The sequence below is a fragment of the Serratia sp. SA088 genome (genome assembly GCF_049065515.1).
Lineage (GTDB): Bacteria > Pseudomonadota > Gammaproteobacteria > Enterobacterales > Enterobacteriaceae > Serratia > Serratia nematodiphila.
In genome coordinates this window covers 282,583-337,985 of the sequence record NZ_JBAKGW010000003.1, presented here as the reverse complement: position 1 = coordinate 337,985, position 55,403 = coordinate 282,583, and the positions used below count along the sequence as shown (strand labels likewise).

Annotated in this window: 55 protein-coding genes and 3 tRNA genes (2 of these 58 only partly in view); 20 read left to right on the top strand and 38 right to left on the bottom strand. The window is 63.2% G+C overall.

The features are described 5' to 3' along the window. From ACOWVD_RS10385 to ACOWVD_RS10370, 4 genes are all read right to left on the bottom strand, one after another. On the bottom strand, positions 1–848 hold the 5' portion of the coding sequence (locus ACOWVD_RS10385) for a type II toxin-antitoxin system HipA family toxin (protein ID WP_015376588.1). The gene continues 418 nt to the left of window position 1, outside the view; 848 of the gene's 1,266 nt are visible here — the first part of the coding sequence; it begins with the start codon at positions 846–848; the stop codon falls past the left edge of the window. A 3-nt stretch (positions 849–851) separates the two neighbouring features. After that, positions 852–1,157 carry a helix-turn-helix domain-containing protein gene (locus ACOWVD_RS10380; RefSeq protein WP_019454983.1) on the bottom strand — a complete coding sequence of 102 codons (306 nt, stop codon included), beginning with the start codon at positions 1,155–1,157 and terminating at the stop codon, positions 852–854. 155 nt (positions 1,158–1,312) lie between these two features. Continuing rightward, positions 1,313–1,756 carry a ribosomal protein S18-alanine N-acetyltransferase gene (gene rimI, locus ACOWVD_RS10375; protein ID WP_019454982.1) on the bottom strand — a complete coding sequence of 148 codons (444 nt, stop codon included), beginning with the start codon at positions 1,754–1,756 and terminating at the stop codon, positions 1,313–1,315. Beyond that, positions 1,701–2,138: a DNA polymerase III subunit psi gene (locus ACOWVD_RS10370; RefSeq protein ID WP_019454981.1), complete on the bottom strand. Its 438-nt coding sequence runs from the start codon at positions 2,136–2,138 to the stop codon at positions 1,701–1,703. The genes rimI and ACOWVD_RS10370 overlap by 56 nt, the downstream gene beginning before the upstream one ends. A gap of 146 nt (positions 2,139–2,284) precedes the next feature. Between ACOWVD_RS10370 and rsmC the strand changes: the two genes are divergently transcribed. Then, the gene (gene rsmC, locus ACOWVD_RS10365; RefSeq protein ID WP_031300418.1) at positions 2,285–3,325 is read left to right on the top strand and encodes a 16S rRNA (guanine(1207)-N(2))-methyltransferase RsmC; all 1,041 of its coding nucleotides are present in this window, start codon (positions 2,285–2,287) and stop codon (positions 3,323–3,325) included. Positions 3,326–3,376: 51 nt separating this feature from the next. Here rsmC and ACOWVD_RS10360 read toward each other — a convergent pair whose 3' ends face one another. After that, complete coding sequence (locus ACOWVD_RS10360; protein WP_164095527.1) at positions 3,377–4,369, bottom strand: aldo/keto reductase; 993 nt, start codon at positions 4,367–4,369, stop codon at positions 3,377–3,379. A gap of 118 nt (positions 4,370–4,487) precedes the next feature. Here ACOWVD_RS10360 and ACOWVD_RS10355 point away from each other — a divergent pair, with 118 nt between their 5' ends. The 4 genes from ACOWVD_RS10355 (at position 4,488) to ACOWVD_RS10340 (ending at position 5,843) form a co-directional block, all read left to right on the top strand. Then, positions 4,488–5,432 (top strand): LysR family transcriptional regulator, encoded by a 945-nt coding sequence (locus tag ACOWVD_RS10355; RefSeq protein ID WP_306377106.1) that lies wholly within the window; start codon positions 4,488–4,490, stop codon positions 5,430–5,432. A 72-nt stretch (positions 5,433–5,504) separates the two neighbouring features. Then, a tRNA-Leu gene (locus tag ACOWVD_RS10350) sits at positions 5,505–5,591 on the top strand. Between the two features lie 36 nt (positions 5,592–5,627). Beyond that, positions 5,628–5,714: transfer RNA gene (locus ACOWVD_RS10345), tRNA-Leu, on the top strand. A gap of 42 nt (positions 5,715–5,756) precedes the next feature. After that, a tRNA-Leu gene (locus ACOWVD_RS10340) sits at positions 5,757–5,843 on the top strand. 89 nt (positions 5,844–5,932) lie between these two features. Here the strand turns inward: ACOWVD_RS10340 and ACOWVD_RS10335 are convergent. Then, a complete protein-coding gene (locus ACOWVD_RS10335) occupies positions 5,933–6,217 on the bottom strand; it encodes a DUF1435 domain-containing protein (protein ID WP_004933115.1) in 285 nt (94 codons plus the stop codon). 258 nt (positions 6,218–6,475) lie between these two features. Here ACOWVD_RS10335 and ACOWVD_RS10330 point away from each other — a divergent pair, with 258 nt between their 5' ends. Continuing rightward, positions 6,476–7,555: a GGDEF domain-containing protein gene (locus tag ACOWVD_RS10330; RefSeq protein ID WP_033645665.1), complete on the top strand. Its 1,080-nt coding sequence runs from the start codon at positions 6,476–6,478 to the stop codon at positions 7,553–7,555. Between the two features lie 37 nt (positions 7,556–7,592). Here the strand turns inward: ACOWVD_RS10330 and ACOWVD_RS10325 are convergent, their stop codons facing one another. Then, positions 7,593–8,189 (bottom strand): TetR/AcrR family transcriptional regulator, encoded by a 597-nt coding sequence (locus ACOWVD_RS10325; protein WP_049239767.1) that lies wholly within the window; start codon positions 8,187–8,189, stop codon positions 7,593–7,595. Positions 8,190–8,326: 137 nt separating this feature from the next. On the opposite strand from ACOWVD_RS10325, the gene ACOWVD_RS10320 reads away from it, so the two are divergent. Further along, positions 8,327–9,523: an MFS transporter gene (locus ACOWVD_RS10320; protein ID WP_421105626.1), complete on the top strand. Its 1,197-nt coding sequence runs from the start codon at positions 8,327–8,329 to the stop codon at positions 9,521–9,523. 10 nt (positions 9,524–9,533) lie between these two features. Here ACOWVD_RS10320 and ACOWVD_RS10315 read toward each other — a convergent pair whose 3' ends face one another. Further along, the gene (locus ACOWVD_RS10315) at positions 9,534–10,445 is read right to left on the bottom strand and encodes a LysR family transcriptional regulator (protein WP_164095949.1); all 912 of its coding nucleotides are present in this window, start codon (positions 10,443–10,445) and stop codon (positions 9,534–9,536) included. Between the two features lie 108 nt (positions 10,446–10,553). On the opposite strand from ACOWVD_RS10315, the gene ACOWVD_RS10310 reads away from it, so the two are divergent. After that, the gene (locus ACOWVD_RS10310; RefSeq protein ID WP_049239764.1) at positions 10,554–11,756 is read left to right on the top strand and encodes an MFS transporter; all 1,203 of its coding nucleotides are present in this window, start codon (positions 10,554–10,556) and stop codon (positions 11,754–11,756) included. A gap of 1 nt (position 11,757) precedes the next feature. On the opposite strand, the gene fucP is transcribed toward ACOWVD_RS10310, so the two are convergent. From fucP to ACOWVD_RS10275, 7 genes are read right to left on the bottom strand one after another with little or no spacing between them, the layout of a single operon-like run. Then, positions 11,758–12,987 carry an L-fucose:H+ symporter permease gene (gene fucP, locus ACOWVD_RS10305; RefSeq protein WP_164095926.1) on the bottom strand — a complete coding sequence of 410 codons (1,230 nt, stop codon included), beginning with the start codon at positions 12,985–12,987 and terminating at the stop codon, positions 11,758–11,760. 40 nt (positions 12,988–13,027) lie between these two features. After that, positions 13,028–13,387 (bottom strand): L-rhamnose mutarotase, encoded by a 360-nt coding sequence (locus ACOWVD_RS10300; protein WP_075684791.1) that lies wholly within the window; start codon positions 13,385–13,387, stop codon positions 13,028–13,030. Then, positions 13,384–14,160, bottom strand: a complete 777-nt coding sequence (locus ACOWVD_RS10295; protein WP_421105625.1) for an SDR family oxidoreductase — start codon at positions 14,158–14,160, stop codon at positions 13,384–13,386. Before ACOWVD_RS10295 ends, ACOWVD_RS10300 begins: the two co-directional genes overlap by 4 nt. After that, entirely contained in the window at positions 14,138–15,001 is an 864-nt protein-coding gene (locus ACOWVD_RS10290; protein ID WP_421105624.1) for an amidohydrolase family protein, read from the bottom strand. The genes ACOWVD_RS10295 and ACOWVD_RS10290 overlap by 23 nt, the downstream gene beginning before the upstream one ends. A 14-nt stretch (positions 15,002–15,015) precedes the next feature. Further along, a complete protein-coding gene (locus ACOWVD_RS10285; protein WP_075684789.1) occupies positions 15,016–16,293 on the bottom strand; it encodes an L-fuconate dehydratase in 1,278 nt (425 codons plus the stop codon). A gap of 14 nt (positions 16,294–16,307) precedes the next feature. Beyond that, entirely contained in the window at positions 16,308–17,153 is an 846-nt protein-coding gene (locus ACOWVD_RS10280; protein WP_049239759.1) for a fumarylacetoacetate hydrolase family protein, read from the bottom strand. Positions 17,154–17,178: 25 nt separating this feature from the next. After that, positions 17,179–17,919 (bottom strand): SDR family oxidoreductase, encoded by a 741-nt coding sequence (locus tag ACOWVD_RS10275; protein ID WP_004933147.1) that lies wholly within the window; start codon positions 17,917–17,919, stop codon positions 17,179–17,181. A gap of 235 nt (positions 17,920–18,154) precedes the next feature. Between ACOWVD_RS10275 and ACOWVD_RS10270 the strand changes: the two genes are divergently transcribed. Both ACOWVD_RS10270 and ampH read left to right on the top strand, forming a co-directional pair. After that, positions 18,155–18,913 (top strand): FadR/GntR family transcriptional regulator, encoded by a 759-nt coding sequence (locus tag ACOWVD_RS10270; protein ID WP_004933150.1) that lies wholly within the window; start codon positions 18,155–18,157, stop codon positions 18,911–18,913. Between the two features lie 126 nt (positions 18,914–19,039). Further along, positions 19,040–20,182 (top strand): D-alanyl-D-alanine-carboxypeptidase/endopeptidase AmpH, encoded by a 1,143-nt coding sequence (gene ampH, locus ACOWVD_RS10265; protein WP_015376541.1) that lies wholly within the window; start codon positions 19,040–19,042, stop codon positions 20,180–20,182. A 33-nt stretch (positions 20,183–20,215) separates the two neighbouring features. Here the strand turns inward: ampH and hpaC are convergent, their stop codons facing one another. The 11 genes from hpaC to ACOWVD_RS10210 all read right to left on the bottom strand — a co-directional run bounded on the left by hpaC (position 20,216) and on the right by ACOWVD_RS10210 (position 30,874). Continuing rightward, positions 20,216–20,731 (bottom strand): 4-hydroxyphenylacetate 3-monooxygenase, reductase component, encoded by a 516-nt coding sequence (gene hpaC, locus ACOWVD_RS10260; RefSeq protein WP_004933156.1) that lies wholly within the window; start codon positions 20,729–20,731, stop codon positions 20,216–20,218. A 16-nt stretch (positions 20,732–20,747) separates the two neighbouring features. Next, positions 20,748–22,310 carry a 4-hydroxyphenylacetate 3-monooxygenase, oxygenase component gene (hpaB, locus tag ACOWVD_RS10255; protein WP_004933158.1) on the bottom strand — a complete coding sequence of 521 codons (1,563 nt, stop codon included), beginning with the start codon at positions 22,308–22,310 and terminating at the stop codon, positions 20,748–20,750. Positions 22,311–22,487: 177 nt separating this feature from the next. Continuing rightward, the gene (hpaA, locus tag ACOWVD_RS10250; protein WP_004933161.1) at positions 22,488–23,384 is read right to left on the bottom strand and encodes a 4-hydroxyphenylacetate catabolism regulatory protein HpaA; all 897 of its coding nucleotides are present in this window, start codon (positions 23,382–23,384) and stop codon (positions 22,488–22,490) included. Positions 23,385–23,418: 34 nt separating this feature from the next. Then, positions 23,419–24,789: a 4-hydroxyphenylacetate permease gene (hpaX, locus tag ACOWVD_RS10245; protein ID WP_033631725.1), complete on the bottom strand. Its 1,371-nt coding sequence runs from the start codon at positions 24,787–24,789 to the stop codon at positions 23,419–23,421. Between the two features lie 3 nt (positions 24,790–24,792). Further along, positions 24,793–25,587 (bottom strand): 4-hydroxy-2-oxoheptanedioate aldolase, encoded by a 795-nt coding sequence (gene hpaI, locus ACOWVD_RS10240; RefSeq protein ID WP_033631724.1) that lies wholly within the window; start codon positions 25,585–25,587, stop codon positions 24,793–24,795. Between the two features lie 76 nt (positions 25,588–25,663). After that, a complete protein-coding gene (gene hpaH, locus ACOWVD_RS10235; protein WP_015376538.1) occupies positions 25,664–26,467 on the bottom strand; it encodes a 2-oxo-hept-4-ene-1,7-dioate hydratase in 804 nt (267 codons plus the stop codon). A gap of 14 nt (positions 26,468–26,481) precedes the next feature. Then, a complete protein-coding gene (locus ACOWVD_RS10230; RefSeq protein WP_004933172.1) occupies positions 26,482–26,868 on the bottom strand; it encodes a 5-carboxymethyl-2-hydroxymuconate Delta-isomerase in 387 nt (128 codons plus the stop codon). A 50-nt stretch (positions 26,869–26,918) separates the two neighbouring features. Next, entirely contained in the window at positions 26,919–27,992 is a 1,074-nt protein-coding gene (gene hpaD, locus ACOWVD_RS10225; protein ID WP_004933173.1) for a 3,4-dihydroxyphenylacetate 2,3-dioxygenase, read from the bottom strand. Positions 27,993–28,029: 37 nt separating this feature from the next. Continuing rightward, positions 28,030–29,484 (bottom strand): 5-carboxymethyl-2-hydroxymuconate semialdehyde dehydrogenase, encoded by a 1,455-nt coding sequence (gene hpaE / locus ACOWVD_RS10220; RefSeq protein ID WP_033631722.1) that lies wholly within the window; start codon positions 29,482–29,484, stop codon positions 28,030–28,032. Then, the gene (locus ACOWVD_RS10215; RefSeq protein WP_004933177.1) at positions 29,481–30,245 is read right to left on the bottom strand and encodes a fumarylacetoacetate hydrolase family protein; all 765 of its coding nucleotides are present in this window, start codon (positions 30,243–30,245) and stop codon (positions 29,481–29,483) included. The genes hpaE and ACOWVD_RS10215 overlap by 4 nt, the downstream gene beginning before the upstream one ends. Beyond that, complete coding sequence (locus ACOWVD_RS10210) at positions 30,242–30,874, bottom strand: fumarylacetoacetate hydrolase family protein (protein WP_044029749.1); 633 nt, start codon at positions 30,872–30,874, stop codon at positions 30,242–30,244. The genes ACOWVD_RS10215 and ACOWVD_RS10210 overlap by 4 nt, the downstream gene beginning before the upstream one ends. A gap of 326 nt (positions 30,875–31,200) precedes the next feature. On the opposite strand from ACOWVD_RS10210, the gene hpaR reads away from it, so the two are divergent. Continuing rightward, the gene (gene hpaR / locus ACOWVD_RS10205; RefSeq protein ID WP_004933183.1) at positions 31,201–31,653 is read left to right on the top strand and encodes a homoprotocatechuate degradation operon regulator HpaR; all 453 of its coding nucleotides are present in this window, start codon (positions 31,201–31,203) and stop codon (positions 31,651–31,653) included. A 104-nt stretch (positions 31,654–31,757) separates the two neighbouring features. On the opposite strand, the gene ACOWVD_RS10200 is transcribed toward hpaR, so the two are convergent. The 7 genes from ACOWVD_RS10200 to ACOWVD_RS10170 form a co-directional block, all read right to left on the bottom strand. Continuing rightward, entirely contained in the window at positions 31,758–32,549 is a 792-nt protein-coding gene (locus tag ACOWVD_RS10200; RefSeq protein WP_049239756.1) for an SDR family oxidoreductase, read from the bottom strand. Between the two features lie 4 nt (positions 32,550–32,553). Then, a complete protein-coding gene (locus ACOWVD_RS10195) occupies positions 32,554–33,351 on the bottom strand; it encodes a molybdenum cofactor biosynthesis F family protein (protein WP_164095930.1) in 798 nt (265 codons plus the stop codon). 11 nt (positions 33,352–33,362) lie between these two features. Further along, positions 33,363–34,145 (bottom strand): SDR family NAD(P)-dependent oxidoreductase, encoded by a 783-nt coding sequence (locus ACOWVD_RS10190; protein WP_031300425.1) that lies wholly within the window; start codon positions 34,143–34,145, stop codon positions 33,363–33,365. Next, positions 34,138–34,728 carry a DUF3156 family protein gene (locus ACOWVD_RS10185; protein WP_019454949.1) on the bottom strand — a complete coding sequence of 197 codons (591 nt, stop codon included), beginning with the start codon at positions 34,726–34,728 and terminating at the stop codon, positions 34,138–34,140. Before ACOWVD_RS10185 ends, ACOWVD_RS10190 begins: the two co-directional genes overlap by 8 nt. Beyond that, positions 34,703–36,196: an APC family permease gene (locus ACOWVD_RS10180; protein WP_004933191.1), complete on the bottom strand. Its 1,494-nt coding sequence runs from the start codon at positions 36,194–36,196 to the stop codon at positions 34,703–34,705. Before ACOWVD_RS10180 ends, ACOWVD_RS10185 begins: the two co-directional genes overlap by 26 nt. A gap of 129 nt (positions 36,197–36,325) precedes the next feature. Further along, positions 36,326–37,510, bottom strand: coding sequence for an anaerobic sulfatase maturase (locus tag ACOWVD_RS10175; protein WP_273874855.1), 1,185 nt, complete (start codon positions 37,508–37,510; stop codon positions 36,326–36,328). Beyond that, the gene (locus ACOWVD_RS10170; RefSeq protein ID WP_273874854.1) at positions 37,507–39,219 is read right to left on the bottom strand and encodes an arylsulfatase; all 1,713 of its coding nucleotides are present in this window, start codon (positions 39,217–39,219) and stop codon (positions 37,507–37,509) included. The genes ACOWVD_RS10175 and ACOWVD_RS10170 overlap by 4 nt, the downstream gene beginning before the upstream one ends. Before the next feature lie 483 nt (positions 39,220–39,702). Between ACOWVD_RS10170 and ACOWVD_RS10165 the strand changes: the two genes are divergently transcribed. The 4 genes from ACOWVD_RS10165 to ACOWVD_RS10150 all read left to right on the top strand — a co-directional run bounded on the left by ACOWVD_RS10165 (position 39,703) and on the right by ACOWVD_RS10150 (position 43,687). Beyond that, on the top strand, positions 39,703–40,350 hold the full coding sequence (locus ACOWVD_RS10165) for a helix-turn-helix transcriptional regulator (RefSeq protein ID WP_049239751.1): 648 nt from the start codon (positions 39,703–39,705) through the stop codon (positions 40,348–40,350). 139 nt (positions 40,351–40,489) lie between these two features. Then, positions 40,490–41,677 (top strand): MFS transporter, encoded by a 1,188-nt coding sequence (locus ACOWVD_RS10160; protein WP_164044947.1) that lies wholly within the window; start codon positions 40,490–40,492, stop codon positions 41,675–41,677. Then, positions 41,674–42,786, top strand: a complete 1,113-nt coding sequence (locus ACOWVD_RS10155; RefSeq protein WP_049239750.1) for a class II histone deacetylase — start codon at positions 41,674–41,676, stop codon at positions 42,784–42,786. The genes ACOWVD_RS10160 and ACOWVD_RS10155 overlap by 4 nt, the downstream gene beginning before the upstream one ends. A 94-nt stretch (positions 42,787–42,880) precedes the next feature. Further along, positions 42,881–43,687, top strand: coding sequence for an alpha/beta hydrolase (locus ACOWVD_RS10150; RefSeq protein WP_033631711.1), 807 nt, complete (start codon positions 42,881–42,883; stop codon positions 43,685–43,687). A gap of 45 nt (positions 43,688–43,732) precedes the next feature. On the opposite strand, the gene ACOWVD_RS10145 is transcribed toward ACOWVD_RS10150, so the two are convergent. From ACOWVD_RS10145 to ACOWVD_RS10135, 3 genes are all read right to left on the bottom strand, one after another. Beyond that, a complete protein-coding gene (locus ACOWVD_RS10145; protein ID WP_015376517.1) occupies positions 43,733–44,098 on the bottom strand; it encodes a cupin domain-containing protein in 366 nt (121 codons plus the stop codon). A gap of 18 nt (positions 44,099–44,116) precedes the next feature. Beyond that, a complete protein-coding gene (locus tag ACOWVD_RS10140; protein WP_046898054.1) occupies positions 44,117–45,418 on the bottom strand; it encodes an NAD(P)/FAD-dependent oxidoreductase in 1,302 nt (433 codons plus the stop codon). Between the two features lie 101 nt (positions 45,419–45,519). Beyond that, a complete protein-coding gene (locus ACOWVD_RS10135) occupies positions 45,520–46,278 on the bottom strand; it encodes a helix-turn-helix transcriptional regulator (RefSeq protein WP_049239747.1) in 759 nt (252 codons plus the stop codon). A gap of 229 nt (positions 46,279–46,507) precedes the next feature. Between ACOWVD_RS10135 and ACOWVD_RS10130 the strand changes: the two genes are divergently transcribed. After that, positions 46,508–47,635: an iron-containing alcohol dehydrogenase gene (locus ACOWVD_RS10130; protein WP_033651381.1), complete on the top strand. Its 1,128-nt coding sequence runs from the start codon at positions 46,508–46,510 to the stop codon at positions 47,633–47,635. A gap of 134 nt (positions 47,636–47,769) precedes the next feature. Here the strand turns inward: ACOWVD_RS10130 and ACOWVD_RS10125 are convergent, their stop codons facing one another. Then, positions 47,770–48,699 carry a LysR family transcriptional regulator gene (locus ACOWVD_RS10125; protein ID WP_021505270.1) on the bottom strand — a complete coding sequence of 310 codons (930 nt, stop codon included), beginning with the start codon at positions 48,697–48,699 and terminating at the stop codon, positions 47,770–47,772. A gap of 135 nt (positions 48,700–48,834) precedes the next feature. Between ACOWVD_RS10125 and ACOWVD_RS10120 the strand changes: the two genes are divergently transcribed. The 4 genes from ACOWVD_RS10120 (at position 48,835) to ACOWVD_RS10105 (ending at position 54,308) form a co-directional block, all read left to right on the top strand. Further along, positions 48,835–50,175, top strand: coding sequence for an aspartate aminotransferase family protein (locus tag ACOWVD_RS10120; RefSeq protein ID WP_049239745.1), 1,341 nt, complete (start codon positions 48,835–48,837; stop codon positions 50,173–50,175). A gap of 10 nt (positions 50,176–50,185) precedes the next feature. Continuing rightward, on the top strand, positions 50,186–51,694 hold the full coding sequence (locus tag ACOWVD_RS10115; protein ID WP_164095934.1) for a CoA-acylating methylmalonate-semialdehyde dehydrogenase: 1,509 nt from the start codon (positions 50,186–50,188) through the stop codon (positions 51,692–51,694). Between the two features lie 125 nt (positions 51,695–51,819). Beyond that, the gene (locus ACOWVD_RS10110) at positions 51,820–53,196 is read left to right on the top strand and encodes an APC family permease (RefSeq protein ID WP_015376511.1); all 1,377 of its coding nucleotides are present in this window, start codon (positions 51,820–51,822) and stop codon (positions 53,194–53,196) included. 2 nt (positions 53,197–53,198) lie between these two features. Next, entirely contained in the window at positions 53,199–54,308 is a 1,110-nt protein-coding gene (locus ACOWVD_RS10105; RefSeq protein WP_421105623.1) for a P1 family peptidase, read from the top strand. Positions 54,309–54,343: 35 nt separating this feature from the next. On the opposite strand, the gene ACOWVD_RS10100 is transcribed toward ACOWVD_RS10105, so the two are convergent. Next, positions 54,344–55,403: the 3' portion of a phospholipase D-like domain-containing protein gene (locus tag ACOWVD_RS10100; protein ID WP_421105622.1), read on the bottom strand. It continues 191 nt past the right edge of the window; only the last 1,060 of its 1,251 coding nucleotides appear in the window; the start codon falls outside the window, past its right edge; its stop codon occupies positions 54,344–54,346.

Genomic DNA, 55,403 nt, shown 5'->3' with positions numbered 1-55,403 from the left:
CTGCCAAACTCATAGAGATAAGCCGCTATCTGATCGTAATTTTTGCCGCGGTATTTGTCGTGTGGATAGATCTCGAATATCTGGGCAAAATCTTCTGTATGCACTCGCCCACTTTCACTGCGGTCAAAACGACGAATGGCATACGCATAGGGTTCATCCGCCAAGCGAATATCAGGCAAGTGTTCAAGCCGTGTCAGCTCAACCAGCTCAATATCGGGAATATCCACGCCGATGGCTTGCGCCAAACGCATTGCCGTATATTCATTTTCAGGGAGATGACGATGAACGGTTGAAGGCGTTTTAATGATCCAGCTATCAGCGCCCACCTGAGAAGAAATGTTGAAGCGGCCCTCTTTGCGCACAGAGGAAAATTTCATTTGTACCCCTGCCAGAGAAAATTTCTGCGCCGCCACTCCAACATCAATTTGCACGGCTTCCAGCTCTCCGCGCGACGTTAACGCCCAAGCGGGGATATCACTGGCGGCCAGCGGCCGTGCTTCAAGCGCTCCCGGCAAGTTTTCCCCGGCCCAGGCAAGTAAAGGAAACTCCTCATTCACATGGGTTTTCAACGACTGGGCCAACCAACTGCGCAGTGCGCCTTCGGGCAATAAATTGGATAAGACGGGCGGAAGGCGCTGCGATGACTGTAAAACTTGCTCAAGATATCCCGCGTGCGCCTTCTGCCTTAGCGTAAACAGGGGACGAACAGGCTCCGGCAAAGCGAGGTAGTGCGGATCAAACGTCAGGATGTTTCTGCCGCCGCTGTAGTGCGCCAGCACGCCCACCCGCACACCATGCAATATCAAGGCTAACGCCTGCACCGATTCAACCTGTCGCAGCCCTTTCATTCGCTAGTCCTCGAGATCTTTCAGTTTTTCTTCGAAATTCTGTAAGTTACTCACTTCTGGTGCATGACTCACAGTCTGTTGCAGCAAGCACTCCACATCACGGACAGACCTTTTCGGCACGATAACATATTCCAAATCCATCGCCGCCAATATCCGTAGCAGCGTGCTCATCCGCATATCGCTGCCCGATTCAACACGCTGATATTGCTGTTGAGTCATGCCAATCTTCATCAAAAAGTCTTTTTGGCTCCAGCCCAACTCAATGCGTTTTTCTTTCAGCAACGCTGATATTTCTGATAATTTTCTCATCCCCACCTCCAAACAACGCATTGATTGTTTCCTCAACAATAAACAACAAATTAGTTGTCGTCACAGCGAAAAACAACTTGTTTGATGTAAATTAATCAGGAAACAACTTTTCAGTTGTTAAAGGGGAGGAAAACAATCAATAGGATGTTTTTAGATTACGCCAGCGGCAGCGCCATCACGATCGCGTCTTCGCGGCCGTGGGCGCTCGGGTAATAATTGCGGCGCACGGTGACTTCGTTGAAACCGAGATCTTCATACAGCGCGATCGCCGCCTGGTTGGAGGCGCGGACTTCCAGCCACAGCGTAACCACGCCGCGGCTCTCCAGCTGTTCGATCAACGCGTTGAGCAACAGGCGGCCAAAACCCCGGCGCTGCCACTGCGGATGGATGGCGATGTTGAACAGCGTGGCTTCGTCCAGCACGATTTGCGTGATGGCGAATCCCGCCATCTCCCCGTCGGCGCTCAGCTTCAGGTTAAGGTAGCGATCGCCCTGATTGCTGGCGAAGGTGGTTTCCGTCCAGGGAAAGGCGTGGCTGGCTTGCTCAATGGTGAAGGCTGTGGCCAGGTCGGCCGCCGTCAGGGTAGAAATCGTGTTCATGATGACAAATCTGCTGCCAGAGGGCGCGTTTGGCCCCCGCGTCTTGGGAAAGCTCGGCCAGCGCCGGGCTGTGTAGCTGCGCGCCGGCGACCGCGAGCGGTTCCGCCACGCCCAGCCGCCAACTGTTGCATGTGGTCTCTTCAGGCAGCATCGCCGCCTGTTCCGGCGTCAGGCTGTAGGTTTGCGCCGGCGTCAGCCCCAGGCTGCGCAGCACGTCGCAAAACAGCGGATCGTCGGGTGCGGGCAGCGTCTGCGCGACCACCAGCAGGCGCGCCTCGGGCGGCAGACTGACCGCCACTTCGCCCTGCAACACGCCCGGGCGGCGCAATGTCCACTGCGTAATACCCAGTTGTTGTAACAGCCAGTCGCGTTTTGATGCCATGCCGATTCCTACCCGTTGTGGTGCGCCATGCCTGCCATGCGCCGCGCTATGCTAACAAACCCGCGCAGCCCGCGCCAACAAACCCGTCGAACATATCGCCACAAAGCTCTATAATCCCCGGTCTCATTTCCAGGAGCCAATATCTGATGTCTGCATTAACCCCCGCCAGTGAAGTCATGCTGCGCCACAGTGATGAATTTATCGAACGCCGCGTGCTGTTTGCCGGCGACCTGCAGGACAGCCTGCCGGCTCAATTCGAGGCCGCGGACGTGCGCGTCCACACTCAGCATTACCATCACTGGCAGTTACTGAACCGGACGATGGGCGATAACGTGCAGTTCGGTTTGACCGTCGATCCCGCTTTCGTCGCCGACTGCGACACGCTGGTTTACTACTGGCCGAAGAGCAAGCAGGAGGCGCAATTCCAACTGTGCAACCTCCTGGCGCTGTTGCCGGTAGGCGTGGACGTGTTCGTGGTCGGTGAAAACCGCAGCGGCGTGCGCAGCGCCGAGCCAACGCTGGAAGGCCACGTTGCGCTGGTGAAAATCGACAGCGCGCGCCGCTGCGGCCTGTATCACGGCCGCCTGGACGCGCAGACCGAGTTCGACCTGAACGAGTGGTGGGACAGCTATCAGCTGCACGATCTGGAAGTGAAAACGCTGCCGGGCGTGTTCAGCCGCGACGGCCTGGACGTCGGCAGCTCGCTGCTGCTGTCGACGCTGGAAAAACACATGAAAGGCAAGGTGCTGGACATCGGCTGCGGCGCCGGCGTGATGGCCTCGGTGATGGCCAAGCTGTCGCCGAAGGTGAAACTGACCCTCAGCGACGTCAATGCCGCCGCGGTGGAATCCAGCCGCGCAACGCTGGCCGCCAACGGCATCGAAGGCGAAGTGATCGTCAGCAACGTTTACTCCGATATCACCGGCCGTTTCGACATGATCATCTCCAACCCGCCGTTCCACGACGGGCTGCAGACCAGCCTGACCGCTGCCGAAACGCTGATCCGCGGCGCGGTGAAGCACCTGCCGATCGGGGGTCAACTGCGCATCGTCGCCAACGCCTTCCTGCCCTACCCGGACATTCTGGACGCCACCTTCGGCAGCCACGAAGTGCTGGCGCAGAACGGCCGCTTCAAGGTGTACCAGGCGACCGTCGGCCGTCCGCCGCGCGCGCCGAAGAAGAAATAATTCGCCGTTGGCGGAAAACGACAGAGCGCGGCCCGAGGCCGCGCTTTTTTTTTAGCCGTTGATATAGGTCATCGACTCCGCGCCGTAGCGATCGCCGGCCGCCGCGCTCAGCGGAAACACCACTTCTATCGCTGCCAGTTCAGTCGCGCTCAGCGTTATCTCCGCCGCGGCGACGTTCTCTTCCAGATAGCGACGGCGTTTGGTGCCGGGGATCGGCACAATGTGTTCGCCCTGCGCCAATACCCAGGCCAGCGCCAACTGAGAAGGCTTGACGCCCTTCTGCGCCGCCAGCTCGCCCACCTTCTCCACCAGCGCCAGGTTGCGGGCGAAGTTTTCCCCCTGGAAACGCGGGTTACTGCGGCGGAAATCGTCCTCGGCCAGATCCTCCGGCCGCCGGATAGCGCCGGTGAGGAAACCGCGCCCTAACGGGCTGTAGGGCACAAAGCCGATGCCCAGGCGCTCACAGGCCGCCAGCACGCCCTGCTCGGCGTCGCGCGTCCACAGCGAATACTCGGTCTGCAGCGCGGTGATCGGATGTACCTTGTGCGCCCGCTCCAGCGTGGCGACCGACGCCTCGCTCAGGCCGATGTGGCGGATCTTGCCTTCGCGGATCAGATCCGCCATCGTGCCGACGACGTCTTCGATCGGCACTTGCGGATCGACCCGGTGCTGATAATAGAGATCGATCTCCTCCACGCCCAAGCGCCGCAGGCTCCCCTCGACGGAGCGCCGGATATACTCGGGCCGGCTGCTGACGCCGCGCGCCGAAGGATCCGCCGGATCGCGCAGGATGCCGAACTTGGTGGCCAGGAACACCTGTTGCCGCTTGCCCCTGATCGCCTCCCCCACCAGCTCTTCGTTGGTGTGCGGCCCGTACATGTCGGCGGTGTCGAGCAGCGTGACGCCCAACTCCAGCGCCCGGTGCAGCGTGGCGATGGCTTCCTGCCGATCGGCGCCGGTGGAATAGAAGTCGCTCATGCCCATGCACCCCAGCCCCAGGGCGGAGACGACGGGACCGTTGGAACCGAGTTTACGTTGTTGCATTGTGCAGCCCTCATGCGGTGAATGGATAACGCAGCAAAGTCTGGTTGTTTACGCGACAAAGATAAATAATGCAGATTGCACATCACTGTTCAAAAATCACCAACAATCCGGAGTGGACATGGATCAGGTTCAAGCCATGCGCATTTTTACCCGCATCGTCGAACTGGGCAGCTTCAGCCGGGCGGCCGAACGCCTGCAGCTGCCGCGCGCCACGGTCAGCAACGCGCTGAAACGGCTGGAACAGCGGCTGGGCGTGCGCCTGCTGATCCGCACCACCCGCCAGGTGCAGGTGACTAGCGAAGGCAGCCTCTATTACCAGCGCTGCGTGCAGCTGCTGGGGGCGCTGGAGGAGGCGGACACACTGTTCAGCCACCATAAGCTGCAGCCGTCCGGCAAAGTGCGCATCGATATGCCCCATTCGCTGGCGCGCGAGGTGGTGATTCCGGCGCTGGACGACTTCTACCGGCGCTATCCCGACATCACGCTGGCGCTGGGCGCCAACGACACCCACGTCGATCTGTTGCGCGAAGGCGTGGACTGTGTGCTGCGCGCCTGGGAAACCGAAGACGACAGCCTGGTGGCGCGGTGCATCGCCCAGCTGCCGCAGGTCACCTGCGCTTCCCCCGCTTACCTGCAGGCCCACGGCACGCCGCTCGACATCGATAGCCTGGCGCCGCACCGCGCGGTGGGGTATTTTTCCCTGGCCAGCAACCGCGATTACCCGCTGGAATTCTGCCGCGGCGGCAAGCTGGAACTGCGCGAACTGCCCGCCCGGCTCAGCGTCAGCGGCGCCGACGCCTACATCGCCGGCGCGCGCGCCGGCATGGGATTGATTCAGGCGGCGCGCTATTCGCTGGCGCCCTGGCTGAAACAGGGAGAGCTGGTGGAAGTGTTGGCGGACACGCCGCCTCCGCCAATGCCGATTTACATCATGTATCCGCCCGGCCGTTTCCTGGCGCCGCGGGTCAGGGTGTTGATTGATTGGCTGATTTGGCTGTTTGACCAGCAGAAAAGCGGCGATATGGCTGTTTTTCCAGCAAACGCCCGCAAAGCGGGGAAATAACTGTTGACGTGCCCGCCAAAATCTCTAGAATTCGCCTCCGTGGTAACGTTACTCCGGTAATGTTTCTGGTACGCGAAGGTGGCGGAATTGGTAGACGCGCTAGCTTCAGGTGTTAGTGTCCTTACGGACGTGAGGGTTCAAGTCCCTCTCTTCGCACCAAATAACCACATGATTTATATTGCACTCAGCATCGATGCGAAGGTGGCGGAATTGGTAGACGCGCTAGCTTCAGGTGTTAGTGTTCTTACGGACGTGAGGGTTCAAGTCCCTCTCTTCGCACCAAGCTGGCGACGTAATATAAATCAAAGCAACAACATCGACTGTGCGAAGGTGGCGGAATTGGTAGACGCGCTAGCTTCAGGTGTTAGTGTCCTTACGGACGTGAGGGTTCAAGTCCCTCTCTTCGCACCAATTGATGATCTCTCCGGTAGTTCCTTCGAAAGAATCCCAACGCATTGATGATAAACACGCTTAAGCGTGGTTTTGCCGTTTCTGGCGTTTCACCCAAAGCTGAAGTTGAGGCTGACTGCCGCCAGGCCGCCCGCCAGCGCCATGCAGGAAGGCAACAGCAGATAGTGGCGCAGCCGGCTATTGAACAGCATCACCAGCGTGGCCAACATCGCTATCACGATCAGGGTGCGCAACTGCAGCATATCCAGGTTGATCAAGGCCAGCAGCGGCATCAACGCACAAGGTAGCAAAACGCCCCAGGCGCTGGCCAGGCGATCCCCGAGGCACCAACTGACGCCCCACAGCCCGCACGCGGCAATCATGGCAGTGAGCATGACACCCTCCTTAAGTGATAATGATAACCAATATCATATAACACTTTTTTAGCCGCCGCATCATTTTCACTGCGCTGACCAAACTCAGATGACACCAGCAGGAAAAAATGATAATTTGACATAAGAAAATTCCTAGTCCTGTTTGCATGATAATAATCACAACCCTCAACCATGCAATTCAAGTGGATATTCGCGCCAAAGGAATGCTTCTCAACCTTAATTATTCGACAGAACGACTTTGCAAAGAGTGACCTCCGTATGAACGCCCGTTCTTATCAGGAATTACTGAACAGCAAGCAGCGCCTGGCATTATTTCTTTTTCTGATAATGAATGCCGCCTCTTCCGTATTTACATTATTGTTCCCTTTTAGGGATACGCCCGCATTTACCCTACCTTTATTATGTATACCGCTATTTTGTCTGGTAGCGGCGCTATTTTCCCTGCAAACGCCACGTAAATATTTGTGCAAACTCAACCTGTTCGCCAGCGTACTCGGCCTGCTCTGGGCCGCACATATTTACGTTAAAAGTCAATATTGCCTACCGAATAACCAAGATTTTTTATTAATTAGTTTGTTTAGCATCTTTTTTATCAGCGCTATTTCTCTGACGGATAACTTTACCGCCTTTTGTTTACACGCCGTACCTTCCGCAATGATGATCCTGGCTTTAGACGGCATGCATAATACCCTGCGGATATTATTCACCACGCTATTACCTATTATCGCTTTCTCCATTCATCACCTGATGTTGAAACGCAGTGAAATCTTTACCCACGCGCTGGTGGCCAACCTGTATAACGAGCGGGACAAATTCAATAATTTGAGCATGCTCGATCCCCTGACCGGCCTTTATAACCGACGTGGGCTGGAGAATAAGATCACTATGCTGCTGGAACCGCAAACCGGCCACCATTACGTGCTATTGCTGGATATCGACCACTTCAAGGTCTACAACGACAGCTACGGCCACGCCATGGGCGATCGGGCTTTGGTGCAGGTGGCGGTCGCCATCCGCGATGCGGTGCGTTCGCGCGATATCGTGGTGCGTTACGGCGGGGAAGAGTTTTTGGTGCTGCTGACCAACGTGCACGAAGGCTACGCGGCGCAGCTGGCCGAGCGAGTGCGCCAACGCGTGGCGGAACTGAACATCCCGCACGGCGCCAGCCCGCAGCACAGCGGCACGCTGACGCTTAGCGCCGGCATCTCCGCGCTGGAAAAACTGGACATCGAATCGGCGATAGGCGCAGCCGACGCCGCGCTCTATCTGGCGAAACACAGCGGCCGCAACAATATCCAGCTGGCGCAAAACGTCCAGCCCGTCGTCATTCACCCTTAAGCCGCCGCCGAAACGGCGCGGCGGCCGCCAGTAAAACTTAAGCAGAGGTGGAACGCAGCCCGTTCAACAACAGGTTCAAACTGGCCAAGGCCTGCTCCAGCGCCACGTCTTTTTCCGGCTGATGGGCGACCCACAGCGCAGCATCCATCAGGCCGCCATTGATTAAATGCGCCAGCGCTTCCGGTTCGGCGGTAGCGATACGCCGCTGCGCCATCAACGCCTGTAAGGCCCCCGTCATCCAGGTGATGCAACCCAGTTTGCTGGCCTGCAGATAGTCGGCTCCCAGCACCGAGGGCGAATCGCGCAACAGAATGCGCTGCGATTGCGGCTCCGTCATCATGATCAGATAACCGCGGCAACGCCCCGCGAAGGCCTCCCAGTCATCTGGCGTGTTCGCGGTAATGTCGGCCAGGCGCGCATCCATTTCGGCGTCGATTTCCTGCACGACGGCCAAAAACAATCCCTTCTTGTCGCCAAAATGGTGATAGAGCGCACCGCGCGTCATACCGGCTTGCGCAGTAAGCTCATCCATCACCGTCTCGGCATACCCCACGCCGCCGAACTGCTGACGGGCGGCCGCCACCAGCTTACGCCGGGTTTCTTCAATCATTTCTGTGCGCGCTTTACGTGCCATGGATTCACTCCCGTCTCGCCATTGATGACGTTATAATTGACATACGCCATGTATGTCAATTAACGTAACATACGTGGCGTATGTCAATGATGGGCATTGCGCGAATACCGAGCCGCCAACATTCAGGAGCCCTATTCATGGCAAATCCTTATTTCACACTGTTCAGCGCACCGGGCAGCAAGGCGTTTTCCTCTGCCGGGTTGATCGCGCGCCTGCCGATCTCAATGACCGGTATCGGCATCATCACCATGCTTTCGCAGGTACGCGGCTCCTATTGGCTGGCGGGTGCGGTGGCGGCGACATTCGCCTTTTCCATGGCGCTGCTCGCGCCGCAAATCGCACGCGCGGCGGACCGCTACGGCCAAAACCGCGTGCTGCCCTACGCCACCGGGGTCAGCGCACTCGCCCTGTTGCTGCTGCTGATCTGCACCCACTATCGGGCGCCGGACTGGACGCTGTTCGTCTTCGCCGCGCTCGCGGGCGGCATACCCAGCATCTCCGCGATGGTCAGAGCCCGCTGGAGCGAAATTTATCGCGGCACGCCGCAGCTGCACACGGCGTTTTCATTCGAGTCGGTGTTGGACGAAGTGGCCTTTATCGTCGGCCCGCCGATCGCCGTGGGGCTCAGCGTTGCGCTCTTCCCTGAGGCCGGCCCTCTGGCGGCCGCGCTGCTTCTGGTGGCGGGCGTTTCGGCATTCGCCTGGCAAAAAAGCACTCAGCCCCCGGTTTATCCCCGCAATAACCAGCGGCAGCGCGCCATCCTGGCCATGCCGTCGATGCAGATCCTGGTGCTGGCGCTGATCGCGCTGGGCACCATCGTCGGCACCGTGGACGTCATCAGCGTGGCCTTCGCCGAGCAGCAGGGGCAGCCGGCCGCCGCCAGCATCGTGCTGTCGGTTTACGCAGGCGGCTCCTGCCTCGCCGGGCTGATTTTCGGCGCAATAAAGCTGCCGTCCCCATTGCCTCGGCAGTTCTTATACGCCGCCTTCGCCACCGCACTCACCACGCTGCCGCTGCTGTGGGTGCACAATGTCTTAACGCTGGCGGCGGCGATGTTTGTCGCCGGACTGTTTTTCGCGCCGACCATGATCGTCGCCATGGGGTTGGTTGAACGCCTCGTGCCGCCTTCACGTTTGACGGAAGGATTGACCTGGATGGTGACCGGCCTGGGGGTTGGCGTGGCGCTCGGCGCCGCCTTGGCGGGGCTGGCGATCGATGCGGTGGGGATCAAGGCCGGCTTTGGCGTCACGCTCACGGCCGGCCTGGTCGTACTGCTGGTGGCGGCCGGCGGCTATCGCTTAATGCGGCGAACGCTGGCCGTGCAAGCGGCATGAACCGCTCGCGCTAGGCGCTTTCCCAAATCGCCTTGCCCTGCCAGCGCCGTTCGATCGCCGCCAGAAACAGTTTCACCTTGGGGGAAAGGTGGCGCCGGCTGGGATAGACGGCGCAGATCGGCGGCCCCGGGCGACAATAGCGCTCCAGTATCGGCACCAGCGTGCCGGCCGCAATCTGCTCACCGACCAGAAACGCCCCTACCTGACACAGACCGGCCCCGGCGACGGCCGCATCCCGCAATGCCTCGACGTTGTTGAAACGCATCCGGCCGCGCACCGGCTGTTCGTGCAGTTGACCGTTAACCCGATAGCGCCAGGGCGCCGGCAATCCCTGGTGGCTGAAGACCAGCGTCTCGTGATCGCCCAACGCCTCCGGTTTCGCAGGCGTACCGTGCCGCGCCAGATAGTCCGGCGCCGCGCAGGTGATCAGGCGATGCGGCGCGAGCACCCGCCGCACCAGTCGGCTGTCGTCGCTGCCGCCGACGCGGATCGCCACGTCGATGCCGTCGCGCACCAAATCGCTGTAATCGTCGGAGAAGCTGACGTCGGCGTCCACCTCCGGCCACTGCGCCAAAAACTCCCGCAAAATCGGCAGAATATGCAACCGCCCCAGCGAGACCGGCACATCCAGCCGCAGCCGCCCGCGCGGGGTTTGCCGCCGCGTATTGAGCGCCGTTTCCGCCTCTTCGGCCTGCGACAGGATACGCTGTGCATACTCGTAAAACACCGCGCCGTCTTCGGTCAGGCTGACGCTGCGCGTGGTGCGCTGCAGCAGCCGGGTCGCCAATCGCGCCTCCAATCGGGTCACGCATTTGCCCGCCGCCGAACGGGAGATGCCCAGCCTCTCGGCCGCCAGCGTGAAGCTGCGGGCATCGGCGACGCGAATGAACACCAGCAGGTCGGTCAGGTTATCCAACGGCATAGACGGTAAATTAGCCACGATCTGTCCCCAATGTTGCGCATTCAGGCCAGTTTATCAGCCATTTTGGCGCGGATACACTGGGGTTCTTCATCTGTTGGGAGAGTCATTATGAGTGCCTTACACGCCGACGGCGGCGCAAAAGCGTGGCTGGCGACCTTCACGGTCGGCCTGTCCACCTTTACCGTCGTCACCGCAGAAATGCTGCCCGTCGGGCTGCTGACCCCGATCGTCAATACCCTGAACGCGACGATCGGCCGCGCCGGGCTGCTGATTTCCCTGCCGGCCCTGTTCGCCGCGCTGTTCGCCCCGCTGGTAGTGCTGGGCGCCCGGCGCACGGACCGCCGCAGCCTGTTGGCGGGCTTTCTGCTGCTGCTGATCGCCGCTAACCTGCTGGCCGCCGCCGCCACCTCCCTGGCCCTGCTGTTCGCCGCGCGCATCCTGCTGGGTTTTTGCATCGGCGGTATCTGGGCCATCGCCGGCGGGCTGGCGGAACGCCTGGTGCCGCCGGCCTCAGTCGGATTGGCGCTGTCCGTCATCTTCGGCGGCGTAGCGGCGGCCTCGGTGTTCGGCGTGCCGCTCGGGGTATTCCTCGGTGAAGCGCTGGGCTGGCGCCTGGCGTTTCTGGCGGTCGCCGTTCTGGCGGCGCTGACCCTGCTGCTGCTGGTATGCGTGCTGCCGCCGCTGCCGGTCACGCAGGCGATAAGCTGGAGGTCGTTCACCGCGCAGCGCGCGAATCGCCGGCTGCTGACCGGGCTGCTGCTGACGTTTTTGCTGGTCGCCGGTCACTTTATGGCTTACACCTTTGTCCGTCCGCTGCTGCAGACGGTCTCCGGCATCGAGAGCCGCTGGGTGGGGCCGCTGCTGTTCGCCTACGGCGTCGCCGGCCTCGTCGGGAATTTCATCGCCGGCCAGGCCGCCGCCAAACGGCTGCGCCGCACCCTGGCGCTGATCGCCCTCGGGCTGGCGCTCGCCGCCCTGCTGCTGCCGCTGCTGGGCCACGCGCCGCTGAGCGGCGGCGCCTTCCTCCTGCTGTGGGGCCTTGCCTACGGCGGCGTTTCCGTTTCGTTGATGGCGTGGATGCTCAAGGCGGCGCCCGATGCGGTCGAGGTCGCCTCTTCGCTGTATATCGCGCTGTTTAATCTGGCGATTTCCTGCGGTTCGCTGGCGGGCGGGCTGGTGGTGGACGCCGGAAGCTTGACGATAAACGGCGCGCTGTCCGGCCTGGTGCTGCTGCTGGCGTTGGCGATCCTGATGGGGGCCCGGCGGCAGATGCCGAAAGCGGCGGCGAAGGCCGATTCGCCGCCGGGATGAATCAGGCGCGGCGCTGCCGCAGGCCGTAAACCAGCACCACCGCGAAGCACAGCAGCGGCAGCAGATAAGAGAGCGCGGTGCTGTAACGGTCGGCCAGCGCCCCCATAAAGTACGGCATGATGGCGCCGCCGACGATCGCCATGATCATGAACGAGCTGGCGCGCTTGGTGTGCTTGCCCAGATTTTTCACCCCCAGGGCGAAAATGGTCGGGAACATGATCGACATAAAGAAGAACACCGCGATCAGCGCCACCACCGACACGCCGTCGACGCTCAGCATCACCACGCCGCACAGCGCGATGTTGATCAGCGCATAGGCCGCCAGCAGCGTCGCCGGTTTGACTCGCCCCATCAGCCAGGTGCTGAAGAAGCGCCCGACCATAAAGCAGATCATGGCGATCGACAGCAGGTAAGAGGCGTTCTGGTTAGACACCTCGCGCCAGTGCTCGGTGGCGTAGTTGATGAAGAACGCTCCCACGCCCACCTGCGCCGCCACGTAAAAGAACTGTGTGATAACCCCGCCGACGAAATGCGGATGCTGCCACAATCCCTGCGCTATCACGCCGTGCACCGGTTTTTCCTCTTCGCGGATCGCCGGCAGCCGGGTGCGGCTGAACAACAGCGCGATCAGCAACACCAGCGCGGCGATCGCCACATAGGTCATCTTCACCGCGCTCTGATCGCCGTCGCCGGCGGACTGGCCGGCGGAGAAGAACAGCGTGCCGCCGATCAGCGGGCCGATAAACTGCCCGAGGCCGTTGAACGACTGCGCCAGGTTGAGCCGCCGTTCGGCGCCCTGCGCGTCGCCCAGCACCGTGGCGTAAGGGTTGGCGGCCGTTTCCAGACAGCCCAGGCCGCTGGCGATAACGAACAGCGCAAACAGGAACACGCCGAAGCTGTTGGCCGACGCCGCCGGCACGAACAGCAGCGCCCCCAGCGCGTACAGGCACAGCCCGACCAGAATGCCCGCCTTATAACCCTTGCGATCCATAAAGTACCCGGCGGGCAGCGCCACCAGGAAATAGGCGCCGAAGTAGGCCGCCTGCAGCAGCCCCGACTGCGCCTTGGTGACGTGCAACGTCTCCTGAAAATGTTTGTTTAATACGTCCAGCAGGCCGTAGGACAGCCCCCACATGAAGAACAGGCTGGTGACCAGGATAAAGGCCCAGCGCAGATTGGCGGTCACGGGGACGCCCGGCTGCGCGGAGGCCGCACTTTTTTCAGCAAGCATGGTGATACCCTCGTATCGTCTGGCGATGATGATGTTGGCGTTATTGCTGTTGCAGAGAGAAAATCCGCGCCATTTCCACCCATTTTTCGCCCTGCGGCGTCCAGGGGGTGGCGGCCTGGTAGTGCCACATCAGCGCTTCCCATCGCTGTACTTCGGGGTTGTTCAGGCTGGCGGCGTCAAAACGCGCGGCGTCGAAATCGGCGCTGACCTCCACAATCATGAACAGCCGGGTGCCCAACCGGTAAATCTCCATGTCCAGAATGCCGTGCTCGCGCAAATGCGCGGCGATGCCCGGCCAAATGCGCTGATGATGCTGCTGGTACTCCGCAATCAGCGCCGGTGAGTCAATCAGATCGAGCGCCTGGCAGAAACGGCGCCGCCCTGTCGCCGCGCCGCTCACGTCAGCGCCCGATCGAGATGCAGGTAGCCGCCGTCCACCGACAGCCACTGCCCGGTGGTGTGCGATGACCGCGACGACAGCAGAAACGCCACGGTGTCGGCGATCTCCTGCGGCGTGGTCATGCGTTGCCCGAACGGGATGCGCGCGGTGATTTTCTCCATCTGCCGCTGCGGCTCGGCGAAGGTGTTGAGCCAGCGCTGGTACTGCGGGGTGATCACCTCCGCCGGCACCACCGCGTTCACCCGCACCCCGTCATGGCGCAGCGATACCGCCCATTCGCGCGTCAGCGCCAGCACCGCGCCCTTAGCGGCGGTGTAACCGCTGGTGCCCCCCTGGCCGCTGAGCGCGGTCTTGGAAGCGATGTTGACGATGGCGCCCCGGCTCTCCCGCAGCGCCGCCTGGCACAGGTGCGCCATCAGGTAGTAGTGCACCAGGTTCTTTTCCAGCGAGCCGACGAACGCCTCGCGCCCCGCATCCAGCCCGACGCCGTCATTGACCCCGGCGTTATTCACCAGCCCGTCGATGCGGCCGAAGGTCGCCAGCGTATGGCTGACCGCCCGGCGGCAGGCCGCCTCGTCGCACAATTCGGTGAGGATCACCTCGGTGCGCGGCTGCAGCCGCTGCAAATCGGCCAGCAGCGCCGCCTCCGGCGCGGCGTTAGTGACCAGCACCGGGATCGCCCCTTCCTCGGCCAGCACATGAGCAATCGCCGCGCCAATGCCGGAACCGCCGCCGGTAACCAACACCACCTTATCTTGCAGATACAGATCCATAACCAGACTCCGTTAAACCGTAAATTCGCCAGGCGGTGCCGCCCCAAATCGCCACCTGCTCGGCGGCCCCCAGCGTCGACAGCGCCTGTTCGCACAGTTGCACCACCTGGCGGTAGTCGCCGGCCAACAGGCACACCGGCCAGTCGGAGCCGAACATCAGCCGCTGCGGGCCGAAAGCCTCCAGCGCGGCGTCGAAGAACGGCAGCAGCTCCTCCGCCCGCCACCGCCCGCCCGGCGCCTCGGTGATCAGTCCCGAGAGCTTGCAAGCCACGTGCGGCAATGCCGCCAGCGGCCGGATTTGCTGCGCCCAGTGCCGCGCGCCGCGGGCGATGTCCGGCTTGCCGAGGTGATCCAGCACCAGCCAGTGCTCGTCATGGCGGGCGGCGAGCGCCGCCGCGGCCGCCAGATGCCGGTGCGTCACCAGGATCTCGTACACATACCCGGCGCGCTGCAGCGTTTGCATGCCGCGTTCCACCTCCGGCCGCGCCAGCCAGGCCGCCGGATCCGCTTCGTCCTGCACCTGATGGCGCACCCCGCGCAGCGCGCGATAAGGCCGCCAGGCCTCCAGACGCTGCGCCAGCTGTGGCGAAGCGATATCCAGCCAGCCCACCACACCGCATACGCCCTCGCTCCGCTCAGCCAGCGCCAGCAAGGCCAGCGTCTCTTCCTCGCTGGGGCGCGCCTGCACCGCCAGCGCGCCGTCGAAACCGTGCGCCTGCAACAGCGGCCGCAGCCGGGCCGGCCCAAAATCCTGTCGCAGCACGCGCATCCGCTCGTCGATCCACGGGTAATGCTGCGGGTGGTAGCGCCAGTAGTGCTGGTGAGCGTCGATGCGCGGCATGCGATCCTCCCGCTTCACCCGCGGAACCGGTATTGCTCGATCGACGACGGATGCATCTCGATCGAGTAACCGGGCCGGCTCGGCGGCATGTAGGCCGCGCCGTTGATCACGCAGGGATCGACAAAGTGCTCATGCAAATGATCGACGTACTCGATCACCCGGCCCTCGTGGGTGCCGGCGATGCACAGGTAGTCGATCATCGACAGGTGCTGCACGTATTCGCACAGCCCGACGCCGCCGGCGTGCGGGCAGACTGGCAGCTGGTATTTGGCCGCCATCAGCATCACCGCCAGCACTTCGTTGACGCCGCCGAGGCGACAGGCGTCGATCTGCACCACGTCCACCGCGCCGCGCATGATGAACTGCTTGAACATGATGCGGTTCTGGCACATCTCGCCGGTAGCCACCTTGACCGGCACCACCCCTTCGCGGATGCGGCGATGCCCTTCCACGTCGTCCGGGCTGGTCGGCTCTTCGATAAACCAGGGTTTGGCGAACGCCAGATGTTTCACCCACGGAATGGCTTCATCGACTTCCCACACCTGGTTGGCGTCGATCATCAGCCGGCGATCCGGGCCGATCACCTCACGGGCGATGCGCACCCGGCGAATGTCGTCTTCCAGATCGCGCCCAACCTTCAGCTTCAGGTAGGAGAAACCGGCGTCGACCGCCTCCTGGCACAGGCGGCGCAGCTTATCGTCCGGATAACCCAACCACCCTGCCGAAGTGGTGTAGCAGGGATACCCTTCCTGCAGCAGCCGTTCCAGGCGGCGTTCTTTGCCCTCGGCCCGCTGCTTGAGCAGCGCCAGCGCTTCCTGCGGCGTGATGCAGTCGGTGATGTAACGGAAGTCGATGCAGCGCACCAGCTCCTCCGGCGTCATCTCCGCCACCAGCCGCCACACCGGTTTGCCGACCGATTTGGCCCACAGATCCCACACCGCGTTAACCACCGCGCCGGTCGCCAGGTGAATAGCGCCTTTGTCCGGTCCGATCCAGCGCAGCTGGCTGTCGCTGGTGAAGCGCCGCCAGAAGGCGCCCATGTCGGCGGCGATATCCTCCAGCCGCTCGCCGACGATCTGATGTTCCAGCGCGCGGATCGCCGCGCAGCAGATCTCGTTGCCGCGGCCGATGGTGAACGTCAGCCCGTGGCCGCTGAGATCCGCGCGATCGGTCTCCAGGATCACGTAGGCGGCGGAATAGTCGGGATCCGGATTCATGGCGTCGGATCCGTCCAGCCCCAACGAGGTGGGGAAACGAATGTCTTCAACCCGCAGTGCGGTAATGGTGGTCATGGCGGCGCTCCCGGTTAAGCCTGTACGGTTTGCTGGCGCTGTTCGCCCAGCCCTTCGATACCCAGACGCATCGTCTGGCCCGCCCGCAGGTAGATGGGCTGCGGTTTCTGCCCCATGCCGACGCCCGGCGGCGTGCCGGTGGAGATCACGTCGCCCGGCTGCAGGCTCATAAAGCGGCTGAGGTAACTGACGATCTGCGGAATGCGGAAGATCATGGTGCTGGTGTTGCCGTCCTGATAGCGCTTGCCGTCCACCTCCAGCCACAGGTTCAGGCTGTGCGGATCGGCAATTTCGTCGGCGGTCACCAGCCAGGGGCCGATCGGCCCGAAGGTGTCGCAGCCTTTGCCCTTGTCCCAGGTGCCGCCGCGCTCAATTTGATATTCGCGTTCAGAGACGTCGTTGATCACGCAATAACCGGCGACGTGGCGCATCGCGTCCGCTTCGCTGATGTAGCGCCCGCCCAGGCCGATCACCACGCCCAGCTCCACTTCCCAGTCGGTTTTCTGCGAGCCGCGCGGGATCTCCACCCGGTCGTAGGGGCCGACCACCGCGCTGGTCCATTTGTTGAACACCACCGGTTCTTCAGGAATGGCCGCACCGGTCTCCGCCGCGTGATCGGCGTAATTCAGGCCGATGCAGATAAACTTGCCGATGCCCCCGACGCAGGCACCAATGCGCGGCTGCCCCTCGACCAACGGCAACGCGGCGCTGTCCAGCGCGCGCAGTTTGGCGAGCGACGCCGGCAATAACGCGGCGCCGCCCACGTCGGCGATATGCTGCGACAGATCGCGCAGGCGACCTTGCGCATCCAACATGCCGGGGCGCTCTTGCCCGGGTTCCCCGTAACGTAAAAGTTTCATGCGTTCCTCTCTCAAAAATGGCGGCTCAGTTGCTCCAGCCGCCGTCGATGATCTGCACCGTGCCGGTGGTGTACGAACTGGCGTCGGAGGCCAGATACAGCGCCAACTGGGCGATCTCCTCGGTGGTGCCGATGCGCCCGATCGGCTGACGGGCGACGAACGCCTGATACACCTCTTGCTCGCTGCGCCCCTGTTCGCGCGCCTGCTCATTGATGCGCTGGCGCAGCGACGGCGATTCCACCGTGCCGGGGCAAATGGCGTTGCAGCGGATGCCCTGGGTGACGTAATCCGCCGCCACCGAGCGCGTCAGGCCGATCACCGCCGCCTTGCTGGCGCTGTAGGCGAAGCGGTTCGGCACCCCTTTCACGCTCGAGGCCACCGAAGACATGTTGATGATCGAGCCTTTGCCGCGCGCCAACATGCCCGGCAGGAAGGCGCGGATCATGCGGAACATCGCGGTCACGTTGAGATCGAGCGCGAACGCCCACTGATCTTCGCTGCAATCGAGGATCGATCCGCTGTGCACCACGCCTGCGCAGTTGAACAGCACATCGATCGGGCCGATCGCCTCCGCCGCCGCCGCGATGGCGGCCGGATCGGTGACGTTCAGCGCCAGCGCGCGGATCCCGGCGCAGCCCTGCAGGCGCTCGAGGTTGATGTCGCTGGCGATCACTTCGGCGCCGGCGGCGGCGAACAGCCTGGCGGTGGTAAAACCGATCCCTTGCCCGGCGGCGGTGATCAGTACGCGTTTCCCGGTTAAATCCATCTTGACTCCTCGGCCTAAAGGTCTAATGGTCAGGCCACTAAGGGCGATTAAAGGTCAGGCCTCTAACATGACAAAAGACGCTTTACGCGTTATCGTTGGGGGAAGAAGTTAATAAAACAGCCTTGAAACCACATTTCAATTAACCATTTTTTTACACTTGAATAACGATTACTCAAGCGCCTTGTCGCATAATTGTGCGCCAAATCACTGAACGCCGAATCGTCAAAGGTCAAAAATGCCGATTACCCGACTGGAAAACCCAAGGATTTACAGACAGATAGCCGACCAGCTCAAACGTCTTATCGAGAATAACGAATTTCCGCCTGGCAGCCGCCTGCCCTCGGAGCGCGATCTCGCCCAGCAATTGCAGGTCAGCCGCGCATCGGTGCGCGAGGCGCTGATCGCGTTGGAAGTGATCGGCCTGGTGGACGTCAAAGTGGGCAACGGGGTGATCGTGCGTTCGCAAACGCCACCGGCGGCGTCGCAGGAGTCGGTGATGGCCCAGGCCGGCCGCAACCAGTGGGCGGAGATCGACGACGAACTGAATATCGAGCTGGATTTCAACGCCGAGCTGCCGCCGTTTTCACTGCTGCAAACCCGCCTGCTGATTGAACCGGAGACCGCCGCGCTGGCCGCGCGCCACGCCACCGACGAGGAGCTGGCGGGCATCCGCGCCGCCTATGAGCAGAACTGCCGCGATAACCGCGCCGGCTCCGCTACCCACCCCGGCGATCGGCTGTTCCACATCCGCATCGCCCAGGCCAGCGGCAACCCGGCTTACGCGTTCATCATCGGCCATCTGCTCGGCCACCGCTACGGCAGCATGTTCCGCGTGCTGCAGCGCCACTATACGCCGGACGACATGCCGCACCGCTCCGAGCTGGAACACCGGGCGATCCTGGCGGCGATCGAAGCGCGCGATGTGCGCGGCGCCCGCAAAGCGATGAAGGCGCACCTGGATGAAGTGATCGCCATTTTCGCCCGCGCGCAGTAAGCCGCCGGCGGTTAAAAAATTTTATCACCACCGCTCTTTTTTCTACATGCAGCGGGGGGGCGGGCGCATTACACTGGGCGATGGATTACGCCCTTTCCCGCTGCATTGTTAAATGGATAACGACCGTTGAAGAACTCTGTCTCCGCTTTATTGCTGGCGCTGGGCCTGTGCGCCGCGCCGCTGGCCGTGCAGGCCGCGCCCCCGCAGCTGGCTTCGCAAATCGTCGACCAGTATGCCGAACATATTTTCTACAACAGCGGCGCCACCGGCATGGCGCTGGTGGTGATCGACGGCAATCAGGTGGTTAACCGCAGCTTCGGCGACACCAAGCCCGGCAACAACCTGCGCCCGCGCCCGGATTCGCTGATCCGCATCGCCTCGATCACCAAGCTGATGACCAGCGAAGTGATGGTGAAAATGGCGGCGGCAGGCCAGGTCAAGCTGACCGACCCGCTGCGCAAGTACGCTCCCAAGGGCGCCTATGTGCCGTCTTACAACGCCGGCCAGCCGATCACGTTATTAAACCTGGCGACCCACACCAGCGCGTTGCCGCGCGAGCAGCCGGGCAAAAAGCCGCCGAAAACGCCGGTATTCACCTGGCCGACCAAGGCTCAGCGCTGGCAATGGCTGGCGCATGCCAACGTCACGGTGCCGCCGGGCGTGCGCGCCGCGTATTCCAACCTGGCGTACGATCTGCTGGCCGACGCGCTCTCGCGCGCCGCGGGCAAGCCTTACAGCGCGCTGCTGAAAGAGAAAATCACCGCGCCGCTCGGCATGGTCGACACCACGTTGACGCCGAGCCCCGAACAGTGCTCGCGCCTGATGGTGGCGGCGGCCGGCCCGAGCGCCTGTCGCGACACCACCGCCGCGGCCGGCAGCGGCGGCGTCTACTCCACCCCGCGCGACATGCAGCGCTGGATGCAGCAGTTCCTCTCCTCCAGCGCCAGCGGCCCGCGCAAAGCCACCGCCGCCAGCGAGCAAACCATGTACTTCCAGCGCCACGATCTGGTGTCGCTGAAGGGCATGGACGTGCCGGGACAAGCGGATGCATTGGGATTGGGCTGGGTGTATATGGCGCCGAAGGACGGGCTGCCGGGCATCATTCAGAAGACCGGCGGCGGCGGCGGATTCATTACCTACATGGCGATGATCCCGGCGAAAAACGTCGGGGTGTTCGTGGTGGTGACCCGTTCGGAGCTGAGCAAGTTCACCAACATGAGCGATCCGGTCAACCGCCTGGTGAGCGATCTGGCGGCCAACAAGAGTTGAGATGAGGGGCGCAGCCAACTGCGCCCCCACGCCTCAGGCCGGCACCGCCATCTGGTGGATCACCGAATGGAAGTTGCGCTTGAAGTAGATCAGGCCGTTGCCGGCTTCGCTCAGCGCGATCTGCTTGATCTGCACCAGGTACATCTGGTGAGTGCCGATGCTCTGGATCTGCTCGATCTCCCCTTCCAGGCTGGCCAGGGTATTGCGCAATACAGGCTGCCCCAACGCGCCAAGCTGCCACTCTTCCAGCCTGAAACGATCTTCCATGCTGACGCCGGTCATGCCGGCGAAGTGGCGCGCCATCAGTTCCTGTTCGTGGTTGAGCACGTTGACGCACAGCCTGCGATTTTCCTGAAATACCGGGTTCATCGCGCTGTTGCGGTTGATGCACACCAGCAGCGTCGGCGGCGTATCGGTTACCGAGCACACCGCCGTGGCGGTGATGCCGCAGCGCCCCGCCGGGCCGTCGGTGGTGACGATATTCACCGCCGCCGACAGGCTGGCCATCGCGTCGCGAAAGCGCAGCCGCTGTTCATTTTCCTGAGACATACAACCTCCTCCTGAATTACTTCAGCAGATTATCCAACTGATTAATATCGTCATTGTTCCGCAGGTGCGGCACCTTCCAGCCATGCTGATCGTAATCGGCCAGGCACTTGTCGACCATCTGCATCATGCGATCCATGTTGCCGGATCCCTGCGCGTGGCGCAGGCACTGCAGGCGGATCTCATCCTGGCTGCCGGCGTAGTTGATCTCATACAGCTCGTGACGGCCGCCGAATTCGCTGCCGATCGCATCCCACATCAGCTTGAGGATCTTGATGCGTTCGACGTGATCCATGCCGTCCGATCCGCGCACGTAGCGCGCCAGGTACTTGTCGATCTCCGGATTGTTCATGTCGCGCACGCTGGACGGCAGGTAGATCAGGCCGCTGGTGACGTTCTTCTCGATGATGTGTTTCACCTTGGTGTAGGCCATCGGCGCCATCACCCGGTAGGTTTGCAGCGCGGCGGAATCCGGCAGGTAGGCACCGTTTTCCCATTGCGTGGCTTCGGCGCACATCGCGTCGCTCAGCGACCAGAACAGGTTGCGCCAGGCCACCACTTCGCCCAGATCGGCCTGCACGCCGCGGAACTCCAGCACGCCGGTGCACGAGAGGCTCTTTTGCAGCAGCGCGGTGATGAAATCCATCTTCACCGCCAGGCGCACGCAGGCCTGCAGCGGGAACAGCCGGGCGAAACCGCCCTGGGTGCTCCAGCGGCGGCAGCGGTCGAAATCGCGGTAGATCAGCACGTTTTCCCACGGGATCAACACATGATCCATGATCAGGATGGCGTCGTTCTCGTCGAAGCGGCTGGTGAGCGGGTAGTCGAACGGCGAACCGGTGGCGCCGGCCACCAGCTCGTAGGAGGCGCGCGAAATCAGCTTCACCCCTTCGGCGTCCATCGGCGCCACGAACATCAGCGCGAAGTCCGGATTATCGCCCATCACCTGCGCCGAACCGAAACCGATGAAGTTGTAGTGGGTCAACGCCGAGTTGGTGGCCACCACTTTGGCGCCGCTGACGATGATGCCGGCGTCGGTTTCTTTCTCCACCTGAATGTAGACGTCCTTCACCTCGTTGACCGGCTTATGGCGGTCGATCGGCGGATTGACGATGGCGTGGTTGAAATAGAGCCCGGTTTCCTGAATGCGTTTGTACCAGTGGCGCGCGTTGTCGGCGAACTGGCCGTAGAACTCCGGATAAGCGCCCAGCGCGCAGCCGAAGGCCGCCTTATAATCCGGCGTGCGCCCCATCCAGCCGTAGCTTTGGCGCGACCAGTCGGCGATGGCGTCACGCTGCTGGCGCATCTCTTCCGGGCTGCGGGCATAGCGGAAGAACTTGTGGGTGTAGCCGCCGTTGCCGGTGTCGGTATTCCAGCACAGGCGATCCTGGCTGGCCGGATCGTGCAGCGCGTCGTACAGCTGGCCGACCGAGGCCGCCGCATTGCGGAACGCCGGGTGGGTGGTGACGTCTTTCACGCGCTCGCCGTAAATGTAAATTTCGCGGCTGTCCTGCAAACTTTTCAGGTATTCGGCGCCGGTGAACGGGCGTTTGCTGTCGGCACGAAAGTCTTCTGGTTTCATCGGGTCTTCCTCGTCATCGGCATTTTTCAGGCCGTGGAGTCGGCCATTTGTTAAAATAATGTTTCTTTTGGTTGCTTAATTGAAGCTGCCAAAGCCGGTTTCGAGAAGAGACTTTTGCGGCAATCGCCGGTACTTTTCAGGTCAGTTTGCCGCTTTCGCGGCAAACTGTGATCGCGGTTACGAAAGGGCGTGTTGCGCCGCGCGGTAGGTCGAGGGGGAACAGCCTTCCAGCCGATTGAAAAACCGGGCGAAATAGGCAGGATCCTTGAAGCCGAGGCTGTAGGCGGTTTCATGCACCGTGCAGGCGCTGAACAGCAGCATGCGCTTGGCCTCGCGCAGCAATCGATCGAAGATCAGCCGCTTGGGCGGCCGGTTGGCGAAGCGCCGACACAGATCGTTGAGCCGCGATTCGGTCACCCCCAACGCCTGCGCATACTCCGGCACCGGCAGGTGCTCGCGAAAACGCTCGTCCACCATCTTGTTGAAGCGCTGGAACAGCTGCAGTTCGCCACGCACGCCGCTGTTGGCGCTGTCTTCCAGCGCGGTATTGCGCAACAGCAACGTGAACACCGCCTGCGCCAGCAGCGCCAGCGTCTGTTCACGCCCGGCCAGGTTCTGCGCGAACTCGCGGCGGATCAGCGCCCAATAGTGGCTGAGCGCCGTCAGCTCCTGCGGCGCGTCGGCCAGCGACAGGCAGATGCCCGGCATGTCGAGCGCCAGGTTGCTGCCGGGGTACAGGCGCTCCAGCAGCGGCCAAATCAACTCCTGACGCACCGTCAGCACGTGGCCGTCGCTGTCCGGTTCGGTGAAGAACGCATGCGGCACCGACGGCGGCGTGAGGATGAACAGCGGCGCCTGCACCGAATAGTGCTGATCGTCGAGCTGCAGCTCTATCTTGCCGGTCTCCAGAAAATGCACCTGGAAGAAGCAGTCGTGCCAGTGCACCTGCATGTCGCGGCCAAAGAATGCCGCCAGCCCGGCGAAGGTTTCGTAGTGCACCTCGTCGGCGGCGTAGCGCGCGTCATACTCTTTGCAAATATCGATGTTGGCGATAAAACCGGTACTTTTCCGCACCTCATTACCTCCTGCAATCCTGCCTGTCTGCGTATCAAGGCGTCGCTCTCGGGCGCGAATCCTTCATCGGGATGCGCCACACCAGCACGGCGCCGACGATCAACAGCGCCGAGACGAAATACAGCCCGGAGTTGAAGCTGCCGGTCAGATCCTTGAACCAGCCGATCAGCAGTGGGCTGAGCGCCGATCCGATGTTGCCGGTGGCGTTGATCACGGCGATCCCCACCGCTCGCGCTTCCAGGCTGATCGACTGATCCGGCGTGGTCCAGAAGATCGCCATGGCGGTAAAGGAACCGACCGACGCCATCACGATCCCCAGCAGCTGGATCAGGCTGTGATCGGTGGCGGACGCCAGCAGCCAGCCGGCGGCGGCGAACAGGTACGGCAGCGCGGTGTGATGCTTGCGCTCCTGCAGCCGGTCGGATCGTTTGCTCCACCACACCATGCCGGCGATGGTGCAGATCTGCGGGATCGCCGCCAGAATGCCGATCGTCACGTTGCTGCTGCCCTGGTTGAAGCTCTGCAGGATCTGCGGCGTCCAGATATTGATCGCGCTCAGGGTGTTGGTCAGGCAGAAATAGGCCAGCGTATACATCAACACAATCGGCGTGAAAATCTCGCGCCACAGGCTGCGCTGCTGCAGCGCGCGGTGGCTGCTCGGCCCGTTGGGCTGCACCAGCTGCAGCTTGTCGGCCTCCATCATCGCCTTCAGGCTGGCTTTTTCCTCGTCGGTCAGCCACTTGGCCTTAGCCGGCGTGTCGTCGAGGTAGAACCACACCACCACGCCCAGCAGCACCGACGGAATGCCTTCCAGCAGGAACAGCCACTGCCAGCCCTTCAGGTTCATCACCCCGTCCAGCGCCAGAATATAGCCGGAGACCAGCGAGCCGATCGCCATGGTCACCGGCATGGCGATCATGAACAAGGCGTTGGCGCGGGCGCGGTAGAACGCCGGGAACCAGTAGGTGAGGTACACCAGAATGCCCGGCAGAAAGCCGGCCTCGGTGATGCCGACGATCATGCGCAGCACGTACAGGCTGGTGGGTCCGGTGGCGAACATGGTGCAGGTGGAGGCGATGCCCCACAGCACCATGATGGTGGCGATCCAGCGCCGCGCGCCGACTCTGCTCAGCATCATGTTGCTGGGAATGCCGAAGATCACGTAGGTGACATAGAACAACGTCGCCGCCAGCCCGAACATGGTCGAGCTGAGGCCGAGATCTTTGCCCATCGTCAGCCCGGCGAAGCCGATGTTGATGCGGTCGAGGAAAGAGAAAACAAACAGCACGAACAGGAAAATAATCAGGCGCCGAAACAACTTTTTAATCACCGATTGCTCGGCGGCGGTTAACGCTTTATGTTGCTGCGCCGGGTTGGCCGGCGGCAGCGAATCGACGTGGTTCATGGTTCAGTAGACTCCCGATGAAGGCGCTTGCGCCCCGCCCTGTTTGAACTCGTCCGCCAGGGCTTCCGCCGCCCGCGCCAGCAGGGTGGTGTCTACCCCTACCGCGACGAACAGCGCGCCGGCTTCCAGATAGCGCTGCGCCAGCGCCTTGTTGGCCATCAGAATGCCCGGCGCCTTGCCGGCGGCACGGATGCGCGCGATGGCGTCGTCGATGGTGCGCTGTACCTCCGGATGCTGCGGATTGCCGGCGAAGCCCATGTCGGCGCTGAGATCCGCCGGGCCGATGAACACGCCGTCCACCCCTTCCACCTGCAGAATGGCGTCGAGGTTTTTCACCGCCTCGCGGGTTTCAATCTGCACCAGCACGCACATCTGCTCGTCGGCCTGCTGCAGGTAATCGGGCACCCGGTTCCAGCGCGAAGCGCGCGCCAGGGCGCTGCCGACGCCGCGCACGCCGTGCGGCGGATAACGCGTGGCGCGCACCGCGTCGCGCGCCTGTTCGGCGTTCTGAATCATCGGGATCAATAAGGTTTGCGCGCCGACATCCAGCAACTGCTTGATGATCACCGCGTCGTTCCACGGCGGCCGCACCACCGGCTGGCTGGGGTAAGGCGCAACCGCCTGCAGCTGCCCCAGCACCGTCTGCACGTTGTTGGGCGCATGTTCGCCGTCGATCAGCAGCCAGTCGAAACCGGCGCCGGCCAACAGTTCGGCGCTGTAGCTGCTGCACAGCCCGAGCCACAGCCCGATCTGCGGGCGTTTTTCCTGCAGCGCCCGCTTGAAGTGGTTGGTTAACATCGCATTCTCCCTGACAAGCGGGCGCGGCGCTTGGCCCCCACCCGGTTATTGCGGCTCGGTTCGCCGAGCCGGCTTATTAGACGAAGCGGCAGCTGATGCAGCCCATCGGGCCGTAATCGACGTGGAAAGTATCGCCGCGCCGCGCCGGCACCGGCCGGGTGAAGGAACCGCCGAGGATCACCTGCCCCGCTTCCAGCTCCACCTCATACGGCGCCAGCTTGTTGGCCAGCCAGGCCACGCCGTTGGCCGGGTGGTTGAGCACCGCCGCCGCCACGCCGGACTCTTCAATCACGCCGTTGCGGTACAGCAGCGCAGAGATCCAACGCAGATCCAGCGCATCCGGCTTGATCGGCCGCCCGCCCATCACCACCCCGGCGTTGGCGGCGTTGTCGGAGATGGTGTCGAACACCTTGCGCGGCCGCTGCGTCTCGGGATCGACGTTGTGGCTGCGCGCATCGATGATCTCCAGCGCCGGAATGACGTAGTCGGTGGCGTTGTAGACGTCGAACAGCGTGCAGTTCGGCCCGCGCAGCGGCTTGGCCAGCACGAACGCCAGCTCCACTTCCACCCGCGGCACGATAAAGCGATCGATCGGAATGTCGCTGCCGTCGTTGAAGAACATGTCGTCCAGCAGCGCGCCGTAATCCGGCTCGGTGATCTGCGAGCTCACCTGCATGGCGCGCGAGGTCAGGCCGATCTTGTGGCCTTTGAGCGTGCGCCCCTCGGCGATCTTCAGATCCACCCACTGCCGCTGAATGGCATAGGCGTCTTCAATGGTGATCTCGGGATGATCGAGCGACAGCGCGCGGATCTGCTCACGGCTCTTTTCCGCCTGATGCAGACGCTGCACGGCGCGGTTAACCTGCTCTTTATCCAGCATTTACGCCCCCTTCTTCACGCCTTGTTGAACAGCGCGTGGACATTGTTCTGTTTGTAATTCAGCACCGGATCCAGCTCTTCCATGGTGAAAGAGAGCGCCAGGTAACGCTGCGCCATCAGCGCGGCGAAGTGTTCCTTGATCAGCGCAAACAGCATCTCGCCCACCTGCTGACGGCTTTCCAGACTGCGGCCGTGGCCGATCTTCAGCGTCATGTGCACGAAGGCGTAATCCTGCTTGCCGTCGGCCATCTGCCAGGTGTCGAGCCAGATGGCGCGGCTGCGCACGCCGGCCAACGGGAAGATGCCGGTCGCCGCCAGCGCTTCGTTGACCTTGGCGAACAGAGTCGGCAAATCCGCCTCGCGGCGGATGTTGTCGGTACATTCAGCGTAAAAATGGGGCATAGCGTTCTCCAGACGGCGAATATGCGCGGGCCAGGCCCGCGCAACGGCATTTACAGCGTATTGCCAAGTTTGAAACCTTTTTCCGTATCGCCCTCGCGGGTATAGGAAAAACCGTCTGCGCCGATGGTGACGGCCATTTCGCTGGGCGCGCTGCGTTCGATGACCGGCTGCGGCTGCCCATCGAGATCCAGCACCAGCGATCCTTCGGTGTACCAGCTCGGCACCACCGGATTGCCCCACCAGTCGCGGCGCTGGTTGTCATGCACGTCCCAGGTCACGGTCGGGTTGTCCGGATCGCCGGTGTAGTAATCCTGCGTGTAGATTTCCACGCGGTGGCCATCGGGATCGCGCAGGTAGAGATAGAACGCGTTGGAGACGCCGTGACGGCCAGGGCCGCGTTCGATCAAATCGGATTTGCGCAGCGCGCCGAGTTTGTCGCAGATGGCCAAAATGTTGTGTTTTTCATGGGTGGCGAAGGCGATGTGGTGCATGCGCGGCCCGGCGCCGCCGGTCATCGCGGTATCGTGCACCGTCGCCTTACGGCGCATCCAGGCGGCGTAAACCACGCCGTCTTCATCGCGGATGTCTTCCGTTACGCGGAAGCCCAGCCCCTGGATATATTCCACGGCGCGCGGCACGTCTGGGGTGATTTGGTTAAAGTGATCGAGGCGCACCAGCGCGCCCGGCGTATACAGATCGTAACGCCAGGCCAGACGCTCGACGTGCTGCACGTCGTAGAAAAATTCGTACGGGAAACCGAGCGGATCTTCTACCCGCACCGCATCGCCGATGCCTTTGGCGAACCCGTTCACCCGCCGCTCGGTGCGGCAGCCAAGCGCCTTGAAATACGCTTCGGCGCGATCGACGTCTTCCGGCGTGCGCACGCGGAAAGCAAACGCCGCCACGGCGGCCACCGGGCCTTCACGCAGCACCAGGTTATGGTGAATGAACTCCTCCATCGAACGCAGGTAGAGGGTTTTGTCATCTTCGGCGGTCACGACCAGGCCGAGGATATCGACGTAAAATTCGCGTGCGGCTTTAAGGTTCGTGACCTGAATTTCCATGTAGGCACAGCGCACGACGTCGGGAGCAGGGACAGCATTAGTGGTCAGTTTTGTCGTCATTGTTCTCATCTCTCTCGTTATTATTGTGGTCTGAGGCTCAGACGCCCCATTTCGGGATCGGGTGGTCGCCCATGGAAATGCACACGTTCTTCATTTCGGCGAACACTTCGAAGCTGTATTCGCCGCCTTCGCGGCCGGTGCCGGAGGCTTTCACGCCGCCGAACGGTTGGCGCAGATCGCGCACGTTTTGGGTGTTGACGAAAACCATGCCGGCTTCGATGCCGCGGGCCAGGCGCAGAACCTTGCTCACATCCTGCGTCCAGATGTACGACGCCAGGCCGTACTCCACGTCGTTGGCCATGCGCAGGCCGTCTTCTTCCGACTTGAACGGCAGCAGGCAGGCCACCGGCCCGAAGATCTCCTCCTGCGCCACGCGCATCCGGTTATCGACATCCGCCAGCACCGTCGGGCGCAGGAAGTTGCCATGGCTCAAGCCGGCCGGTTTATCCGGGCCGCCGGCCAACAGGGTCGCCCCTTCCTCCACCCCGAGGCGGATATAGCCGGAGACTTTTTCCCAGTGCTGCGGGCTGATCAGCGCCCCCACCTGGGTGTTGGGATCTTGCGGATCGCCCACGCGCAGACGGTTGGCGCGCTCGGCGAAACGTTTGACGAATTCCGGGTAGATGCTCTCCTGAATGAAGATGCGCGAACCGGCGGTGCAGCGTTCGCCGTTGATCGAGAAGATGGTGAACAGCGCGGCGTCGAGCGCCCGCTCGATGTCGGCGTCTTCAAAGATCAGCACCGGCGACTTGCCGCCGAGCTCCATGGAGAATTTCTTCAGCCCGGCGCTTTCGATGATGCGGCGGCCGGTGGCGGTGCCGCCGGTGAACGAAACCGCGCGCACGTCTTTATGGCGCACCAGCGCGTCGCCGGCGGTGGCGCCGTAGCCCTGCACCACGTTCAGCACCCCGGCCGGAATGCCGGCTTCCAGCGCCAGCTCGCCCAGGCGATCGGCGCTCAGCGGCGACAGTTCGGACATTTTCAGCACCGCCGTGTTGCCCAGCGCCAGGCAAGGCGCGGTTTTCCAGGTGGCGGTCATGAACGGCACGTTCCACGGCGACACCAGCGCGCAGACCCCCACCGGCTGCACCAGCGTGTAGTTGAGCATCTTGTCGTCCACCGGGTAGGTCTTGCCGTTCATCTGCTGGCACACCTCGGCGAAGAATTCGAAGTTGTGCGAGGCGCGCGGGATCAGCACGTTTTTGGTCTGATGGATCGGCAGGCCGGTGTCGGCGGTTTCCATTTCGGCGATCTGCGGCACGTTCTGGTCGATCAGTTCACCCAAACGGCGCATCAGGCGCGCGCGCTCTTTCATCGGCGTGTTAGCCCACTTGGGGAAAGCCTCTTTCGCGGCCGCCACCGCCTGGTCGATCTCCAGCTGGCCGCCGGAGGCCACTTCCGCCAGCACCTCGCCGTTCGCCGGGTTGGTGGTGGTGAAATACTCTTTGCTGGCGACGTTCTTGCCGTTGATCCAGTGGTTGATGGTTTTCATCGTAGGCTCTCCTCGTAATCTTTTTCACTGATAATGTGGTTAACCAAACGGCCGATGCCTTCGATCTCCACCACCACTTCGTCGCCCGGCCGCACGTCGGCCAGCCCTTTCGGCGTGCCGGTGGCGATCATGTCGCCCGGCTGCAGCGTCATGAATTCGCTCAGGTAGGCGATCAGGAACGGAATGTCGAAAATCATGTCGGCGGTACTGCCGCGCTGGCGCAGCTCGCCGTTGACGTAGGTGCTGAGCGCCAGCCGGTGCGGATCGGCGACGTCGTCGCGATCGACGATGTACGGCCCGATCGGCGTCAGGGTATCGCGGCTCTTCACCCGCAGATTCGGCCGGTAGTAGTTTTCCAGGTAGTCGCGGATGGCGTAGTCGTTGCACAGGGTGTAGCCCGCCACATACTCCATGGCGCGCTCGCGGCTGACGTTGCGTGCGGTCTTGCCGATCACCGCCACCAGCTCGGCTTCGTAATGCATGTACTCCACGTCGGCCGGACGCACCGATACCTGACGATGGCCGGTCAGGGTGTTCGGCGCCTTGAGGAACACCAGCGGCTCTTCCGGCGCTTTGAATTCCAGCTCGCTGGCGTGGTCGGCATAGTTCAGCCCCAGGGCGAACACCGTGCCCTGCGCCGGCGGCAGCCATTCCACTTCGCGCTCCTGCAGCACCTCGCCGTTCGGCAACGTGACGCGCAGCTGGTCGTCCACCTGAACGTTGACGATCTGGCCATGATGGCGAATACGGGCATGTTTCATGATGCGGCTCCTGCCTGGGTGACGCGGTTGCTCAGAGTGGGCAGGCCGGCGGCGCGCACCGTCACCTCATCCCCCGGTTTGATCGCCACCCGCTGGTGCGGGGTGCCGATCAGCACCGCATCGCCCGGCTGCAGGGTGATGAAATCGCTGATGGCGGCGATCAGCTCCGGCACCGAGCGCACCAGATCGGCGGTGGACCAGCGATCCTGCTCCACGCCGTTGATCTCGGTGACGATCTCCAGCCGATCGGCATTCTCCAGTTGGCCCATCTCACCCAGCGGGCAGAAGCCGTCGCGGCATTTGGCCTTGATCGCCGGGCGATAGAAGCTGCTCTCCGGCAGGCTGACGTCGTTGGCCAACGCGTAACCGGCCAGATAACGGCTCACCTGCGCCGCCGGTACCTTGCGCGCGGTGTCGCCGATGATCACCGCCAGCGTGCCGCCGCTCTGCACGGTTTCACCGGCCGGAAACGGGATCGCCCCGCCGTTGGCGAGGTGGGTATTGCGCGGTTTGATAAACCACACCGGGGTTTTGGGCGGGGTCTGGTACGGCGGCTGGTGAAACGCCTGATCCCAGGCGTCCAGTTGGCTGCGGTGGTTCAGCGCAACGGAAAATACGGTGCCTTTCATGCGAACTCCTCCAATGGCAAAACATGACAACCGGCATTCATTAATATATTAATGATTACTTTTATACGCTGCGCAGCTTTTACGCAACGCGCTTGGAATGATTTGTGATCGTGATAACAAAATATTCACAAACAACAAACATTGGCGTGATTATTCAACGTATTAATCATTTTTCTCGCCATTTTTCGCTGCGCCACGCATTTTTGCTTTATCCCTGCGGGTAACTTTGGCTACTATTAAGTTATTAACAAATCGGGCTTTGCGGGGCAGGCGCCCCCATGACGAGCGCCGTAACAGCGAACACCTTGATAGCTAAGGCCAAACTTATGCATGAATCGTTAACCATCGCCCTGCTGCAGGCGCGTGAAACCGCCATGGGGTTCTTCCGCCCGATCCTGAAAAGCCACAATCTCACCGAGCAGCAGTGGCGCATCATCCGCGTGCTGGCCAACAGCCGCTCGATAGAATTCCACGAACTGGCGGCGGAAACCTGTATCCTGCGCCCCAGCCTGACCGGCATTCTGTCGCGCATGGAGCGCGACAAACTGATCTTCCGCCTCAAGCCGGTCAACGATCAGCGCAAGCTGTACGTGTCGCTGACCCAGCAGGGGCAGGATCTGTATGAAGTGGCGCGCCACCAAGTGGAACAGGGCTACGCCGAGATTGAAGCCGCTTTCTCGCGGCAGAAAATGGACCAGCTGATGACGCTGCTGGACGAGCTGATCACCCTGGGCGACAGCCTGCCCGCCAACGTCACCGCGCATCCCGCCAAGCAGTGATTTAACCCACCGGAATTCTCACATTAATTGGCGTTGCAGCCAGGCGGCCAAGGCGTAAATCCCCAGTCGCTTACTCAAGTAAGCGACTGGGGGGCGTGGCTGCGTCAAGCAAGCGGAGCATTCGTTTCCGGCAACAGCGCGCCGCCGTCCACCACCAGCGTCTGGCCGGTGATATAGGCCGCTGCCGGCGAGGCGAGAAACACCATCGCCGCGGCGATGTCTTCCGGTTCCCCCAGCCGCCCGAGCGGCACCGCGGCGGCGATCGCCTGATTCACCTGCGCGTCGCCCAGGTTGGCCATCGCCGGCGTGCGGATCATCCCCGGCTCCACGCCGTTGACGCGAATGTTCTCCGCCGCCAGCTCCAGCGCCGCCGCGCGAATAAAGCCGTTTACCCCGGCCTTGGAGGCGGCGTAATGCGCCAGCCCCGGATACGCCACCCGCGGGCCGGTCACCGACGAGGTCACCAGCAGGCTGCCGCCGCCGGCGCGGCGCATCCACGGCAGCGCCGCCTGCGCCAGAAAGAACGGCGCCATCAGATTAACGCTCAGCGTGCGTTGCAGCAGGGCCGCGTCGATGGCGGCGAACGGCGTCAGCGGAAAGTAAGCGGCGTTGTGGATCACCACGTCCAGCCGTTGATGCCGCTCGCCTACCGCCGCCACCAGCTCGGCGATCTGCCCTGGCTCGGCCAGATCGCAAGCCAGTGCCTGCACGCTCAGCCCTTCGTCCCGCAGCATTTGCGCCGCCGCCTGCGCCTGCGGCAGCTGCACGTCCGCGATCGTCACCTCGGCGCCCAGCCGGGCAAAGGCGCTGACGATCGCCAGCCCGATGCCCTGCGCGCCGCCGGTCACCAGCACCGCCTGCCCGGCGAAGGCGTCGGCCGCATAGGTTGCGCTCATCGGCCTATCCTCGCGGGTGGCGCGTGGTGTTGAGCACCTGCGCGTGGGCGCCCACCGCAAAGTTGCTCAGCGCGCTGAAATCGCTGCCCTGATAACCGAGGATCTTGCCGTCGGTGCGCATGCCCTGCAGATCGATCATCACCACGCCCAGCGTCGGAATGATCTTCTCGCGCCAGACAAACAGATAAAGCTGCTCCGCCACCTTCACGTAGTGGCAGCGGTCGACGTCCGCCAGCCCTTTCTCCACCCCGTCCAGACACTGCCAGGCATAGAAGTTATCGTTCAGGTAGATGTGCTCGTAACGTTCGGTCGGGCTGTAGGTGTACATGTTGCGCATGCCGATCAGCTCATCGGTAAAGCCCGGCGGCGCCACGTCGGCGTCATCCAGCGTGCCGAAGCGGAATTCGGCCTCGACCGCGGTCAGCGGCAGCCCCTGTTCCACCCGGCTGAAGGCGTCGAGCCGCGCCTGCGCTTCGTCCGGCAGTTGGCCGTACACCGCGGTGAAGTTGCCCTGATTGCGGTCGCACACCAGCGTAATGCTGGCGTTGGCGCGGGCGGGATCGAGAAAATCGATGAACAGCACACCGGGACGAATGCTGGTCGCGCGATAGGCGACGCCGCGCCGCTCCCCCCACTCCAGCGTCTGCGCGTCGCTGAACCGGCAACGTTGCGTCGCGCCGTCGCTGAAACGCAGCGTCAGCGTGGTGCCCGCCAGGCCGTGCTGGCGTTCCAGCGTATTGCTGTGCGGCGCAAAGCCTTCCGCCAGCGCGCCAACCTGAATGAATACCGCTTCTGAACTCATGGAAATGCTCCTTACAGGGAAGTGAAAGCCAATGTCGGCACATCGACGATGGTGGAGCCGCCGTCGGCCACCAGCGCCGCGCCGGTAATGATTGAAGCCTCGCTGGAACAGAGGAAACGGCAGACGCGGGCGATCTCCTCGGCGCTGGCCGGCCGGCGCAGCGGCACGTCGCGGCAGACCATCTGGTAAGCCTGCTCCAGCGAAATCTGATGGGCGTCCATCAACAGCTGCATCTCTTCGTCCGCCATCGGCGTGGTCACCCAGCCGGGACACACCGCGTTGGCGCGCACGCCCAGCGGGCCATAGTCGCGGGCGATGGAGCGCATCAGCCCGATCAGCGCGTGCTTGGCGGTGACGTAGCCGCAGACCTCCGGCCCGGCGGCCAGCGAGGCGATCGAGGCGACGAACAGCAGGTTGCCGCCGCTCTTGATCAGCTCCGGCAAGCAGGCGCGCGCGCTGGCGAAAGCGCTGTTGAGGTTGCTGTCCATCGCCCCTTGCCACTGCTCGTCGGTCATCTCGGTAATACGCTTGAAGCCCATGCCGCCGGCGCTGCCGATCAGGCAGTCGATGCGCCCGGCGTCGCGCAGAATGGCCGGCAGCAGCGTGTGGGCCCAGCTCTCGCCGCTGGCGGCGTCGCCCACCAGCGCCTGCGCGCCGATCTCATGCGCCAGCGCCGCCAGCGGTTCCGGGCGGCGGCCGATGATGAACACCCGATCGCCCTGCGCCGCCAGCAGACGGGCGCAGGCGGCGCCGACGCCGGTGCCGCCGCCGGTAATCACAACCACTCTATTCATGATTCAGCTTCTCCATCAGTTGGCCGATCATCAGCAGGCTGCTCAACAGCAGCCGCCGCTGTTCGGCGTCCAGCCGCAGATAGCGGCGGCCGGCCGGCAAACGGCTGACCACCTCCGATGCGGCGAAATGCTCGATATCCACCTGCCAGCGCCCGTCTTTGACCGTCAGCCGCACGCGGCGAAAATCCAGCTGCGCCAGCGTCTCGCCGATCTGCGGGTAGCGCAGCAGGCCATCCAGCACCCGCTGCGCGGCCGCATGGCGCTGGCGCAGCAGATAGCGCACGCCGCGCCGCCGCAGCCAGCCGCCGGTCACCACGTCCAGCGTCAGCGGGGGCTGCGCCGCGCACGCGCCCTGTAACCGAAAACGGTGGCTGACGATATGCGCCATAAACAGCCCCTGCACCTGTTCGCTGACCTCGATCTGCGGCCCCTGCGGCAGCGTCAGCCGCAGCAGGCCCGGCGCCAGGCGTTCGCACGCGTAGGGTTCCAGGTTGCGCGCCAGACGATCCAGCGCGGCGCCCGGCCGATAGCCCGATGGCGCTCGCCGCCAGGCGCGATTAAGTGAGGGAAGTAAGCCGATCAAACTGCGCCTCCTCGTTTTCACCCTTGGCGAACGCGTTCTCCAGCACCTGCTCGACCGGCACCGGCTTGAACGGATTCACTTTCTGCACGCACAGCGTCCAGAACAGCGCATAGGCGGCGGTCAGGCCGATCATCCAGCCGAAGGGAATGTAGACGTCGCGCGGGTTCATCCCCGGCGGCGTGATGTAGACGATGGCCAGCACGATGCCGACGCTGGAGACGATCTGCGGCAGCGGGAACCACGGCGATTTATAGGCGCGCGGCAGATCGGGGCGGCGCAGGCGCAGCAGCACCACCGAGCAGGTCACCAGCAGGTAGGCCACGCCCCAGGCGCACACCGCCGCCAGCACCAGTGGAATGATCCTGTCGAGGTTGCCCTGAATGGCGAAGGCATGTACGCAGGGGATCAGGACCGCCACCAGAATGCCGACCACCGGCGTCTTAAAGCGCGGGTGCAGATAGGCGAACATGCGCGGCAGCGCGCCATCCAGCGCCATGCCGTACAGAATGCGCGGCACCGCCGCCATCAGCGTGTTAATGGTCGCCGCGCCCGCCAGCAGCAGGCCGACGCCCAGCCAGTATTTGCCGAACTGACCCATCACCTGGCCGGCGAAGGCCGGGATGGCCATCGGCGTTTCCAGCAGGCGCGTGCCGCTGGCGGCGTCGATCACCACGTTTTCCACCTGGTGGCTGAGCGCCGCGCCGTACAGCGCCATGCACACCGCCACGCCGCACAGCCCGAGCGCCATGGCGCGCGGTATCACCCGATCGCAGCGTTTGATCTCCGGCGCCATCGGCGTCACCAGCTCGCAGCCGACGAACATGAACATCGCCATACCGATCAGGCTGAATACCGCGAAGGGATCGTTCAGATCGAGCGTGCTGCCGAACCAGCCCTCGAGCGGCACCGCATGCGGCGACAGCAGCCCGACGATGCCGAAAATCACCAGCGTGCTCCACATGGCGAAGGTCAGCACGATCTCCGCCTTGCCGAAGGCCTCGATGCCGAACGCGTTGAGCAGGCCGAACACGACGACCAGCCCGACGCCGACCATCCAGGAGGCGTTATGGCTTTCCATCAGGGTGTTGAGGTGCTCGAAGTTCACCAGCGCCATGATGCCGGAGAGAATGGTCTCGGCGGTGCCGGCGAAGATGTGCACGATCAGGTAGGCCGACAGCGCGCCGGTGATGGCGAAAAAGCGCCCCATGCCGCAGGAGATGTAGTCGTAAACCGAACCGGAGGTCGGCAACAGCGCCGCCGCTTCGGAGAAAGTGGTGAGCTGCGCCTGCATCATGATGAAGGCGATCAGCATCGCCAGCGCGAAGGTGTCGCCGCCGATGCCGAAGCCGCTGGTGACCGTCAGGATCACCGGGCTGGCCATGATCACCCCGACCGAACTGGCCAGGGTGGTGGGAAAGCCGACCTTGCCTCGAGCCAGGTGGGCGTGCAACCGCGACGACAGGTTCATGGTTATTTCCTCTTATAGTTTTGGCCTGATGCATGCAGGTGCTTGCAGGTTTTTCACCGCCAGCGGCGGTCATCTCACTATAGAGAGGAAAGGAAAATGCTGACTATCGTCCTTAAGGACGAGACGCTTTCAACCTGCGGCCGCGCTCACGGCGGCGCGCCACTGCATCGCCCCCTGCGGGCTGCGCGGGTAGGCGCGCAGCGGCGCCAGCAGCGCGGAAAAGAAGGCGTAATAGCCGGCGCACAACCGGTTGTAGCGATCTTCGCCCACATGCGCCGGGCAGCCGCCCTGACAGACGCTTTTCACGCTGCAGCGTTGGCACTCGCGACGCAGGCTTTTGTTCTTGCCGAACGGCATCCCCGCCGCCTTTGCCGCCAGGGTGGCGAGCGGCGTGTGGCGATCGGCATGGCCGAGCAGGTGCTGCGCGTTGATAAGATGATCGCAGGCGTAGAGGCGACCGTCCGGCTCCATCACCAGATTGCCGCCGCAGCGTTCAGCGTGCACGCAGCTGGGGCTGACGTGAGTAAAATACTGCGCGTAGACCTGCTCGATGTTCATCACAAACACCTGGCCGACGTGCCCGCGGCTGCGCCAGCGGCGGTATACCGCCAGCATGAAGCGCCCCCAGTTGGCGGCACTCAGCCCATAGCCGGCGGTGGGCGCATCCCCTTCCAGCATCAGCGGCTGAAACTGCAGATAGCGCGCGCCGATCGCCACCGCATGATCGTAGATCGCCTCGGCGCGATCCGCGACGCCGTCGTGCACCACCATCAGCAGGTTGAAGTCGATCTGATGGCGCTGCAGCAGCGCGATGCCGCGCAGCGCGGCGTCATAGCTGGCGCCGCCGCGCTTGTCCGGCCGATGGGCGTCCTGCACCTCACGATCGCCGTCCAGGCTGACGCCGATGATGAATTGATGCTGCCGGAACAGCCGGCACCAGGCGTCGTTCAGCAGGGTGCCGTTGGTCTGCAGGCTGTTGCTGATCCGCACGCCCGGCGGCGCAAAGCGGCGCTGCAACGCCAGCGCCCGCTTGTAAAAACCGATCCCCGCCAACAGCGGCTCTCCACCCTGCCAGACGAAGTTGATCTCGCGGCTGTAGCGCGGCTGGGCGGCGATGTAGCCGCGGATAAACTCCGCCAGCAGATCGCCGTCCATCTTGCGCGTCCGCTCTTGCTGGCGCTGTGGATAGTAGCAATAGTGGCAGCCCAGGTTGCAACCGGCGCCGATCGGTTTCACCAGCAGGTGAAAAGGCGCCGCCGCGCGCGGTTCGCTCTCTACCGGGATCTGCTGCGCGCGCAGCTGGGCCAGGTTCATGGCGCCGCCTGCGGCAACGGTTTGCGGGTCTGCGGATCCAGGCCGATGTAGTCGCCGGTGCTGGCGTCGACGCCGAGATAGTCGATCGCTGCACCTTTGGCTTCAATAACCATGCTCTGCTGCGCAAAGCGGCGATACGCCTCGCTCAGCCGTTTGACCCGTTCCGGGTCGGCGGCGGCCAGATCGCGCGTTTCCAGCGGATCGTCATGCAGGTTGAACAGCCCCCACGGCGCCATCTGCGCCATCGGCCCGGCCTTCACCAACCGCCGCAGCTTCCAGACGCCGTCCACGTAGGCGGCCTGGTTATGCAGCTCCACGCCGTAGGTCGCGCGCGGCACGCCGTCGGCCTCGCCGCTGAAATAGCGCTTGAAGCTGACGCCGACCATCGGCAGCGTCGGTTTGGCCTTCAGCGGTTTGCTGGCGTCGATGCCGGCATAGTCATACAGCGTCGGCGCGATGTCATACACCGCCATCGGCGTGCGATCGATGCCGCCGCGCCCCTTTAGCCGCGGCGCGGAGATGATGAAATCGGTATTGATGCCGCCCTGCGCGCTGGTGGTTTTGTGGTAGTTGGCGTACGGCGCGTTGCTGACGTTGGCCCAGTGCGGCCCGTAAGAGATGAACGATCCCTTGCGGCCGAGGTTGGCGTAGCTGTTGTCGAACTGCCGCCAATACTCCGGCTTCGAGCCGTAGTAGAAGCCGCTGGCGGGGTTGGCGCCGTTGTCGGTGGCGAACACGATCACCGTATTTTGGTCGCGGCCGGTCTGCTTGAGGGTATTCAGCACCGCGCCGACCTGATCGTCCATATAAGCGATCATCGCCGCGTACACCTGCATGGTCTTGGCTTCATATTTTTGCTGTTCCGGCGTCAGCGCGTTCCAGGCCTTATCCAGCGCCAGCGTCGGCATCGGCGTGCGATCGGAAATCAACCCCAGCGCCTTCAGGCGCTGAATGCGCCGCTGATAGGCCTGCTGGTAACCGGCGTCGTATTTGCCGTCGAATTTGGCGATCCAGTCATCCGGCGCCTGCAGCGGATCGTGCGGCGCGGTAAACGCCAGATAGGCGAAGACGGGCTTATTCTGCGGCGTCTCACGGATCCACTGTTCCAGCTGATCGGCATAGGCCTTGCTGGAATAGAAATCTTTGGGCAACGACACGCGTTTGCCGTTCAGGGTGTAAAACGTGTGGAACGCCTCCACGGTACCCAGCGGTTTCGCGTCGTCGAAATGGCTGGTGCCGCCGCCCATAAAGGCGAAGGCGCGCTCAAAGCCGCGATCGGTCGGTTTGGCGCCGTCGACATAGCCCAGGTGCCATTTGCCCGCCATCATGGTGGCGTAACCCGCGTCGCGAAAACGCTCCGGCAGCGTGGTCACGCGGTCGGTCAGGCGCATTTCATACCCCGGCTGCGCGGCGGTGCTCTCATACCACCACATGCCGCCCATGCCGGCCTGCTGATTGGTGTTGCCGGTCATCAACATCGAACGCGCCGGCGCCGACATCGGCGAGGTGTAGTACTGGCTCATGCGCACGCCCCGTTCGGCCAGCGCCTGCAGGTTGGGCGTCGGTATCTCGCCGCCGAACGGGCTGATGTCGGAGTAGCCCATGTCGTCCACCAGAATGATCAGCACATTGGGGCGATCGGCGTCCGCCCCCTGAGCCAGGCCCGATAAGGCGCCGCTCAACGCCACCGCCAACGTTTTTTTCTGCATCGTCCGTCCCCTGTATGGTCATGCGGACTGAACAACCCGACGCCTCAGCCCGAGAAAGGTCATCATTTTTTCGTCTTATACGTTTGGCGCCGCCTGGCGCTATCTTCAATTCGCAGTGTAGGAAGCGGCGGAAAAGCCTGGCTATCGTTCTTAAGAACGAGGGACGGCGGCCGGCAGCGGCGGCTGTAGCACGCGCAGGGCGGCGAAAGCTTCACCCGAGCAAGCATTGAAAAGCGCTGTAAATTCAGCGGGAAAAGCGGTGAATTATTTCATTAACCTATTAATGAAAATCGCGATAAATCCGAATGAAAAAGCCCTGATTAACGCAGTGTCATCTTGTTATTTATGTGTTTTATTGCAATCGGCCTCACGTTGTTAATATGTTTTTATTGTGTTGCCAAATTGCTACAACTATGCTTGTATCGTTCATATATTGACCGCCAACCTTCTCCAGATTGAACGATAAAGGGAGGAACACGAATCATGCACAGCACCGCATCCGATGCCTTTATCAACAGCTGTTTGGCGACCATTACGCACCTGATCCCGGTGTCTGCCGGGGTGTTTTATCTGGTCGATCGCAACCTGCGGCCGGATCACTACATCCTGCACGGCATGCCCGATAAAACGCATCAGCAGTACCTGAACCACTTCCAGCAAATTGACCCGCTGCAGCCGGCCAATTTTCATCGGCAAGACATCACCATGGTCGGCATGAGCCCGGCGGCGATCGCCGGCAACCGCCGCTATTACCACGACTTTATGCTGCCGAACGACATGCGCGACATGACGGAGATTTTTATTCGCCAGCGTAAGCGCATCGTCGCCGGGGTGTCGCTGATCCGCGATACGCCGTTTACCGAAGTGGAGCGCGGCCGCCTGCGCGCGGTGCTGCCGCTGATCGAGCTGGCGACGCGCGATCTGCTGCCCGACAGCGAGGCGCAGCTGCTGACCGCCAAAGAGCAAGAGATCGTCAACATGGTGCGCGAAGGCGCCAGCAATAAGCGCATCGCCCTGAAGCTGGGCATTTCGCTGTCTACGGTGAAAACCCATATGCGCAATATTTTCGCCAAAACCGACGTGGTGAACCGCACCGAACTGGTCGCCGGCGGTTTTCTCGCTCACGGTTAACACCCGATAACGGCCGCCGCTGCCGACGGCTGGAAAATAACGCCAGAACATATTCGCCATTTATGGCGCGGCCTCCCCCTGCCCGCAATCGGGCCGGGCGGGATATTTCATCGTCACTCAACGCTTGGGGAAAAGGTTTATGTCCAGTGATTCGGTTTCCGCGCCCGCCGTCGGCGCGGCGCTCCCCTGCCCGCCGCGGCTGCTGACCGCCATTATCGTCTTCGCCGCCATCGCGCCGGGCATTCTGATGACCGCCCCCGCCGTGGCCGCCCAGCTCGCGACTCAGTGGCAGCTCGGCCCGGCGCAGATCGGCCACCTGTTCTCCACCGAACTCGGCGCCATGAGCCTGGCCACGCTGCCGGCGTGGTGGTGGATCGGGCGCATCAACTGGCGGCGGGTCGCTACGCTGTCGGCGCTGGTGTTTATCGCCGGCAACCTGGCTTCGGCGCTGGCGCAGGATTTCACCCTGCTGCTGCCGCTGCGCTTTATCGCCTCGCTGGCGGGCGGCACCCTGATGATCCTGTGCATCACCTGCGCCGCCGGCACCGCCAATCCCAGCCGGGTGTATGCCTTTTGGGTGCTCGGCCAGCTGGTGCTGGGCGCGGTCGGGCTGCTGGTGCTGCCGCCGCTGTTCGCGCACTTCGGTCTGATGGCGGTCTACCTGATTTTGGCGGCCATCATGCTGTGCTGCCTGCCGCTCATCCCGGCGTTCCCCAACGGTTTTACCGCCGCCCGCGCCGCCCGCAGCGGCCCCGCCGCCTCGCTGGCGCGCAAGCTGTGCGCCGTGCTGGCGGTGCTGACCTTTTACATCAGCCTGAGCGCGGTCTGGACCTTTATCGGCGGCATTGCCGCCGGCGCCGGGCTGTCGCCGGCCCACAGCGGCCAGGTGCTGGCCGTCGCCACCTTGCTCGGCATCGTCGGCGCCGGCGCCGCGGCGCTGATCGGCGCGCGCTTCAGCGGCGGGCGCCTGATCGTGCTGGGGTACGCCCTGCTGCTGGCCAGCGTGGCGCTGCTGACAGGCCAACCCCTGCTGCTGCGCTTCGCCCTGGCGGCCCTGCTGTTCAAATTCACCTGGACCTTCGTGCTGCCATTCATTCTGGCGCGGGTCGCCGGGCTGGATAACGACGGCAAGCTGATGAACGGCATCAACCTGGTGATCGGCGGCGGCATGGCCATCGGCCCGACGCTGGCCGGCTCTTTAATCGAATATTCCGGCGGTTTCAACGCCTTGCTGTTCGGCGCGCTGGGCTGCGCGCTGCTGTCGCTGCTGTTGATTTCGCTGGCTTCACCGCGCGCACCGCGCCGTATAACAGGAGGAGAAAGGTGAAAAGAACAACCGGTTTCTTGTTTGACGAACGCTGTTTCTGGCACAGCACCGGCCTGCACGCCACCACCCTGCCGGTCGGCGGCTGGGTGCAACCGCCTTCCGGCGCCGGCCACGCCGAATCGCCGGAAACCAAGCGGCGCATGAAGAACCTGATGGACGTGTCCGGCCTGTCGCGCCAACTCACCCTGCTGAGCGCCGAACCGGCGACGGAAGAAGACCTGCTGCGCATCCACCCCGCCCACTACCTGCAGCGCTTCAAACAGGTGAGCGACAGCGGCGGCGGCCTGCTGGGGGAGGAGGCGCCGCTGGGGGCGGGCAGCTATGAAATCGCCAAACTCTCCGCAGGGCTGGCCTGCGCGGCGGTGGAGGCGGTGCTGCAGGGCGAGCTGGATAACGCCTATGCGCTGTCGCGCCCGCCGGGCCACCACTGCCTGCCGGATCAATCGATGGGCTTCTGCTTCCTGGCCAATATTCCCATCGCCATCGAGCGCGCCAAGGCCCGCTACGGCCTGGGCAAGGTGGCGGTGCTCGACTGGGACGTGCACCACGGCAACGGCACCCAGCATATCTATTGGCAGCGCGGCGACGTGCTGACGCTGTCGCTGCATCAGGACGGCTGCTTCCCGGCGGGCTATTCCGGCGAACAGGATCGCGGCGAAGGCGCCGGGGCAGGCTGCAATGTCAACGTGCCGATGCTGGCCGGCGCCGGCGACGACGGCTACCTGCACGCGATGCGGCGCATCATTATTCCGTCGCTGGAAAAATTCGAGCCGGAACTGATCATCGTCGCCTGCGGCTACGATGCCAACGCGCTCGATCCGCTGGCGCGCATGCAGCTGCACAGCGACAGCTTCCGCGCCATGACCGCGCTGGTGCAAGACGCCGCCGACCGGCTGTGCGGCGGCAAGCTGGTGATGGTGCATGAAGGCGGCTACGCCGAATCCTACGTGCCGTTCTGCGGGCTGGCGGTGATGGAGCAGCTGAGCGGCGTGCGCACGGAAGTGCAGGATCCGCTGCTAGAGTTCATCCAGCAACAGCAGCCGCGCGACGCCTTCAATCGCTTCCAGCGCGAAGCGCTCGACGAACTGGCGCGCCAGTTCGGCCTGTAATCCCCTCTCTGCGGGCGCCGCATCCGGCGCCCCTGACAAGCTCGCCGCCAGCCGCTACGCTGAAGGGCAACCCTACCACCATGAGAACAATAACATGTCCGAACAAACCGTCAGCTTTATCAAAGGCCGCCACGGCGACATCGCCGTGCACGACTGGGGAAACGACAAGCCGCGCTATCTGGCGCTGCTGGTGCACGGCTACGGCGAGCATCTCGGCCGCTATCAATACGTGGCGCGCACGCTGCAGGCGCAGGGGGCGCGGGTATTCGGCCCCGACCATCTCGGCCACGGTCTGTCGCAGGGCGAGCGCGTGCTGATCGAGGATTATGACGCCGTGGTCGACGACGTTCAGCGCGTGGTCGAGCATCTTCGCCAACAGTATCCGACGCTGCCGCTGGTGGTGATCGGCCACTCGATGGGCGGCATGATCGCCACCCGCTACGTGCAGCGTTATGGCGAGGAGGTGCGCGCATTGGTGCTGTCCGGCCCGCTGCTCGGCGACAGAACGGCGATTTCCGATCTGGCCGAGTTGCCGACGATCCCCGACGCGCCGCTGGATACCGCCACCCTGGCGCGCGATCCGGCGGTTGGCGCGGCCTATCAGGAAGATCCGCTGGTGTGGCACGGGCCGTTCAAACGCCCCACTCTGCGCGCCATGCAGCGGATCCTCGCCGCCATCAACGCCGGGCCGGGGTTCGGCGCGCTGCCTACGCTGTGGATCCACGGCGACGACGACCGGCTGGTACTGATGAGCGAAACGCAAACCGCGCTCGATCGTCTGCAGGGCGACGATTTCGAACGGATGATCAACACGGGCGGGCGGCACGAGAGCTTTAACGAAACCAATAAGGATCAGATCCTCAAGCGGGTAACCGACTTTATTGCGCGGGCGTTAGGTTAAGGCGCCCCCCTCGGCATTCAGCCTGCTGAGGGGGGCATGACGGCGTCAGCCCTCGACGATGGCGAGGTAGTGTTTGACGAAGCGATCCGAGGTGATGTCCCAGCGCACCGGGGTGCCCTTCTCGACGAACCAGGAATCGCCGGCCTGATACTGCACCGATTCGCCGGTGCGTTCGTTGGTCAGGGTGGCGCTGCCTTCCCACACCGTGGCGTGCTCGGCGAACGGGTACTCCATCACGAAGCTGCCGCGGGTGCAGCTGAACACGCCGCAGTTCAGGTTGTCGGTCGGTTCGCCGAAGATGCTGGCCACGCCGACGTTTGGCGTGCCGGCGATCACCGTGGCGCCCAGGTTGCTGACGCTGCCGATCTCCAGCAGTTCCGGCAGCGGTTGTTTAAGCAGTAACGGTTTCATGTCATTCTCCTCTGAGGATTAACGGCGGCCTTTCCAGTAGCCGGATGTCTGGTGCCAAACCTTACCGGCGGTGGTCATCACCCGCCGCAGCTTGTCTTTGCCGAAGATGTTGACGTGCGGGATCGAGCTCATCAGATCGTAACGATCGGATCCTTCGCTCATGCCCTCCGCCAGCACCTTGCACACGATGTGGCTCGGCGTCACGCCGAAGCCGGAGTAGCCCTGCACGTAAAACACGTTGTCGCGATCCGGCAGCGTGCCGATCTGCGGGAACAGGTTGGCGCTGCAGCACAGCGGGCCGCCCCAGGCCAGATCGATCTTCACGTCTTTCAGGTACGGGAACACCTTCAGCATCAGGTTGCGGTTCCAGGCCTTGAGATCCGACGGGAAATATTCGATCAGGCGAGTGGCGCTGCCGAACAGCAGCCGGTTTTCGTTGGTTACCCGGTAATAGTCGATCACCGGGCGGATGTCGCTGTAGGCGCCGCGGATCGGGCTGATCTGACGGATCAGATCGTCAGACAGCGGCTCGGTGGCCAGCTGGAAGGCGTAGGTATTGATAGTCTTGCGGTAGATCTGCGGTTCCATGCCGTTGAGGAAGCCGTTGCAGGCCCACAGCATCTTGTTGGCGCGCACCGAGCCCATGGCGGTGCGCACCGTGATGCGCGGCCCGTACTCCACGTTGAGCACGCTGCTGTTTTCGAAGATTTTCACCCCGTAGCCGCTCAGCGCCTTGGCCTCGCCCAGCAGCAGGTTGAGCGAATGCACGTGGCCGCCGCCCATGTGTTTCAGCGCGCAGGTGTAGGCGTCGGAGCCCACCACCTGCTTCACCTCCGCGCCGGTGTAGAGCTCGATCTCTTCGTCCGGCGCCACCGCCCTGAACTCCTTCAGCCAGCCGCGCAGGGTCTTCTCCTGACGCGCGTTGCTGCCGAGATAGCCGTAGCCGAAACAGAAATCGGCGTCGATGTCATATTTCTTGATGCGCTCGCGGATAATGCCGGCGCCGAGGTTGCTGATCTTGAAGATGGTTTCCAGCCCGGCCGGGCCGACGTGGCGTTTGATCTTCTCCAGATCGTGGCCGATGCCGGCCATCACCTGGCCGCCGTTGCGCCCGGTGCCGCCGTAGCCCAGATAGCGGCCTTCGAGGATGGCGATGTTGGTGATGCCCTTCTCCGCCAGCTCCAGCGCGGTGTTGATGCCGGAGAAGCCGCCACCGATGATCACCACGTCGACGTCCAGATCCTCTTCCAGCGTCGGGAAGCGCAGATCGTATTTTTTGGTCGCCGCGTAGTAGGTTAAGGACTCGATTTCGTTGTTCACTGCCGCACTCCCGATTGCCTATGCCATGACATCGGATTATCGGGAGCCGTGGGATTGTCCGCTATGTCCCCTTAGGGACATTCGCTACAAAAAATTAACATTCACGCGCTGCGCCGCTGCGGGGCGGTCAGCAGCAGGCTGAACAGTTCGGCCTGCGAGCCGATGTTCAGCTTGCCGTAGATGTTCTTGCGGTGATTTTTTACCGTGCCGAGGCTGATGAACAGCCGGTCGGCGATCTGCTGCGAACCGCAGCCGGCGAGGATCAGATCGACGATCTCGCGCTCGCGCGGCGTCAACAGATAGCGCGCCTGCGCGCCGTCGTGGTTCTCCGTGTCGGCCTCGGCCGGTGCCGCCACCACTTCGCCGTGCAGCCGCGCCACGCTTTTTACCAGCGTCAGCGCGCTGCGCAGATCCGCCCGCTGCGGGTAACGCACCGCCACCGTGCGGCGCGCCGAGCCGAAAAATACCCCCAGCCCGCGCTCCGGCGTCAATTGCAGCAGCACGCCGGCCTCGTCGTGCCAGCCGGTCTTGCGATAAAAGTTACGGTAATAGTCGCTGTGATAAAACCCGCAGGGCGCCAGCTGGCGCAGCGTCAGCACCTCGCCTTCGCCGCCGTCGTTCAGCGCGCGGTAAAACGGATCCTGCAGGTAGGCGCCCTGTTGGTAGATCTGGTTAACCGCATCGCTGTTTTCCCGCTCGGTTTTGATCAGGCAGCGCGGCGGCCGGCCGCGTTCGAAGGCATAGACGATGGCGTTGTCGAAGGCGAAAAACCCTTCCAGCCAATTCAACAGGCTGGGATAAAAGCGCGGACTGGCCACCGCATCGATCACCGTAGACAAGCGTTCAACCTGAATATCCATACCCGCCTCGCCATTATTAATACATTAACAATCTACCGATTTCGGATGGGGTTGGCCGCACGACGGCCGGTACTGTTAAAAAAAGCATCCGGCGCGCCGAAATGCAAGAACGAGATCGTTTACATGTTAAACAACTCACAGGTTGCCGCAGCGGGGAAAGCGGTGGCCGCTCCGCGCCCGCTGGCTTATGCTGTGGCATCGCGCCCCGCAACGCCGTCAAGGAGACCTCATGTCCGTCAGCCATATCATCGCCAACCGCCAGACCTGGTTCGGCCACGGCAGCATCCAACAGCTGCCGCCGCTGCTGCTGGCCGATCCGCAGCCGACGCTGCTGTTCAGCTGCCGCTCTTTTCTCAACGGCCCGGTGTACGCCGGCCTGCGCGAAGCGCTGACGCCGCTGCTCATCGGCACCGAGATCGTCAGCCACGAGGCGTCGCCGCAGGAAATCGACGCCTGGGTGGCGCGCTGGCGCGGCCAGGCGCGGCGCGTGGTGGCCATCGGCGGCGGCAGCGTGCTGGACGCCGCCAAGGCGTTCTCCGCGCTGGTGGAGCACCCGCTGCCGACGCTGCGCTATATGGAAAAGGTGGGCGACAGCAAAATCAGCGGCGCCACCCTGCCGCTGATCGCCATTCCCACCACCGCCGGCACCGGCAGCGAGGTGACGCAGAACGCGGTGATCACCGATACCCAGGTCAGCAAAGTGAAAGCCTCGCTGCGCCATAATAACTTCGTGCCGCACACCGCCATTCTCGATCCGCAGCTGCTGGCCGGCGCGCCGGACAAGGTGCTGGCCTACTGCGCCATCGACGCCTTCACCCACCTGTTCGAGGCCTATCTGTCGAAAACCGCCGGCGCCATGACGCGCGATATGTCGCTGAGCGGCATCCGCCACTTCCTCGCCGCCTGGCCGGCGCTCAACCGCAGCGATGCGGCGCGCGAAGCGATTATGCAAGCTTCGTACCTCGGGGGGCTGACGCTGAGCGCCGCCGGGCTGGGGGTCATTCACGGCATCGCCGGCGAGATCGGCGCGCTGCGCGACTACCACCACGGGCAGGTCTGCGGTCGCCTGCTGCTGCCGTTCCTCGCCCTGTTGGAAACCAGCGAACAGCCGCAGCAGCGCGCGCTGATGGCCGAGCTGGCTGCCAGACTGTACCCGCACTGGCAGGGCAGCCCGGAGAGCTACCTGACCGACTTCATCACCCGCCACGCCATCGCGCCGTTCTGGCAGGACGATTTGCCGATTTCTGGCCAGGAATTGGCGGTGGCGCTGGAGAAATCCAACAGCAAGAATTCCTGGATCGACTATGCGCCGGCGCAGCGGCAACGGATGATCGAAGAGGCGTTTCGCGTCGAATGATTATATAATCAGATCAACGCACTAGCAGGAGTAAGGAAATGGGCATCATCGGCTGGATCTTCGCCGGCATCGCGGTCGGCATCCTGGTCGGCGCGCTGATCAGAATCTTCGGCAAGAAGAAAGAGCAGTAAGCGTCACGCTGTTCCGTGGGCCGCCAGCAGGCACTCATGGAACAGCTTCACCACCCGCTGCGGCACCGGCGAGCGGCGCAGCACGCTGGAGTATTCGCAGTGGTAGCGGAACAGTGCCGGTTTGATCGCCCGCATCAGGTTCTGCGCCACAAAAAACGCCGCGTAGTGATCCGGCAGAAAGCCGACGTATTTGCCGGACAGAATTAACGTCGCTATCGACTCCTGCGCAAACCCCGTCGCCTTGCGATGCAAATGTTGCTGCAGGCTCAGTTCCATATTCGGCGAATGATAGCCTAATCCGGCGAAGGCATAATTGTGCAGCAGATCCCAATTTAATGTTTCATGGGGGCCGGAAAATAATTCATGCTGCGCGCCGCAATATAAGAACATCCTCTCACTGAATAACGAATGATAAGATAAACTTTCCGCGCTGCGGTGCATGGGAATAACCCCAACCTGAAATTGCCCGTCAATAACGCCGCGTTCAATGGTATTAATCGGCTCCACATACATTTGCAAAGAAACCTCCGGCGCGCGCTCGCTGAATAACGCGATAGCCCGGCCGATCTGCGCCTGCGGATTGCTGACCGTATGGTCGAATATCGCCACGTGCAGCTGCCCGCCCATGCGCTGGTGCACCTCGTCCACCCCGCGCCGGAACGCCTCGGTGGCCGCCAGCAGGTTGACCGTTTCCTGGTAGATCAACAGCCCCTCGTCGGTGACCGCAAAGCCCTCGCGCCCACGCTGGCACAGCGTCAGGCCCAGCCGCTGCTCCAGATCCTTGATGTGCTTGCTGATGGTCGACAGGCTGATATTCAGCTCCAGTTCGGCGGCGCTCATGCCGCCGCAGTCGACCACGGCCTTGAATACCCGCAGCAAACGCAGATCCATATCCGACAATTGTCCCAGCAACGCGCGCTTTTTTACTTGCATAAAACCTTAAGTAAGTTTCGACATATGATTATTCACAGTAGAGAACAAGCGGTACATAGTCAATTTCGCACAACAATTCGTTAACAACTCATTTTATTTAATTAATCGCACTTATTTTCCTGCCCGGAGGAAAACATGGCCGCTGAAAATTATTCGCTTAATCGTCTCGATGCCGCAGGGTTAGAAGCCCATTGGATGCCTTTTACCGGCAACCGCAATTTTAAAGCGCAGCCGCGCATCATTACTCAGGCCACAGGGGCGTATTACACCAGCCACGACGGCAGAAAGATTTTCGACGGCCTGTCCGGATTGTGGTGCTGCGGATTGGGGCACGGCCGGCAGGAAATCACCGACGCCGCCCAGCGCCAGCTGGCGACGCTGGATTACTCGCCGGCGTTTCAGTTCGGCCACCCGCTGTCGTTCGAGCTGGCCAACAAAATCAAGGCGCTGACGCCGGCGGGGCTGGATTACGTATTCTTCACCGGCTCCGGCTCGGAAGCGGCGGACACCTCGCTGAAAATGGCGCGCGCTTACTGGCGCGCCAAAGGCCAGGCGGGCAAAACCTGCTTTATCGGCCGGGAAAAGGGCTACCACGGCGTTAACTTCGGCGGCATCTCGGTCGGCGGCATCGCCGGCAACCGCAAGACGTTCGGCGCCGGCGCCGAGGCGGACCATCTGCCGCACACCCTGCTGGCCGGCAACGCCTTTTCGCGCGGCATGCCGCAACAGGGGGCGGAGCTGGCGGATGAGCTCAGCCGCATCATCGCGCTGCGCGACGCCTCGACGATCGCCGCGGTGATCGTCGAACCGTTTTCCGGCTCCGCCGGCGTGATCGTGCCGCCGGTCGGCTATCTGCAGCGCCTGCGCGAGATCTGCACCCAGCATGACATTCTGCTGATCTTCGACGAAGTGATCACCGCCTTCGGCCGCTGCGGCGCGATGACCGGCGCTGAGGCGTTCGGCGTCACGCCGGACATCATGAACATCGCCAAACAGGTGACCAACGGCGCGCAACCGATGGGCGCGGTGGTGGTGCGGCCGGAGATCTACCGCACCTTCATGAACGGCGGCGAGCCGGACTACCAGCTCGAATTCCCGCACGGCTACACCTACTCCGCCCATCCGGTCAGCTGCGCGGTCGCGCTGGCGACGCTGGACATCCTGCAGCGTGAACAGATGGTGGAGCGCGTGCAGGCGCTGGCGCCCTATTTCGAGCGCGCGGTGCACAGCCTGCAAGGAGCCAAACACGTCGCCGACATTCGCAATATCGGCCTGGCGGCCGGCATCACGCTGGCGGCGCGGCCCGGCGAACCGGCGCGGCGCCCCTTCGAGGCGGCGATGCGCTGCTGGGAAAGCGGATTTTACGTGCGCTACGGCGGTGACACCCTGCAGTTGGCGCCGCCGTTCATCAGCAGCGAGGCGCAGATCGACGCGTTGATCAACGCCGTCGGCGACGCCCTCAACGCCACCGAATAAGGAGAGAATCATGACCATTACCCATTGGATCAACGGCGAGCCCGCCACCGGCGGCGAACGCAGCCAGCCGGTTTACGACCCGGCCACCGGCCAATCGGCGCAGGAGGTGCAGCTGGCCGACCGCGCCACGGTGGAGCGCGCCATCGCCGCCGCCGAACAGGCCTATCCCGCCTGGCGCGATACCCCGCCGCTGAAACGCGCGCGCATCATGATGAAGCTCAAGGATCTGCTGGAGCAGCACGCCGACGCCGTCTGCCAGTTGATCACCGCCGAGCACGGCAAGGTGCTCAGCGACGCCCTGGGCGAACTGCAGCGCGGCATCGAGAATATCGAATACGCCGGCTATGTGCCGGAACTGCTGAAGGGCGAACACAGCAAAGAGGCCGGCCCAGGCATCGACAGCTGGAGCGAGTTTCAGCCGCTGGGAGTGGTGGCGGGCATCACGCCGTTCAACTTCCCGGCGATGGTGCCGCTGTGGATGTGGCCAATGGCGGTCGCCTGCGGCAACACCTTCGTGCTGAAGCCTTCCGAGCGCGTCCCTTCCGCCGCGCTGTATATCGCGCGGCTGGCGGCGGAAGCCGGGCTGCCGCCGGGGGTGCTCAACGTGGTCAACGGCGATCGCGAAGCGGTGGAGACGCTGCTGCATGACGGACGCGTCAAAGCAATCAGCTTCGTCGGCTCGACGCCGGTGGCGGAGCACATCTATCACACCGGCTGCGCGCAGAACAAACGGGTGCAGGCACTGGGCGGCGCCAAGAACCATGCAGTGGTGCTGCCGGACGCCGATATCCCCGGCGCGGTCGGCGCGCTGATGGGCGCAGCCTTCGGCTCCTGCGGCCAGCGCTGCATGGCCATCCCGCTGGTAGTGGCGGTGGGCGACGGCACCGCCGACGCGCTGATCGCCGAACTGCGGCAACAGATGGCCGCCATGCGCGTCGGCCCCGGCAGCGACAACCGCAACGACATGGGGCCGCTGGTGACCCAACAGCATTATCAGAAGGTGAAAGGCTATATCGATCAGGGCGTGGCCGAAGGCGCCGAGCTGCTGGTGGACGGCCGCGAACTGAGCGTGATCGGCGCCGACGGCCGCCCCAGCCAGGGGTATTTCCTCGGCCCAACGCTGTTCGACCGCGTGACGCCCGGCATGCGCATCTATCAGGAAGAGATCTTCGGCCCGGTGCTTGGCGTGGTGCGCGCGGCGTCGCTGCAAGAGGCGATGGCCTTGATCGACGCCCACGAATACGGCAACGGCACCTGCCTGTTCACCCGCGATGGCGAAGCGGCGCGTTACTTCTCCAGCCGCATTCAGGTCGGCATGGTGGGGATCAACGTGGCGCTGCCGGTGCCGGTGGCCTACCACTCGTTCGGCGGCTGGAAGCGCTCACTGTTTGGCGATCTGCACGCCTACGGCCCGGACGCCGTCAGGTTCTACACCAAACGCAAAACCGTGACCCAGCGCTGGCCGGCCTCCGGCGACGCCCGGCGCGCCAGCTTCAGCTTCCCGTCGGGGCAGGGGTAACACATAAGAACAATAAACTTCCGGGGAGCAACGCTCCCCGGCATTTCGCGCGCTCCATTTGATTCCTGCGTACAGCCTGTGCAGCAAAACAATAATTCACTCACACGTTAATGGAGTCGTTAACCATGCAAGAGTCCGCCCCTGAACACACTTTCAAAGGCAATCTCAGCGTCCTCGACGTGGTGATGATTACCGCGTCCGGCGTGACGCCGGCCAGTTCGATCTTCGTCATCGCGCCGCTGGCGATCGCCAGCGCCGGCAGCGGCGCCTTTCTGTCATTTCTGATCGCCGCCTGCGTCGCCGCCACCATCGCGCTGTGCTATGCCGAGCTCGGCGCCGCGCACCCCAGCGCCGGCGGCGAATACAGCATCATCAAACGCCTGTTCGGCACCCTGTGCGGGTTGCAGACCTATCTGTTTATTCTCAGCGCCGCGCTGTTCGTGCCGGCGGTGCTGGCCACCGGCGCCGTGCCCTATCTGAATACCGCGCTGGGCACCTCATTCGACGCCTCCACCGCCGGCATGATCACCGTGCTGATCGGCGGCGCCTGCGCCATTTTCAACATCAAGGCCAACGCCCTGCTGACCGGCGCCTTTCTGGTGGTGGAAGTGGCGGTGCTGGCGCTGATCGCCTGGCTCGGTTTCAGCCATCCGCATCAAAGCGCAGAGATCCTCACTGCGCCGGTGATGCTGGACGCGCAGGGCAGCCTGGCGCCGGTGTCGCTGCCGCTGATCGTCGCCATGGTCGGGGTCGCTCTGTTCTCCTACAACGGCTACGGCGCAGCGGTGTACATGGCGGAAGACATGCGCGAACAGGGCAAACCGATGGCGGTCGCGATCATGCTGACGCTGGTCATCGTGGTGCTGGTGGAGCTGGTGCCGTTCACCGCCCTGCTGATCGGCTCGCCGTCGCTGGCGGAGATGGCCAAACAGGCCGACCCGGTCGGCTATGTGGTCACCCAGCTCGGCGGCCCGACGCTGGCGCGGGTGGTGAGCGGCGCGATTTATCTGTCGGTGTTCAACGCCATTATCGCCATCGTGGCGCAGTTCAGCCGCATGATGTTCGCCAGCGGGCGCGACGGCTTCTGGCTGCCGGCGTTCAACCGCGCGCTGAAAATCATCCACCCGCGTTTCGGCACCCCCTGGATCGCCACCCTGCTGTTCGGCGTGCCCTCGGCGCTGCTGGCGTTTTGCTCCGATCTCGAATCGCTGACCTCGTTCACCGTGATCCTGCTGCTGCTGGTGTACATCATCATGGCGGTGGCGGCGCTGATCAGCCGCCGTCGCCGCCACTTCCATCACCCGTACCTGATGCCGCTGTGGCCGCTGCCGGTGCTGGCGGCGCTGCTGTGCTGCCTGTACGTGCTGTGGACGATTTTGATCGCCAGCAGCCTGAAAGACTTTATTATCATTGCCGGCATCATCGGCTTCGGGCTGGCGCTGAACCATCTGCGCGGCCGCCAGACGGCGCCCCTCGCCGCCCCCTCAATAGAAGGAGAATAACCATGACGCAGCGCGCTCAGGATCTGGGCATCACCATCGGCCAGGGCACGCCCGGCCCGCTGAACGCCATCACCGACGTGCCCGGCGTGCGCGTCGGCCATGCCAGCCTTCATGCCGATTTGGCGGACGGGCGCAGCGTGCGCACCGGCGTGACGGTGATCGAACCGCGCCCCGGCTCCGCCCGCCACGCCCCCTGCTTTGCCGGCGTGCACGTGCTGAACGGCAACGGCGACGCCACCGGCCTGGAATGGGTGCGCGAAGCGGGGCTGCTGACCAGCCCGATCGCCTTCACCAACACCCACAGCGTGGGGGTAGTGCGCGATGCGCTGATCGCGCTGGAACGCGAAGCGCTGCCCGCGAGCGACAACGCGGTGTACTGGAATATGCCGGTGGTGATGGAAACCTTCGATGGCCTGCTCAACGACATCAACGGCTTTCACGTCAAGGCCGAGCACGTGCGCCAGGCGCAGCAGGCGGCCCGTGGCGGCTTGCCGCAGGAAGGCGCGGTCGGCGGCGGCAGCGGCATGATCTGTCATGAGTTCAAGGGCGGCAGCGGCACCGCATCGCGCCGCTTGCCCGCCGATCAGGGCGGCTGGACGGTGGGCGCCATCGTGCAGGCCAACCACGGCAAGCGCGAGTCGCTGCTGGTGGGCGGTTATCCGGTGGGCCGCCACCTGGGGCATATCCCCTCGCCGTTCACGCCGCAGCTGCCGCATCCCGGCATGGGCTCCATCGTCGTGGCGCTGGCCACCGACGCGCCGCTGTTGCCTCACCAGTGCGCGCGCCTGGCGCAGCGCGCCAGCATCGGCATCGCCCGCACCGGCGGCGGCACCGAAGATTCGAGCGGCGATATCTTTATCGCCTTCGCCACCGGCAACGACGGCCTGCCGCCCGCCGACTACGCCAATAAAGGCGCTTTCACCACGCCGCTGCGCATGGTGAACAACGACTATATTTCGGCGCTGTTCGCCGCGGCGGCGGAAGCGGTAGAGGAAGCGATCGTCAATGCGCTGCTGGCGGCCAATAGCGTCAGCGGCAACGGCCATCGGGCGGAAGGGCTGAGCGCCGAACAGCTGGTGACGGCGCTGGAGAAGGCCGGCTGGCGGCGATAAAAAACGGGGCGCGGGGATTAACCGCGCCCTGCTTGTCAGGATTCGCCGCCCGGCTTGGGCGTCGGGTAATCGTAATCCAGCTTCAACGGCTCAGCGTAGACGCTGTTCCACAGCTGTTGATACAGCTGGTCCAACCGCCCGCTCATCGTCGCATTGTGCAACACCAGCTCCAGATTGCGCGAGTTGTCCAGATAGCCGCCGGTCCAGTTGCTGGTGCCCACCCAGGCAATCTCATCGTCGATGGTCATCAGCTTGCTGTGGATCACCCGGGCAAACGGAATGAAACCGCTGCTGGCCGGGGGAATGGTCACCACTTTGATCTGCACGTTCGGCACCAGCGCCAGGCTCTTCAGCCAGGCGATGTCCGGCTTTTTGGTGTTCCAGTTGGCCACCATCAGCTCGATCTGCACCCCGCGCGCCGCCGCGCCGCGCAACGCGTTGTCGATCACCGCATAAAAGGGACGACTGCGCTCCGGACCGAAAGACAGCGGCGCGTAATCCATCACCTGCACCCGCACCCGCCGCTTGGCGCCGGCCAGCAGGCGCGGCAGCTCAGCCTGCGAGTCGATCACCCCTGCCGGGTTGTAGGCGCGCGGGCTGGCCACCAGATAGTCGCCCTGCGGGGGCGCGGTCGGCGGCGCATCGGGCAGCGTCGGCACCGGCTTATCCTGCGCCAGCAGCGCCTGCGCCTGCCAGTCCTGCTCGAAGATCGCCTGAATTTGCCCTACCACCTTGGCGTCGCTGATACGCAGCCCGGTTTCGTGAATATGCTCCAGCGCGCGCCAGTCGAAGTTTTGGCTGCCGACAAACGCCTGTTCGCCGTCCACCAGCAGATACTTGGCGTGCAGGATGCCGCCGCTCAGCTTCTGGTAAGGAATGATGCGCAGCTCCAGATTGGGGATCGCCTTCAGCTGTTCCAGCGTCTCGGCGGTGGAGTTGCGGATGCCTTTCTCCTCCAGCAGGAAGCGGATTTTCACCCCGCGCTCACCGGCCGCCTTCAGGCTCTGCAGCACGCCGTCCAGCAAGGAGCCGTCCTGATTCGCCACGTAAAACTGCCCCAGATCGATGCGGGTTTTCGCCGCGTCGAACATCTCG

Coding starts and splice junctions, on each gene's coding strand:
- ACOWVD_RS10115 (WP_164095934.1), top strand. CDS start 50,186: ATGACCATTACCCATTGGATCAACGGCGAGCCCGCCACCGGCGGCGAA.
- ACOWVD_RS10130 (WP_033651381.1), top strand. CDS start 46,508: ATGTCCGTCAGCCATATCATCGCCAACCGCCAGACCTGGTTCGGCCAC.
- ACOWVD_RS10105 (WP_421105623.1), top strand. CDS start 53,199: ATGACGCAGCGCGCTCAGGATCTGGGCATCACCATCGGCCAGGGCACG.
- ACOWVD_RS10170 (WP_273874854.1), bottom strand. CDS start 39,219: ATGCAGAAAAAAACGTTGGCGGTGGCGTTGAGCGGCGCCTTATCGGGC.
- ACOWVD_RS10280 (WP_049239759.1), bottom strand. CDS start 17,153: ATGAAACTTTTACGTTACGGGGAACCCGGGCAAGAGCGCCCCGGCATG.
- hpaE (WP_033631722.1), bottom strand. CDS start 29,484: ATGAAAACCATCAACCACTGGATCAACGGCAAGAACGTCGCCAGCAAA.
- ACOWVD_RS10370 (WP_019454981.1), bottom strand. CDS start 2,138: ATGGCATCAAAACGCGACTGGCTGTTACAACAACTGGGTATTACGCAG.
- rsmC (WP_031300418.1), top strand. CDS start 2,285: ATGTCTGCATTAACCCCCGCCAGTGAAGTCATGCTGCGCCACAGTGAT.
- ACOWVD_RS10135 (WP_049239747.1), bottom strand. CDS start 46,278: ATGGATATTCAGGTTGAACGCTTGTCTACGGTGATCGATGCGGTGGCC.
- ACOWVD_RS10360 (WP_164095527.1), bottom strand. CDS start 4,369: ATGCAACAACGTAAACTCGGTTCCAACGGTCCCGTCGTCTCCGCCCTG.
- ACOWVD_RS10335 (WP_004933115.1), bottom strand. CDS start 6,217: ATGCTCACTGCCATGATTGCCGCGTGCGGGCTGTGGGGCGTCAGTTGG.
- ACOWVD_RS10275 (WP_004933147.1), bottom strand. CDS start 17,919: ATGGATTTAACCGGGAAACGCGTACTGATCACCGCCGCCGGGCAAGGG.
- ACOWVD_RS10230 (WP_004933172.1), bottom strand. CDS start 26,868: ATGCCCCATTTTTACGCTGAATGTACCGACAACATCCGCCGCGAGGCG.
- hpaX (WP_033631725.1), bottom strand. CDS start 24,789: ATGAACCACGTCGATTCGCTGCCGCCGGCCAACCCGGCGCAGCAACAT.
- ACOWVD_RS10145 (WP_015376517.1), bottom strand. CDS start 44,098: ATGAAACCGTTACTGCTTAAACAACCGCTGCCGGAACTGCTGGAGATC.
- ACOWVD_RS10175 (WP_273874855.1), bottom strand. CDS start 37,510: ATGAACCTGGCCCAGCTGCGCGCGCAGCAGATCCCGGTAGAGAGCGAA.
- ACOWVD_RS10310 (WP_049239764.1), top strand. CDS start 10,554: ATGAGTGCCTTACACGCCGACGGCGGCGCAAAAGCGTGGCTGGCGACC.
- ACOWVD_RS10215 (WP_004933177.1), bottom strand. CDS start 30,245: ATGAAACATGCCCGTATTCGCCATCATGGCCAGATCGTCAACGTTCAG.
- ACOWVD_RS10200 (WP_049239756.1), bottom strand. CDS start 32,549: ATGAGCGCAACCTATGCGGCCGACGCCTTCGCCGGGCAGGCGGTGCTG.
- ACOWVD_RS10285 (WP_075684789.1), bottom strand. CDS start 16,293: ATGACCACCATTACCGCACTGCGGGTTGAAGACATTCGTTTCCCCACC.
- hpaC (WP_004933156.1), bottom strand. CDS start 20,731: ATGTCTCAGGAAAATGAACAGCGGCTGCGCTTTCGCGACGCGATGGCC.
- hpaH (WP_015376538.1), bottom strand. CDS start 26,467: ATGCTGGATAAAGAGCAGGTTAACCGCGCCGTGCAGCGTCTGCATCAG.
- ACOWVD_RS10125 (WP_021505270.1), bottom strand. CDS start 48,699: ATGCAAGTAAAAAAGCGCGCGTTGCTGGGACAATTGTCGGATATGGAT.
- ACOWVD_RS10290 (WP_421105624.1), bottom strand. CDS start 15,001: ATGCCGCGCATCGACGCTCACCAGCACTACTGGCGCTACCACCCGCAG.
- ACOWVD_RS10195 (WP_164095930.1), bottom strand. CDS start 33,351: ATGAGTTCAGAAGCGGTATTCATTCAGGTTGGCGCGCTGGCGGAAGGC.
- ACOWVD_RS10330 (WP_033645665.1), top strand. CDS start 6,476: ATGAACGCCCGTTCTTATCAGGAATTACTGAACAGCAAGCAGCGCCTG.
- ACOWVD_RS10325 (WP_049239767.1), bottom strand. CDS start 8,189: ATGGCACGTAAAGCGCGCACAGAAATGATTGAAGAAACCCGGCGTAAG.
- ACOWVD_RS10355 (WP_306377106.1), top strand. CDS start 4,488: ATGGATCAGGTTCAAGCCATGCGCATTTTTACCCGCATCGTCGAACTG.
- fucP (WP_164095926.1), bottom strand. CDS start 12,987: ATGCTTGCTGAAAAAAGTGCGGCCTCCGCGCAGCCGGGCGTCCCCGTG.
- ACOWVD_RS10180 (WP_004933191.1), bottom strand. CDS start 36,196: ATGAACCTGTCGTCGCGGTTGCACGCCCACCTGGCTCGAGGCAAGGTC.
- ACOWVD_RS10190 (WP_031300425.1), bottom strand. CDS start 34,145: ATGAATAGAGTGGTTGTGATTACCGGCGGCGGCACCGGCGTCGGCGCC.
- ACOWVD_RS10315 (WP_164095949.1), bottom strand. CDS start 10,445: ATGCCGTTGGATAACCTGACCGACCTGCTGGTGTTCATTCGCGTCGCC.
- hpaD (WP_004933173.1), bottom strand. CDS start 27,992: ATGACGACAAAACTGACCACTAATGCTGTCCCTGCTCCCGACGTCGTG.
- ACOWVD_RS10110 (WP_015376511.1), top strand. CDS start 51,820: ATGCAAGAGTCCGCCCCTGAACACACTTTCAAAGGCAATCTCAGCGTC.
- rimI (WP_019454982.1), bottom strand. CDS start 1,756: ATGAACACGATTTCTACCCTGACGGCGGCCGACCTGGCCACAGCCTTC.
- hpaR (WP_004933183.1), top strand. CDS start 31,201: ATGCATGAATCGTTAACCATCGCCCTGCTGCAGGCGCGTGAAACCGCC.
- ACOWVD_RS10150 (WP_033631711.1), top strand. CDS start 42,881: ATGTCCGAACAAACCGTCAGCTTTATCAAAGGCCGCCACGGCGACATC.
- ACOWVD_RS10165 (WP_049239751.1), top strand. CDS start 39,703: ATGCACAGCACCGCATCCGATGCCTTTATCAACAGCTGTTTGGCGACC.
- hpaI (WP_033631724.1), bottom strand. CDS start 25,587: ATGTTAACCAACCACTTCAAGCGGGCGCTGCAGGAAAAACGCCCGCAG.
- ACOWVD_RS10120 (WP_049239745.1), top strand. CDS start 48,835: ATGGCCGCTGAAAATTATTCGCTTAATCGTCTCGATGCCGCAGGGTTA.
- ACOWVD_RS10380 (WP_019454983.1), bottom strand. CDS start 1,157: ATGAGAAAATTATCAGAAATATCAGCGTTGCTGAAAGAAAAACGCATT.
- ACOWVD_RS10210 (WP_044029749.1), bottom strand. CDS start 30,874: ATGAAAGGCACCGTATTTTCCGTTGCGCTGAACCACCGCAGCCAACTG.
- ACOWVD_RS10295 (WP_421105625.1), bottom strand. CDS start 14,160: ATGGATCTGTATCTGCAAGATAAGGTGGTGTTGGTTACCGGCGGCGGT.
- ACOWVD_RS10320 (WP_421105626.1), top strand. CDS start 8,327: ATGGCAAATCCTTATTTCACACTGTTCAGCGCACCGGGCAGCAAGGCG.
- ACOWVD_RS10270 (WP_004933150.1), top strand. CDS start 18,155: ATGCCGATTACCCGACTGGAAAACCCAAGGATTTACAGACAGATAGCC.
- hpaB (WP_004933158.1), bottom strand. CDS start 22,310: ATGAAACCAGAAGACTTTCGTGCCGACAGCAAACGCCCGTTCACCGGC.
- ACOWVD_RS10160 (WP_164044947.1), top strand. CDS start 40,490: ATGTCCAGTGATTCGGTTTCCGCGCCCGCCGTCGGCGCGGCGCTCCCC.